We start from the raw sequence: 57,671 nt of genomic DNA on the forward strand, positions 1-57,671 counted from the left end.
TCAAGGCAAGCAGTTTTATGCTGTTTGTCTGTTTCTTGCTTGCAAGCAGTGCTTCCAAACCACAATAGGCACACTGCAGGTCATCAATTCTCGGAGAGGAAAAGAATTCTCCCTCAAGGCCCCAGATGGTTCCTTTCATCCTGTTGTAGAGAAAGAGATCATAGTCAGCAAGATTGTCTTCCTTTACGCCAAGTTGCTGTGCCAACAGCTGTTTGATGCCATTCTTGTGGTTCCCCAAGGCAAGGATAGGCAGGCTGTCTTTCTGCTTGCTGTAGCTTTTGCCGTCGTTTGCCTTCCTGTTCTGGTGGATAGCCAGGTTGACGATGGCAACCAAATCCCGATCAAAGTTGACCAGTCTTTCTTCAACTGTTTTTCCTGATTTGACAAAAGCTCTACCCGCAAGGGAAAGCGGACGGTCGAACCAGGGAGCTATGAGCATGCCGCCATACCCTTCGGTATTGAGTACCGTGTACTTGTTTTCTATGACGATCTCAGGATTGACCTTGAGGTAAAAGGAAGGTGAGTCAGTGTGAGCGGCAATGATTGATATTTCTTCAGGTTCTGTCTCGGGAAGAATGAATGCAATGATTGCGGAACAGTTTCGGGATACATAGTATTTGCCACCGGCTTTGCAATTGAATCTTTTCTTTTCATCAAGTTCAGTGAATCCTGCCAGTTTCAACCTATGTGCAGTTTCAGCCGTAGCTTGAAAACTGGTAGGGCTTGCTTCAATGAATTTCAGCAAGGCCTGTGTATCATCGATGTAATTTTGTTCCATGCTTATTTCCTCCATAACCTGCCTGTCAGTACTATAGCCTTTGTAGGCTGTTTAGACAATCACATGTTGCCCTCTCAGCCATGGGTGCTGTTGACTGTTTTGAAAAAATGATATATCTGTTGTATGTCATTATGTATATAGGAATAAGTCTGAGATAATCATTGTATCTGTTCATTGATGAGGTGCTTGCATGACTGAAGTTCTTTATCGGCCTGACCATATGATTCTTTCCGTAGGGTACAGGCAACCATCCTTTCATCGACATCTTGCAAAACATATTTTGGTCAGCCTGCAGAGTAAGTTGGAGTGTAGGGTAGCTGGCCAAGTATTGCAATGCAAAGGTATCTGCATTGATTCCGAAGTATTCCATACGGCAGCTCCATTGTCCGGTACCTTGCTTGTGTTGTTGGTTGACGAAACGAGCAGCCTTTCAGACCAACTGGAAGATATATACCTGAGGGGGCAATCTTTCTGTATCTTGGATGAAGAATCTTGTAGCCGTGTAACAGAAGCATGGGAAAAACGTTGTGATGACTGGAAACAAGTGGATGCCGATCTTCTTTCTTGTTTCGGTTTTCATCTTGGCCAAGTCAGTGCATATGATGTCAGGATCCGTACTGTCGTAGACTATCTGCATAGAAGCGAAACGGTTGATGGAAATACATTGGATATTCTTTGTAAAAGTATTTGCCTATCAAAAAGCCGGTTGGCACATTTGTTCAAGCAGCAGATCGGAGTGTCTTTGGGCAGTTATATGGTATTTGAAAAAGTTCGGAAAACCTATGGCTATGTACAGAGTGGAGAAGACTTGACTACGGCCTGCATACATGCTGGTTTCTATAGTTCCTCTCATTTTTCTGCTACCTATCGTCGTATGTTCGGATTGTCCTGCCGTGATTTTCACCATGGAACCATCATTCACGATATATCGTAGCGTTTTTTTGAAAGTCTTGTTTTGATTTTTCCCATATCATTCTGGTGAAGTGAGGAGGAATGACAGCATTGATACAGGTTGATGATGAATTCAAAGTCGGTTCTTTCAATTTCAATCCATTGCCTAACTTCAATTTTCAATTGAACAGGACCGTGATGTGGAACGGCGGGGATCCTGCGGATATCAGTCGCATCGCAGGGCGGATTACCGACAGTGGTACTTGGAAAAAAGAAATGATTGCACTCGGGGACCAGGCACTTTCACAAGGCAGGCACAAGGAAGCGATTGCATACTATCGGATGAGTGAATTCTTCATGTTTGACGGAGATCCGGACAAATTGAAGTATTACCGTCTTGCAGCAAAAATGTTCAGTGAATATTACCATGATTATTTTGAACGTAAGCTTGTAATCCGATATGAAGTGCCGTATGAGAATGTCAAACTGCCCGTCATGTATACCGGTGCCCAAGGAGAGAAGAAGGGGATTGTCCTTTTCCATGGAGGAAATGATTCCTACTATGAGGAATTCTTCATTCCCATGCTTTATTTTTCAGAACATGGCTTTGATGTATATCTCTTTGAAGGTCCCGGACAAGGTAGCGTGTTGCGATTGCAGGGAAAACCCTTTACTTACCGATGGGAAAAGCCTGTCAAGGCCATCATGGACAAGTTTGACTTGGATGATGTAACGATTGTCGGGGCATCCTTGGGAGGTATGCTGGCTCCGCGTGCGGCTGCATTCGAGAAGAGGATAAGACGCGTCGTTGCATGGTCTATATTTCCTGGATTCATGGACCTTCTGTATGCAAAACTGCCACCGGCAGCCTGTATGGGCCTGGGGCTGTTGCTGAAGACAAGAGCAAAAGTTATTGTAGACCTGTTGTTCAACCATGCCGCAAAGAAGAATGAAATGCTCAAATGGGGACTTGGACATGGATTGTATGCCTATGGAGCTTCATCTCCTTACCAAGCTCTTTCCAAGTTGAGCCGATATCAGATGCTGGATATTGCTCCATTGATTGACCAGGATGTCCTTATCATAGGAGCGAATCAGGATCATTTTATCGACTACCGGCTGGTCGGCAAGGAAATTGATGCACTTACCGATGTCAGATCATTGACGGTGAGGCTGTTTACGGAAAAAGAAGATGCAGGAGCTCATTGCAACGTAGGCAATGCGAAGCTTGTAATGGATACCATGATCAATTGGATAAGTTCAGTTACGTAAATACGGAATAAACGTTCCCTTCTGCTGCTGGCAGTGTCCAGTAGCAGGGGAAACGTTTTTCGTTCAGCTGAAATATCTGATGGCTCCTAAGAACAGCCTGTCATCCTGCTTTGCAGGTGTGTTCTTGTACAGTCCTTTGCAGCAACGTTCGTTGTGAGCCATTTTCCCAAGGACCCTGCCATCCGGTGAGAGCAGTGATTCAATCGCCTCGGTGCTGCCATTTGGGTTTGTTTCGATATCCATTGATGGGTTACCTTTGATGTCACAGTATTGGGTACCTATCTGCCCAGCCTTGATGAGCCTTTCCAAATGATCAGGGTCACAGACAAATCTTCCTTCTCCATGGCTGATCGGTGCCATGGTGATTTCACCGATTTCAAACTGGCTGAGCCAAGGACTGGCATTTGTACAGATTCTTGTCCTTACCAATCTTGACTGGTGCCGGCCGATCGTATTGTATGTCAATGTCGGATCATCTGCCTTGATCTCTGTAATCCTGCCGTATGGTACCAAGCCAAGTTTGATCAGTGCCTGGAAGCCATTGCAGATACCGAGTATGAGACCGCCCCTGTCATTGAGCAATCTGTCGATTTCTTCGCTTATATAAGGAGATCGGAGAAAGTTGCTGATGAATTTTCCGCTTCCGTCAGGCTCGTCTCCGCCAGAGAAACCTCCGGGAATGAAAAGGACTTGTGCCTCATGCAGCCTTTTTGCAAACTGTTTGGCACTTTCCATGACTCTCTCAGCACTTTGGTTGTTTATGACGAAAGTTTCTGCTGTCCCTCCGGCTCTTCCAATTGCCTTGCAACTGTCGTACTCACAGTTGGTGCCAGGGAATACCGGCAACAGGAAAACAGGTCTTGCATACGTTTTTCCTTTCAGTGGTTCACGCCTGATGCCTTGGATATGCCTGACTGCAGCGGTCTGTTCCTGGTTAGCCTTTCTTGGATAGACAGGTTCAAGTACGCTGTCCGATACTGCTTCGATTTCACTGAGATCGACACTTTCTGTACCTTGTATCAGCCTGTAGGCTCTGATTGTACGTCCTATGACGGTAAAGCATTCTCCTTCAGGTACGCTGCTATGTTTACATTCGAGGATAATCTGTCCCAATGAGGCAGAGAACAGATTGACGCCTTCCCGGATTTCACAACCTATCCTGTTGCCGAAACTCATCTTGCACAAAGCTTCTGCCAAGCCGTGTCGGCCAAGTGCGAAAGAAGCATAGGCTTTCTTCCCATGGATCAATGCTTCGGCCTTTGAGAGCGAAGATCGCAGGTGTTTCCTATCAGGGGTGAACAGAACAAGGGGCGAACCGACTTTGCTGAAGCAGGACGGTATAACACAGCCGTTTTTTGTCGTACTGACAGCAAATGAAACGAGTGTATTCGGTACGTCCAGTTCGTTGAATGTTCCGCTCATGGAATCCTTGCCTCCGATGGCGGCTATTCCCAAGTCGAGCTGGGCCTGGAGGCTCCCGAGGAGTGCGGCGAAAGGCTTTCCCCAACGTTTGGGCTCTGTATCAGTACGTCCGAAATATTCCTGTAGCGTCAGATACATGTGGTCAAGTCTGCCTCCGCTTGCAATGTTCTTGCAAACCGAGGACACCACTGAAGCATAGGCTCCTTTATAAGGAGTGTGTTCCATCGTCACAGGGTCGAAACCATAGCTCATCACAGTACAGTCAGTTGTCTTTCCTTCAACAGGAAACTGTGCGACCATACTTTGTTCAGGGCTTTTCTGATAGATGCCGCCATAAGGCATGAGCACCGTAGCTGTACCGATGGTTGCATCAAAGCGTTCACTGCAGCCTTGTCGGGAACAGCAGTCAAGCGAGGCAAACAATTGCCTGCACCTTTCATGCAGATCCTTCTGCTGATACTCTTCCGGGTAGCCGGTACTGTCCGCTTCTTCAGGTACTTCTACCGTGCAGGATTTCGCTGCGCCGTTGGTATCAAGGAATGCCCTGTCGATATCGACGATCTTCCTCGTTCTATGATACATGACCAAGGTCGGTCTTTCCGTTACTTTGGCTACGATGGTTGCCTCGATGTTTTCCTGATCTGCCAATTCCATGAAACGTGCAGCATCCTGCGGGGCTACGACCACAGCCATTCGTTCCTGTGATTCACTGATGGCAAGCTCGGTACCGTCAAGACCTGCATACTTTGTCGGAACCTTGTCCAGGTCGATTTCAAGGCCTGGGGCAAGTTCTCCGATGGCGACGCTTACACCTCCGGCTCCGAAATCATTGCATCGTTTGATCATCCGACTGGCTTCCTTGTTCCTGAACAATCTCTGCAACTTTCTTTCTTCTGGAGCATTTCCTTTCTGGACTTCTGAGCCACAGGCAGAAAGGGAAGACGTATCATGGCTTTTTGAGGAACCTGTTGCGCCTCCGCAACCGTCCCTTCCTGTACGTCCGCCGATAAGCAATACGACATCTTCTGCCTGAGGCCTTTCCCTGATGACGTTTTCCTGTGGTACAGCGCCGATGACAGCGCCCAACTCCATGTGCTTTGCCTTGTAACCGTCATGGTAGATTTCATCGACAAGACCGGTTGCAAGACCCACTTGGTTCCCATAGCTGCTGTTGCCTGCTGCTGCTGTACGCGCAAGCTTCCGTTGGGGAAGCTTGCCCTTCATTGTGTCTTCCACCTTTTCCAAGGGGTTGCCGCATCCTGCGATACGCATTGCCTGATAGACGTAGGCCCGGCCTGAAAGTGGATCCCTGATAGCCCCTCCTATGCAGGTTGCAGCTCCGCCGAAAGGTTCAATCTCCGTAGGGTGGTTATGCGTTTCGTTCTTGAACAACAGCAGATACGGAACTGACTCACCATTGACCTTGACTGTTGTCTTGACTGTACATGCATTGATTTCTTCACTTGCATCAAGGCCTCTGACAGTAATGTACCTAGGGCCCGAAGTTGCAATATCCATCAGCGTGACAGGTTTCTTCCTTCCTTTTTTCTGCCGGAGTTCCAAGTAATGTCCATATGTTTCCTTGACATTTGTATCTGCTATCTTTGCTTCCTTGATGACGGTCGAGAATGTCGTATGCCGGCAATGGTCACTCCAGTATGTATCGACGACCCTCAGTTCCGTTTCAGAAGGTTGCCGCCCTTTGTCCTTGAAGTATTGCTGGAACAGTGCCAGGTCTTCCTCATCCATTGCCAGGCCTTTGCTGCTTCCCAATGCCTGCAGACCTTCTTTGTCAAGTTCGTTGAAACCTTCGATGCTTGAAATATCGGGTGGAATTGGGTAATTCACATCAAGGCTGCTGACTTTACCCAGATCAGCTTCCCTCGCTTCAACAGGATTGAGCAGGTAGCTTCTGATCGTAGCCACAGCTTGGCTGCTGAGCTGCCCTTTCAGCAGATAGACGGTGGCACATCGTATTTCCGGACGTTTGCATAGGCCGAGAAGCTGTACACACTGGGCAGCGGAATCGGCTCGTTGGTCAAATTGTCCCGGCAGATATTCAAGGGCAAAAATGGTACCTTTTTCTGTAATCTCGTTATGCAAGGTATCCGTCTGTATCGTACTGAATACAGTCGTAAGGGACTTTGTGAACAGGTCATCACTGATATGGTCAATGTCGTAACGGATGTAGATGACCAAATCCTCCAGATTGATCTGAAGGAATTCACGTATTTCCTTCAACAATGCTGTATCTGTTCCTTTTCGGACGAATATCCTGTGTACCATTTCAGTTTTCTCCCAATTTTTCCAAGGCTTTTTGTCCGATATCCCTTCGGTAATACTTGCCTTCGAATGATATCTTTTCAGCGTCTCCATAGACTTGCTGCAGTGCTTCCTTGAGTGTCAGGGCTGTAGCAGCCAATCCCAGGACTCTGCCGCCATCAGTGTAGCAATGGCCTTCTTCTTTGCAGATTCCTGAGGGAAAAACCACGCTTTTCATTTTTGGAATATTGATTTCCTTATGTTTCTCGAAAGAAATCGGATAGCCATTGTTTGCCAGTACGAGACAAGCGGCTGACCTGTTTGTACTGAAAATGATGGGAACCCTGTCCAGGGTGCCGTTCCTTGTGGCTTCCATGATCGGCAGCAGTTTGCTTTCAAGCAAGGGAAGGATAACCTGGGTCTCGGGGTCCCCGAAACGGCAGTTGTATTCAATGACTTTCGGGCCATCCTTCGTGAGCATAAGACCTACATACAGACACCCCTTGAACGATCTGCCTTCCTTCTGCATGCCTGTAATGGTCGGCAGCAATATCTTTTCCCTGCAGGTCCTTGCGATCTGGGGGGTATAGAACGGATTGGGGGCTATGCAGCCCATGCCACCTGTATTCGGTCCTGTATCACCATCTCCGATGCGCTTGTGATCCATCGAAGTTACCATTTCCTTGATGTGCGTGCCATCGGTAAAGCACAGGAGCGACACTTCGGGGCCTTCCAGCAATTCTTCGATGACGACTGTCTGCCCACTTTGCCCGAATTTGAGGTTTTCCATCATTTCCTTGATGCACATGGTTGCTGCATCTTTGTCCTGGACGATGGAAACACCTTTGCCGAAGGCCAGTCCGTTTGCCTTCAGCACGACAGGATAGCTGCAGGAGGCAAGGAAATCGAGTGCCTGGCCTTCATCGGAGAAAATCTCATATGATGCAGTGGGAATGTCCCAGCGTTTCATGAAATTCTTTGCAAAAGCTTTGGAGCCTTCGAGCATGGCCGCAGTTCCGCTGGGCCCGAAACAAGGTATCCCGACGGCTTCAAGCCTGTCTACAAGTCCCATGACCAAAGGGTTGTCCGGAGTGACGATTGCAAAATCGACTTTATGTGTCCTTGCAAACTTTATGATGGCTTCCAGATCCGTTGCTCCGATCGGTACGTTTGTACAGGTTTCAGACAGCCCTCCGTTGCCGGGCAAGGCATAGATGGTACCTACATCGCCGTCTTTTCTCAGTTTCCATGCAATGGCAGCTTCCCGGCCACCGGAACCGATCAACAGGATATCCTTCATGGTTTTTACCTCCCTCAATGATGAAACAGTCGGACGCCATCAAAGGCCATAGTGATGCCATGTTCGTTACAGGCTTCAATTACCTGGTCATCCCGGGTGGAACCTCCTGGTTGTGCTATATAGCTGACTCCGGTTCTGTATGCTCTGTCTATGTTGTCCCTGAAGGGGAAGAATGCATCACTGCCGAGACTTATGCCTTTTGCTTTTGCAATCCAAGCTTTCTTTTTTTCTGAAGTGAATACTTCCGGTTTCTTTGTAAAGTACTGCTGCCAGATGCCTTCGCTGAAGTAGTCGGTTTCCTTTTCATCGGCAAGATATTGTTCGACCAGATTGTCTTTCTGATTACGGGAAAGTCCCTTGCAGAAAGGCAATGCAAGGCAGTTGTCACTTATGCGCAGAAGCCAATGCTCCGCTTTCTCAGCTGCCAACCGTGTACAATGGATCCTGCTTTGCTGCCCTGCGCCGACGCCGATCGTCTGTCCATGGTAGGCTAGGCAGACAGAATTTGACTGGGTGTATTTCAGGCTGACCAGTGCAACCAGAAGATCCCTTTCTGCATCTTCACCTAGTACCTTGTTTTTCGTGATGATATTGCCGAGGATGCTTTTGTCCAGTCTGCAGGCATCTCTTTCCTGTTCGAACATGATGCCGTAGACACTGCGTATCTCTATGGGATCAGGGACATAAGTTTCATCAATCTGCAGCACCAGGTAGCTGCCGTTCCGTTTTGCCTTCAATATTTCCAAGGCTTCAGGTGAGTAGCCCGGTGCTATGACACCATCGGAAACTTCCCTGTTGATACATCTTGCAGTTTCTTCGTCACAGGTACGGGAAAGTGAGATGAAGTCTCCGAAAGAAGACATCCTGTCTGCTCCCCGTGCCCTGACAAAAGCGGTAGCCAGTGGGGTAAGCTGTTCACTTTTCCTTATGAAGTACATTTTACGTTCTGCTTCGGAAAGCGGGACGGCAACCGCAGCACCGGCGGGGGAAACATGCTTGAAGGAAGTTGCGGCAGGCAAGCCGAGAGCCTGGTCAAGTTCCCGTACCAATTGGTAGCCGTTCAAAGCATCAAGCAAGTTGATGAACCCAGGTTTACCATTATGGACGGTAATAGGCAATTCCTTGTTTCCTTCCATGTAGATCCTGGCATGTTTCTGATGGGGGTTGCATCCATATTTAAGTTCCAGACTATGCATTCCTATCTCCTTTTCTGTTGATCAGATAATCGTCTTCTCCGACAGTTGCTGCATAACAGGAAATTCTGTTGTCTGCATCAAGGCTGTCATAGAGAAGACTGCACAAGGTTTCGGCATCCTGGCAGTGGTTCAGTTCCAGTTTCCTTGGTTCCCCTTGGAATGATGGCAGGGGATCCCCATCATCTTCATAGGTGTGGATGGTGTAACAGGTACCGGGGATAAGGTCTCCATAGGTCCATGAGCTGCGTTCGCATGTTCCGTTTGTCCTGCGCAGGATTGACAGGTAAAGACATCCTTCCTTGAACATGCCGCTGATCCTAGGCGTATAGGCAGGTGCATCATCCTCATATTGTCTGCTTTCCAATGCTTGGCTGAATCCTGTTCCTTCCTGCAGGCCGTCTGCTATGGAATCACTTTGGTCTCCGTTTGTAAAGATTTCCTCAGAGGTGTTCCTGATGATTGCGTTGTAGATGATGAGGTGAGGGTCACTGAGCAGGCTGGGATCATAGGCAACTGTCTTTACGATGTTGCCTGCTTTCCTGAATACCCTGTTCCTGCTGTGTTCGCTTCTGCCCATGATGGCATAGGCGTAGAGCAACTTTCCATCTTCACTTTTACCTGCTACGATCGTCCTGCCTGGATACCGTAGTTTTCCAAAGTATGTCCTAATGTCCATTTTCAAGCTCCTTGCAAAGCATATCTACCGCCGGAGGCAGGATTTTCCACTCTGCTTCTTCCATGACTCGTTTCTGGAGGATTTCAGGAGTGTCTTCCGGTTGCACTTCTACGGCTTTCTGCATAAGTATCTTTCCACCATCAGGAATTTCGTTTACCAGATGTACGGTAGCTCCTGTAAGGGTAACCCCACGTTCCAGCACTGCCTGATGTACTTTCAGTCCGTAGAAGCCTTTCCCGCAGAAACTTGGGATCAATGACGGATGAATATTGATGATACGTCCCTCATGCTTTTTCGTAAAGGCCGGTGACAGTATTTTCAGAAATCCTGCAAGTACGATGACCTCGATTCTGTTTGCTTCCAACAGGTAGTCAAGCTTTTCTTCGAAACCCGGTTTTGAAATGAAATGATGTTCCAAGCCTGCCTTGCTTGCACGTTCAAGGGCAAAGGCATCCTTCCTGTTTGAGACTACCATGGCAAGTTTCCCATAGGAAAAAGGATAATCGATCAGAGCCTGGAGATTTGTTCCGTTTCCACTGACCAGCACAGCAACCGGGATCATAGGATGACCTTTCCGTTTCCATGGACAACGGTACCGATCTGGTAAGCTCCGTCCAGCTGGGCAAGGACAGCTTCTGTGTCCTTGGAAGCTACGGTCAGGCACATGCCGACACCCATGTTGAATGTATTGAACATGTTTTCCTCAGTGATGTTTCCTTTGTCCTGAATCAATTGGAAGATAGCTGGGATCCTGATTTTCTGCATGTCGATGACGGCATCCTGTTCTGGCTTGAGGGAACGTGGAATGTTTTCAAAGAAACCGCCCCCTGTTATATGGGCCACTGATTTTACCAACCCCTTCTCAATGAGCGGCAGTACTTGGCTGACATAGATGCAGGTTGGAGTGAGCAGTGTCTGTGCCAAGGGCTTGTCTAGGACTCCGAATGTCTTGTCCTTGTCCTTTTCCAGGTCAAAGACCTTCCTTACGAGAGAAAAACCGTTTGAGTGGACTCCGCTGGAAGGGAGGGCGACAATGGCATCTCCATCTTCGACCAGTTCCGGCCCGATCATTTTCTTCTTGTCGACTATGCCTACGGCGAATCCTGCGATATCATATTCTCCATTTTGGTAAAAACCAGGCATCTCTGCAGTTTCTCCACCGACAATGGCTGCTTTGGCTGCAAGGCAACCTTGGCTTACTCCCTCTACGATATCGGCTACTTTCTCAGGGATGTTCTTCCCTATGGCTATATAGTCCAGGAAAAAGAGAGGGCGGGCTCCACAGCATATTATGTCATTGACACACATTGCTACGCAGTCGATACCTACTGTGTCGTGTTTGTCAAGGAGAAAGGCAATCTTCAGCTTGGTACCGACTCCGTCCGTTCCTGAAACTAGTACGGGTTGCTCCATTCCTTTTGTATCCAATTGGAATGAACCGCCGAATCCCCCGATCATGGACAGTGCATTCCCTGTCATGGTCTTTCTGACTTTTTCCTTGATCAATTCGACGCTCCGGTAGCCGGCCTTGAGGTCGACTCCGGAATTCTTGTAGCTGAGATTTTCACTCATTTGCTGTTCCTCTGTCATATTTGTCTTTTCGGCCGGTCTTGTCGACCTGCAGTGGATATTTTCCTGTAAAGCAGGCTGTACAGAATCCCTTGCTGGGAATATCTGCAAGTTTGCTGACATTGTCCGTGCTAAGGAAACCTATGGAATCGACATCCAATATCTGTTTCATTTCCTCGTCATTGTATTTGTATGCAAAGAGGTTTTCGCTTGAATCGATGTCAGTACCGAAATAGCAAGGGTACAGAAACTTTGGTGCAGCGGAAAGAAAATGTACTTCTTTTGCACCTTTGCTTCTTAACAGGGAGACCAGCCTTTTGCTGGTAGTACCCCTGACAATGGAATCATCGATGAGGATGACCCGCTTTCCATTGACAACCGAAGTAATGGGATTGAGCTTGATGCTGACAGCCCGTTCCCTGTTGCCTTGTCCTGGTTGGATGAATGTACGACCTATGTACTTGTTTTTGATCAGTCCGATTTCATAGGGAATCCCGCTCTGGCGTGCATAGCCTATGGCAGCATCGATACCGCTGTCAGGAACTCCGATGACCACGTCTGCTTGGATCGGATGTTCAAGGGCCAGGAACCCTCCTGCCCGTATCCGAGCCTTGTGGACACTTATGCCATCCAGCTTTGAGTCCGGACGGGCAAAGTAAATCAATTCAAAGACGCAGAGACTCCTTGGTTTTCCGCAATGGCTTCTGTCACTTTTCAGCTTGTCATTCTGGATGGAGATGATTTCTCCTGGTTCTATATCCCTGATGAACGTACCCCCGATAGCGTCGATTGCACAGCTTTCACTGCTGACAAGATAATGTCCGTCGACACTGCCCAGGCACAGCGGCCTGAATCCGTTGGGGTCACGGGCTGCAAGCAGTTTTCCCTGGGTCATGACTGCAAGGGAGTAGGCACCTTTGATCTGGTCCATTGTCTTGGACAATGCCGCTTCGATCGTAGGTTCCTTCATTCTGTTTCCTGTAAGGATATAGGCAATTACTTCAGTGTCACTTGAGGTATGGAAGATGCAGCCGGCTTCTTCAAGCTGTCTTCTCAGCTGCATATCGTTGGTAAGGTTGCCGTTATGGGCAAGTGCCATGCTGCCTTCAAGATGGTTGATCACAAGTGGCTGGACATTTGCTCTCAGGCTGCTTCCTGTCGTACCATAACGGACATGTCCCAGTGCCATCTGGGCACCTGCCAGCATACTGAGCCTTGTAGTATCAAAAACTTCATTGACCAGACCCAGATCTTTATGTATACAGATCTGTCCGTTTTTGTTTACCGCAATTCCACAGCCTTCCTGTCCCCTGTGCTGGAGGGCAAACAGGCCATAGTAGGTATCAGTTGCAGGATCCCGCCCGCTTGTACCGCTGATGGCGAAGATCCCGCATTCTTCATGCAGCTTTTGCATTTAGTTTGCTCCGAAGATACGGTGATATACTTCCTGATAAGCCTCTTCGACATTCCCAAGATCCCTGCGGAACCTGTCCTTGTCAAGTTTTTCATTTGTCCTGGAATCCCAGAAACGGCAGGTATCAGGGGAAATCTCATCTGCCAGAATGATATTGCCTTCTTCATCCTTGCCGAATTCAAGCTTGAAATCGACCAATGTGATATCATGGTAGATGAAATATTGTTTCAGGACCCTGTTTATCTGGAAGGCATAGGTGGTGATGATGTCCAGGTCTTCTTCGGTTGCAAAGCCGAGTGCAAGGATATGATACCGGTTGACCATCGGGTCACCCAATGCATCATTCTTATAGCAGAATTCAAGCACGGGAGAAGCAAGGGCAGTGCCTTCTTCAAGGCCCAGACGCTTGGCAAGGGAACCCGCGGCTATGTTACGTACGATTACTTCCAATGGGACGATTTTTACCCGTTTGACCAAGGTCTGCCTGTCGTCCAGTTCCTTTTCCAAGTGTGTCGGAATCTCAGTAGTTTCCTCGATGACTCTCATTAGGTGATTGGAAAGCTTGTTATTGATGACACCCTTTCCTGTGATGGTTCCCTTCTTGACACCATTGAAGGCGGTTGCATCATCCTTGTAATCCACAATGCACAGTCCTGGTTCGTCCACGGCCCAGACTTTCTTGGCCTTACCTTCGTACAGCAGTTCTTTCTTTTCCATATTTTCCTCCCGATACTAACAAAAAGGCCTTGCCTATATGGCAAGGTCCTTGTTTTTCCCTAGTATGTTTTCCTTTTGCTTTGCCCTGAGTTCTTCAAGGGCAGTCGCAAGCTGAGCATCGGTGATTGCCAGCATTTGGGCGGCAAGCAAGGCAGCATTCTTTGCTCCGTCCACCGCTACTGTGGCAACCGGTATGCCGGATGGCATCTGTACCGTGGCAAGCAGCGCATCAAGTCCTTCCAAGGAACTTGAAGTGGGAACCCCGATTACGGGGAGTGTGGTCTGTGAGGCAAGCACTCCAGCCAGATGTGCGGCTTTGCCAGCTATGGCAATGATAGTGCCATATCCCTTTTCTCTTGCTTTTTTTGCAAAATCCGTGGCTTCATCAGGGGTTCTATGTGCACTATAGATATTGCATGTATAGTCGATGCCCAGTTCTTTCAGGGTCTGTGCAGTTTCCTTTGCCAGAGGAAGGTCGCTGTCACTTCCCATGACGATGGCTACTTTGTAGTTCATAGGCTCCCTTTCATTGAAAATATGCCGCCAGAGTATCGGCTGTGGAAAAGAATTGCAACAGGAATGGAACAAAAAAAACAACATTTTGGAATTTGTTGCAACAAATGGCAATTCCAATACGATAAATTCTTCTCGAAAGGCTTTTGATGTTGCAGATAAAACAATTTTCCATTTCAAGTATTTCATTTTTGTATTTATACACTAAAAACATAAAGAATGAAAAAAAATAAATATTTATGCATAACTATCTTGATTTTATTGCATAAATATGTATTATGCAGATTAAGGAGAATGATATGATTGAAGTAGGAATCATCGGTGCCACGGGGTATGCCGGTTCACAGTTGACAGCAATACTGGCAAAACATCCGCAAGTGCATCTTTCTCACCTTGCTTCACATTCCTATGCAGGGGAAAAGATGTCTGATATATACCCGGGATTGGCCGGTAGCTGTGATCTTGTTCTTGAGGAAGAAGATCTGGAAAGCTTTGCCAAACGATGTGCTGTAGTGTTCTTGGCACTTCCTGCCGGTATTGCCGCAAAAGAAGTGACGCAGTCAGTTGTGAACAGTACGTTGCTGATAGACCTCGGTGCCGATTTCCGACTCAAGGATCCTGCTTGCTATGAACAATGGTACAAGAAACCAGCTCCTTCTCAGCAAATTCTTTCACAGGCTGTCTATGGGCTTTGTGAGCTGTGTGACCACGATTTGATTTCAAAATCATCTCTTATTGCAAATCCTGGTTGCTATACTACTTGTTCCATTCTCTCTTTGGCGCCTCTTCTTAAATACCATCTGGTTGAATCTGAGGTAATCAATGTAAATGCCTTGAGCGGTGTGTCAGGTGCAGGAAGAGGGGAGAAAGTGGCGAACCTGTTCTGTGAAGTGAACAGTTCCTGCAAGGCCTACGGTGTCAGCAGCCATCGCCATACTCCTGAAATTGAACAGGCGTTGGGTGAACTTTCCGGCCAGAAAGTCACTGTACAGTTCACTCCTCACCTGGTCCCGATGAACCGCGGTATCCTTGCTACCTGCCAGGCAAAGCTGAAAGCTGGAGTCAATCAGATACAGGTCGATGAAGCCTACCACAATATGTATGATGGAAAGCAATTCGTACATCTGATGGGTAAACGACCGCCGGAAACCCGTTTCGTCCTTGGTACAAACAGAGTTGATATCGGGTACGTCATTGATGAAAGGACAGGCTGTTTCATTGCCATGGGGGCATTGGACAATCTTGTCAAGGGTGCTGCCGGACAGGCTGTACAGAACATGAACATCCATTTTGGACTGGAAGAGAACATGGGATTGGAACTTCTGTGTGCCAATCCCTACTGAGTGGGGAACATATGTTTGAAATATTGAAGAAAGGGCAGGGAGGCGTTACTGCCGCCAAGGGCTTCTCGGCAAGTGGAGTTGCCTGCGGCCTGAAGAAACGGAAGAAGGACATGGCAATGATCTATAGTGCAGTTCCCTGTACGTTTGCCGGAGCTTTTACTACTAACCTTGCTGCAGCAGCTCCTGTTGCATGGGATAGAAAGCTTGTTGCTGAAAGTACCACCTGCCAAGCCATTGTCGTCAACAGTGGCAATGCCAATGCCTGTACCGGCGAAAAAGGTTTGTCCGATGCACATGATATGGCAGAAATCACTGCTGAAGCACTTGGTATAGCGGGCAAGCAGGTGCTTGTCTGCTCAACGGGTGTCATAGGCGTTCCGATGCCGATGGATACCATAAGGAAAGGTATAGGTTCCTGCATCGAAGCCTTGGGAACAGACTTGTCCCATGGCTTGGATGCTGCCACGGCAATCCTTACTACCGATACCCACGACAAGCAGGTAGGCGTTACTTGTAAGATCGGAGGGAAGACAGTAACTATCGGAGGCATGGCAAAGGGGTCAGGGATGATCCATCCGAACATGGCTACGATGCTCAGCTTCATTACTACCGATGCCTGTATTTCAAAATCTGCCTTGCAGAAACTTCTTGGGCCTACCATTGCCCAGTCTTACAATATGATCAGCGTCGATGGGGATACCAGTACGAATGATACGGTACTGGTCCTTGCAAACGGACAGAGCGGCGCCACAGAACTTGAGGAAGGCTGTGAAGGATGGGAAGATTTCAAGGATGCCTTTACCTACGTCCATACCTATCTTGCAAAGGAAATTGTCCGTGACGGGGAAGGGGCCGGAACGTTCATTGAAGTTACGGTCCGGGGCGCACGCACACTCAAGGATGCAAGAACCTTGGCAAGGTCCGTTGTCAGCTCCAATTTGGTAAAGGCTGCGTTTTTCGGCAGCGATGCAAACTGGGGACGGGTCGTCTGTGCAATGGGGTATAGCGGGGTCGATTTCGGCATAGGTCATCTCAAGCTTTCCTTTGTCAGCGGAAAGGGAGAGGTGCTGGTTGTCGACAAAGGCCTTCCCATTCCGTTTGATGAAGACTTTGCCAAGCAGATCCTGTTGGAAAAGGAAGTCAAAGTTGTGGCAGAGCTGAAAGACGGCGATGCCACAGCAACTGCATGGGGCTGTGACCTTACGTATGACTATGTCCGTATCAACGGTGATTATAGGAGCTGAAGGGTGAAGGATTCAATTGAAAAGGCAGAGGTATTGATTGAGGCCATTCCTTATATCCAGAAATTTTCGGGTTGCACCGTAGTGGTAAAGTATGGCGGTTCTGCTATGGTCAACCCTGAATTGAAGAAGTCGGTGGTCAAGGATCTTGCCATGCTTAAGTATCTTGGCCTCAATATTGTTGTCGTCCATGGCGGAGGGAAGGATATTTCCTCATTCCTTGAGAGAATCGGCAAGAAGAGCAAGTTCGTTGACGGACAGAGAGTAACAGATGAAGAAACTGCGGCCGTTGCTGAAATGGTGCTTTCCGGTTCGATTTCAAAGATGATAGTCCAGGAACTTGAGGATGCCGGTATCATGGCTGTGGGGATCAATGGGAAAGATGGGCATTTGCTTCAGTGCAGCAGAAAGCCCGGACCGAAAGGTGAAGACATCGGTTTTGTCGGTGAGGTGGAGCATGTCAATACTTCCTTGGTCAGGAACCTGATGAGCGAAGGTTATGTTCCTGTTGTTTCACCTGTTGGTTTCGGTAATGACGGAAAGACCTATAATATCAATGCTGATTACTGTGCTTCCGCTCTTGCAGGAGCCTTGGGAGCCCAGAAACTTGTCTTCCTTACCGATGTCGAAGGCATTCTGAGGGATAAGGATGATCCATCGACCAGGATTGCCCGTCTGACCAGAAGTCAGGCTGTTGATTATCTGGCCAATGGTGTCATAAAGGGCGGAATGATTCCGAAGGTAGAATGTTGCCTTTCTGCCCTTGAGCATGGGGTAACTTCCGTCCACGTATTGGATGGGCGGCTTCCACATTCCATGTTGCTTGAAATCTTTACGACAAAAGGAATCGGAACGATGGTAGTCAAGGATGACGAGGAGAACCAATTATGAGTGATATGCAAGAACTTATATCGGAAGGACAGCAGTTCGTTGCCCATACCTATGCACAGGTCCCTGTGGTGTTCAAGAGTGGGAAAGGTTGCTGGCTCTATGATGTAGATGGAAAGGCGTACCTTGATTTTGTCGGTGGAATTGCCGTCAACATACTGGGATATGGAAATGAAGGCTTGATGTCTGCCTTGAAGAAAGTGCTTGAAGGTGGAGTCCTGCACTGTTCCAATCTCTATTGGAACGAACCCGAAATCACTGCAGCAAAGAAACTGGTAGCCCTTTCAGGAATGGACAATGTGTTTTTCTGCAACAGTGGTGCTGAAGCAAATGAGGCTTCCTTGAAACTTGCCAGGAAATATGGAGCCCTGCATGGGGGAAAATATAAGATTATCAGCATGCAGCATTCCTTCCATGGCCGGACTTACGGTGCTATTACGGCTACAGGGCAAGAAAAATACCATAAGAATTTCCAACCATTGCTTTCCGGCATTGAGTATGCTATCTTCAATGATCTGGATTCAGTCAAAGCCTTGGTCGATGAGAAGACTTGTGCGGTATTGGTCGAACCTATTCAAGGTGAGGGTGGCGTCATCCCTGCAACTGTAGAATTCCTTGAAGGTCTGAGAAAGCTTTGTGATGAAAAAGGTCTCCTGCTGTTGTTTGATGAGGTGCAGTGTGGCATGGGCAGAAGCGGTTACCCGTTCTGCTTCCAAGGGTATGGCGTTCAGCCGGATGTAGTGGCCTGTGCCAAGGCTGTTGCAGGCGGTGTACCTTGTGGTGTCATGCTCAGTCAAGGAAAAGCCAGTACCGTATTCGAACCAGGAGATCATGCCTCGACGTTCGGAGGAAATTTCCTTGCGGCAACGGGTGCCAGCTATATAGCAGATATCCTTGCTGATCCTGCCTTCTGTGCATCAGTGAGGGCGAAAGGTTCCTATCTCAAGCAACAGCTGGAGAAGTTTGTCGAAAAGTATCCGGCACTCTGTGTTTCGGTCCGTGGCAGGGGACTCATGCTTGGTCTGCAACTTGCGATTCCTCCTAGAAAAGTTGTTGATGCTGCTTTTGAGAAACAACTTTTGGTGCTTAGTGCAGGTAGTGATGTGCTGCGCTTCGTTCCGCCTTTGATTGTTTCCAAGGAAGATATTGACAGGTGTATTGCTATCCTTGATGAGGCCTTTGCCTCATTGGCATAATCTGCTTTCATTTTGATAAAAGATCCGACTTGTTTGTTGGGTTGGATCTTTGTTTTACAAAATAGTTATTTATAGAAAGCGTAATTGATTTTGTGACTAAAATCCCAGTTATTACTATATTAGTTCAATATATCAATCCTTTTTAGGAATTATAGTTTGGAATCTTATTTTCAGTATCACAGAGGATGTTGTCAGCCAACTGTACGGTTGGTTCATCAGTTGTTGCCAGTTTTATTTCTTTTTCAAGCGGTATCATGGACTGACGTTCCCAATCTTTGAGATGACTTGGGAAAACAGGGAAATTCCTTTCCTTGAAAGGTTGTGGGACATAAGGTGGCAGGATGCCCAGTTTGTCTTGTTGTACCATTCCGGGATGTCCCCATTCTTTTTCCTAATTTTTTAGTTCTTCATAGTATGGTCTGCTAATTTCTGTATATGTATCCTTTTGATCACAAAGGAGGTTTTCCGCTTCATTACCTGCTTGTGTAAGGTCAAACAGTTCCATCTGTCCGTCACCGAAAAAGTAATTGAACTTGAATTTCCCGTCTGTGATGCTGAGCCATCTTTTATTCCCCTGATTATATTCTATGATTTCCTTGTTTCTGTCTCTTTTCTCTTCCGAGGAGAAAAGGCTTTCTCCTGGCAGTTTGATTTCAGCAGGATAAGAAACTTGGGTTATGTCCAGGAATGTCGGTAAGATATCATATAAATCAATGAAAGCATTGTCACTGACCTGAAGTTCGTTTTCCTTAGGAGGTTTGCAGATGAAAGGAATTCTGCATGCTTGATCATATGGTAGGAATTTCTGGAATGTACCATAGTCGCCGAGCATTTCACCATGGTCTGAAGTGAAGATGACCAACGTATTGTCGTAAAGGTCTTTTTCCTTAAGCTTATCGATGATTTTTCCGATTTGGTAATCGACAAAAGCAACTGAACAGTGATAGAGCCTGACAGCTCTCCTGAATTCTTCACGGCTACTGAACTCTGCAATTGCCTTGTTTCCTTCTGCGATGGCACAGAGCGGAGTCTTTGATGCCAAAGGGGCAGGTAACTCTATATCATCATATAGATGCGCCCAGTCTGCCGGTACATTGAACGGGGGGTGGGGAGCAATGAAGGATGTCCAGTACATGAATGGCCTGGATCCATCCCTTTCTTCAAGGAGAGCAATGGTTTTGTCTGCCACAAAGGAAGAACCATGGAGTTCATCTGGGAGCAAAGACTGTTGCGGCCGCATGTAGAGGTAATTTCTGACACCATGGACAGAAGCTATATTTCCATAGCCATTTGCAGCCAAATACTGCAGATATTCATCGTCTTCCCTGTATTTTGGGTATTCTTCCATGAGATACATTCGATTGAATCCATGGCTGCAACGTACCGGGGCAAAGTGCATTTTCCCTATTGCGACCGTATCATAGCCTGCATTGTTCAAGAGTTCGGAAAGGCCGGAATATTATAGGGAAGATGTTTTTCATCATTGAAATAGTTATGGTCAAAGCCATGGAACCGGCTGGGAAGACCGGTCAGAATACCATGCCTTGCGGGGATGCATGCAGGATTTGGGGAATATGCATTGGAAAATAATTTTCCGTCAGCTGCCAAGGCATCCAGATGCGGCGTCTTGAGCTGAGGATAGCCATAGTAGCCCAAGGTATCTTTTCTTTGTTGGTCGGTAGTAATGAATAGTATGTTCGGTGTTTTCATCTATGTGAGGTGTCCTTGTTCCTTATGGTTTGTTTTATTGGATTTCCGTTGTCGGCTGGGATGGAACTTACGTCGTTTCCATAGGCAATGGGCTTCGCAAGCAGATTTTGCTAGATTGTTTTATGACTATTGATCATATTTATATGTTCATCTTTGTCATTGATGTGATCAAATAGGAAAACCGGCTTTTTTTTATTGATGACCAGTTTCCATCTGCCATTGAAAATCATCTGGTCTTCTTTGTACTGGCTGACGATTGATTCTCTTTTTCTGTTTGAAAGAAGGCTTGTCCCTTCCATTGGAAAATCTGGTTCAATATCTTGGCTGTCTAGGATAGTCGGTCCTAGATCGATAAGTGAAACCAAATCTTGGCAGACAGCACCTTTTCTGTCATCCAATCCTTTGATGACCAATGGTACTTTGACGGCAGGATCTGTGAAATTTTTCTTGTAAAGTCTGCCGTAATCACCGTTCATTTCACCATGATCGGAAGTAAAGACAATGAGGGTATCATCATAGAGTTTCCTGTCTTTCAAAAGCTGGAATATCTGTCTGATCTTTGTATCTATCATTCGGACTTTGCCTGCATAGTTTTTCCTTAGTGCAATTGCTTCTTCCTGCATGATATCAGGATATGGTTTTTGATCATCCCATGAACAAGGTTTTCTGGAAGGCTCGTCCTGAAGTTTCGGACGGGGAGCCGGAAAGAAATCATTATCGAATGGTTCGCTGTACTTACGTGGACTGTCCCAAGGATCATGCGGACCGACAAAACTGACAGCACAGAAAAAAGGTTTGCCAACATCTACGGCTTCAAGATATTCCATTGCTTTGTCCGCCGGATAGACATCTGGGTTGAGATGTTCCGGTAGGATTGACGGAGTATCCCGCCGATGTTTGTTGTCATATCTTTTCTTTTAAGTTACTTTCATAATCATTGACGAGCCTTGCTTTTTCAATTTCCTGATGGAGGTATGATTTAAGCTTACATAGAGTCCTAGGCCCTGGAATTTCGTCTATGACATCGATACCGAGCTCATGTTGGTAGCCTTCCATGTTCCTCTTGTCAGGATATGCACCATTGTAGCTGTAGTCATGCGTCTTCCCGAAGGTACTTGTTTCATAGCCGACTGTCTGCAACTGCCGTATCCAGTTCCCAAGTCCGAGATTGACGATAAGAGGTGAATTGTCCATGATGCCCAGTTGTCTGGGATAGAGTCCTGAGACTCATGTTGATTTCCTAGGCCAGTTTTTCCTTTGTAATGGGAATTCTATATTTTCTTTTGGAGTTGATATCATTTCCATAGGTAAGGAACAGGTAGTTGAGTAGGATATGCCTGTTCGTATATGCCCCGCTGTTGCCCATTGAGGAAATGGATGGATACATTCGCTTTGCAAAATAGGTCACGGCTGTCTTGTATGCACTGAAGTCATTCTCAACCCACTGCCTGAAATCTGATTTTGTCATTCGTAGAAAAACTGATGGCTTTGTTGTTTCTACCGTGGAGGTTGCATACTTTTCTTCTGCAAAAAATTCCAATAGACCTGTAAATCCGGGAGCTTGCGTTACTGCAAAAGAAAAACTTCTGCCATTTTCATACTCATTCAGTACCTGTATCTCTCCTTCAAGCAGTATGTATATGTATTTGTTTTCCATTCCCTTCTGAATTACGGTTTCATTTGCAGGCAACGAAAGGAGTTCTCTTAGTTCTGCTATATCGGCAGGTAGCTGTTTGAACAGGTCTCGGCACCATTGTTTTTTTTTCGATGTATTGCTCAATCTGAATCATGTGTCAATTATAGAAATTGTATGGCACAAAACAATGTCAAATGGCAGATTATCAATATTGTTTGCTGAAATATCTGATTTGTGCATTATTTTTCTTATATATAAAGGACTAACGATTCTTTTTTATAGTTTTTTGGTTGAAGATATTTCTGTTTTTGCTACTTTATTGCCTTTACCTATGGCAGTGTTTGGCAGTTTTTTGTTTCAGGAATGTTTCCGTGAAGATTGTCTGTAGACCATACGAGTGCGACTGAAGAAAGTAGAGAAAGGGACATAAAAAGACTCCCTACGCATGTAAGGAGCCTTAAGCGAGAGCGACGGGTATCGAACCCGCGATCTTCGGCGTGACAGGCCGACGCGATAACCAGCTTCGCTACGCCCTCGAACTTGTGTTAACATATCTGAAAGAAGTCCTGCTGTCAATACCCTTTTTAAAAGTCGTTGATAAATCGTCTGTCACATGGCAAGGAAAGTGGATTTTGTCTAGGGCTGTGCTGTTTTCTGGTTTTTCCTACTGACGATTTCTAAGCATTCTCATTGCATTGAGGATTGCCAGCATGCTTACTCCGACATCTGCAAAGACTGCCATCCACATGGTAGCTAGCCCAAATGCACCAAGGATCAGTATGGCTATTTTTACTGTCAGGGCAAATACAATATTCTGTCTTGCAATTCTTACAGTCTTGCGGGAAATCCTGATTGCCTGAGGAAGCGTTGCAAGGTCTTCACCCATGACAACCATATCACTTGCTTCAATTGCAGCATCACTGCCCAGTGCTCCCATGGCAATGCCTACATCGGCGGTAGCGATTACCGGAGCGTCATTCATTCCATCTCCGATGAATGCTACGGTGCCGCCTTGCTGCTTGATCTTGACAACCTCAGCTACCTTTCCTTGAGGAAGCAGCTGTGCCTTCGCCTCATTGATGCCGACTTCTGCTGCAACTTTGTCTGTATTGGCCTGACTGTCTCCGCTGAGCAGGTAGGTACGTCTGATCCCCAATCGCTTGAGTGCCTGGATGACCTGATCAGTATCTTTCCTCAATATGTCTCCGATTCCTACAGTACCTAGGTACGTACCCTCAGCGGCTACGTGTATGAGTGTTGCTACGGAAGCCATCGGTGCGATTTCATCGTAAGGAAGAGCTACCTGCAGTTGCTTCATGAATTTTTCATTGCCCACCTGGATGAGTCTGCCATCGATTTTTGCTTCCAACCCCATACCTGCGAATTCTTTTGTTCCTGAAAGATGCCGTTGTGCTTCCAGGTCAGTGGTCAGTGAATAATGTCTGTCCTTTCTGATTGTTTGCTGGTTTGCTTCCCATTCTCCTATGATGGATCTTGCAATAGGATGGTTGGACTTGCTTTCTGAAAGTGCAGTGAGCCAGAGCAAGTCTTCTCTACTTGTGTTTTTTGCCGTATATATGCCGATCAATGAAAAACTACCTTTTGTAATGGTTCCTGTTTTGTCAAATGCTACGTAAGTGACTTTTGCGAGCTTGTCCATGAAGCTTGATCCCTTGACCAGTATGCCTTTCTTTGCCAGAGCACCTATACCGGCAAAAAATGTCAACGGTACCGAAATGACCAGGGCACAGGGACATGATACGACGAGAAAGACAAGTGACCGGTAGATCCAGGTATCCAGTGGCTTTCCGAGCAAAAGGACAGGTATTGCAGTGAGGGCAATTGCCGAAAAGACGACAATCGGAGTATATACCTTTGCAAAGCTGCTTATGAATGTTTCGCTTTTTGATTTTTGCTTCCTGGCTTGTTCGACAAGCTGAAGTATCCTGCTGCTTGTTGATTGGCTGAATGATTTCACAGTCTTTGCCTTGATTAGGCCATCATTGTTGATCATGCCGGAAAGCAGCTCGGTTCCCGGTATTGCCTGCATAGGCATTGCTTCCCCTGTAAGAGATGAAGTATCGACTGAAGACTTTCCTTCTTCAACGAGACAGTCGATCGGGACCCTCTCTCCTGGTTTGATTTCCAGCAGTTCCCCGATGAGTACGGTAGCAGGGGCTACCGACAGGACCTTACCATTCCGATAGACTGTTGCTTTGTCACTTACCATTTTTCTCAGGGCGTCGATGGACTGGTTTGACCGGTGCATTGCCCTGTGTTCCAGATATTCTCCCAGCTGGTAAAAAAGCATGACCGCAGTACCTTCAGCCATTTGCCCAAGGGCAAAAGCTCCCAAGGATGCAATGGACATCAGGAATATTTCATCCATGAAGTCTATTTTCTTCATACCTTTGATTGCCTTCCATAGGACATCATAGCCACTGATGAGATAGGCTATGATGAAAAACTTTTGATTTAAAAGGAATCCTAGGGTGAACAGGATACTGCTGGCGACCAGCCTTGTCTGAATATTTGGTTTTTTTTTCATCTGTACTCCGATTCATTTGAATATCTATTCAAATGATTTCTGGTCCAACTATATATGAATAACTGTTCATATGTCAATAGGCAAATTGTCTGAAAAGAAAATTTCGTTTTTTGAGGTGTGATTTAAAAAGATGTATATAGAAGTTCTTGCAGCATGCGCAAAGATGCATCGGTCTTTCAGGTTCTCGGATATACTGCTATGGTTCCGTAAGCATCGACAGCGACTGTACCGCCACGAAGCAGAAAAGGAAAGTGCTTCAGGCCAACATATCTCATTTTATATCTGATCTGTTATTTTGGTTCTATTTGGCAAATGCATTCCCTTTTTTTTATGATGAAACTGAACAAACCCTTCTGCGGTCATTAGCAATTATATGGTAGATAGAGAAAAATGATTTTTGTTTTTCTCTTGTCCTGTTCGTGAGAAGGGTAGGAGAAAAAATGCTTTGAAAAACAACAGGGATTGCAAGGCTAGTAAAGGCAAACTGGAAAAATGTGGGTGAAGTAGGATTCATATGAAGAAAAACCGATGGTTGCTTATCCAAGATCGGAAAAATACTGTTTTGGAAGTTTATACTGAGGTGGATTTATTCTGTGGCTTTTTTTTCAAGCTGTTGGAGGGGTTCAAGTATGGTATGTTCCAGTGCAGAGTTGATGACGGAATCCACATGGCCGTCGTCAAAACTATAGTAGATGTTTTTTCCGTCACGACGTGATTTTACGACTCTGGCTTTTCTAAGCACATTGAGCTGATGTGAAACTGCAGAGGGACTCATGTTGAGCTTTTCACAGATTTCGCTTACACAAAGTTCCTGTCCTTTCAAGACAAGTATGATTCTCATCCGCGTCGGGTCACCGAGCACTTTGAAGAATAGACAACATTTGTGTAGATTGCTTTCGTTGATTTCCATCTGTGTTTCCTGCATAAGCTATTAAAAATATATTCCTTGCGTTCTACCTTCGTCAAGTCATGATTTTCCTCTTGACGGAATGCGATGTGTCTGTGAATATGTCAGGCAGAGTATGATTGTATCTCTGGCAGCAGATGAGGAGGGTATGTATGAATTTCCTTGCTTTCGGTGAAATACTTTGGGATGTTTTCAGTGATGGACGTCGGTTGGGCGGTGCTCCGCTGAATGTTACCGGGCATATAGCAAAGATGGGAGGACAGGCGACTATCATCAGTGCTCTTTCAGATGATGAGTTGGGCAGGGCTGCCCTGTCGGACATACGGGCCTTAGGCATAGATGACAAGTATATCAAGCAGTCAACATATCCGACAGGCAGGGCCGATATTGTCCTGGACTCCAATGGTGTTCCTACCTATGAATTCAATGATCCTTGCGCTTGGGATGATATTACTCTTACATCGGTACAGCTTGCAGAACTGGCTTCCTGCCAATGGGATGTATTTTGTTTTGGCACTCTTGCCCAAAGATCCGAGGGTTCGCGCAGGACGCTTGAGCAGTTGCTTGATGTGATTGATAGCAGGATTTTCTTTTTTGATGTTAACCTCCGTAAGCATTTCTACAGCAAGGAAATATTGAAGAATGGAATTTCAAAGTGCAACATTCTCAAGATGAATGATGAGGAAGTCCCTATAATTGCAGAAGCGTTGGGCTTCACGGGGGCAGACATTCCTTCACAGATTCTTGAAAGTCACACAACAATGGATATCATCCTTGTTACAGAGGGCAAGAAGGGCACTACAGCCTATACCAGGACGGGAAAGGTTCATAAGGATGTTGCCAAGGTGAAAGTCGTGGATACCGTAGGTGCAGGCGATAGCCTGTCAGCGGGATTTCTGTTTTCACTGTCAAAGGGCGACAGCCTGACAGATGCCGTGCGCAAGGCTTCCGACCTGGCTGATTTTGTCGTATCGCATGCCGGTGCCATTCCTGAATATGACCAATCAGTCCTTTCAATGTGGAAATGAACAGAAGTGGATATCGGGATGTCCTTCCGATATACGTTGGGCAACCATGCCGGAGCGGAAGAAAAATCTTTGTGTCGATTACCGTGTTCGGATGTTGTATACGTTGTGACTCAATAGAGAGGGAGTATATATGAAACCGACATTGGTAGTAATGGCTGCAGGATTGGGCAGCAGATATGGTGGAGTAAAACAGATTGATTCTGTCGGACTCAATGGAGAGACTTTGCTGGATTTTGGGGTATATGATGCCCAGAAATCCGGATTCGGCAAGGTCGTATTCATTATTCGTAAAGATATTGAAGCTGATTTCAGAGAACGGCTTTTTGATAGGATAGCCGCGAACATGGATGCCAGCTATGTCTTTCAATCCCTTGACAGCCTGCTGACACCTACACAGATTGCTATGAGCAAAGACCGACATAAACCTTGGGGTACCATGCAGGCTGTGCTCTGTGCCAGAGAGCTTATCCATGAGCCGTTCTGCGTCATCAACAGTGATGACTACTATGGGCGGCAAGCTTTCAGCCTCATGGAAGAACATCTTTCACACCTTGAACCTGACAGTTGCGAACATGCAATGGTCGGTTATATCCTTGAGAATACTATGAGCAAAACAGGTTCTGTATCCAGAGCAGTTTGTCAGGTCAAGGATGGTTTCCTTACCAGCATGAGGGAGAATACCAGCATTGAGTTTGTGGGTGACCAGATAATCAGCCACTTGGATGGTAAGGATTTTGTGCTGAGTGGCAAGGAATGGGTTTCCATGAATTTCTTCGGTTTTGCAACTTCAGCATTTGACCATTTTGAAACTTACTGGCATGAGTTCTTGGAAAAGAATATTACGACAGAGAAGAAGGAATGCTATTTGCCGGAGGGAACGAGCTGGATGGTTGCCAATGGTTTCGGACGTTTGCGATTCTATACGACAGAAGAAAAATGGTTCGGCATGACCTATGCACAGGACCGCACGTTGGTCCGTCAGGCTCTTTCTGCCAAAATTGATGAAGGCTATTATCCGCGCAGGCTATGGAGGGAATCATAGCTTTGCAGAGAAGTCAAGGTTGGCTTTGCTTAGACCGTCAAGGAGGGGTATGCAGTCTGTGGCAACGACCAGAGTGCCAAGGATGTCTTTCTTGAGGAATCCTTCTTCCATACTGTGTCGCAGTTGTTGCAGCAGGCCGTCATAGAATCCGTCGATGTTCAGTATGCCGACCGGTTTCCTGTGATAGCCGAGCTGAAGCCACGTATAGACTTCCATCAGCTCTTCATAGGTACCGATACCTCCTGGAAGAGCTATGAAGGCATCGGCACGGCGGTACATCTGAGCTTTCCTCTCATGCATGTCCTTGACGATGATTCTTTCCGATTCAACCTGCTTGTTGCAGACTTTCGGAAGGTTCAGGCTTTCCGGGAGTATGCCGATGACATAGCCACCAAGAGATGAGAGCGTATCGGCCGTTTTTCCCATAAGGCCTAGGTTGCCGCCGCCATAGATGAGACGTATGTTTCTTTTGTATAGTTCTTTTCCGAGGTTGACTGCTTCTTCCGTGAACTTTTGATTGTTCCCTGTGGAACTTCCGCAGAAGACGGCAAGTGAATTGATAATATTCATAGGTAAAGCATAGGGAAGAATGGGAATCTAATCAACAGGAAGAAATATCGGAAGGATTTTCAGGCTGAATTATAAAAAAAAGAGGAAAAAAGTAGAGAATTTGTTTTTTTTGCATTATAATACTCTCGTTGCTGGTATTCCTATGGAGATTTGTTGAGTGTAACAGATAGTGGGTATATACTGTTTTCTGTAGCAGAAGGGCAGTAGTATTTTGTTTTTCTGTTGCTTGGAATCGTTTGGAAAGAGGGGATGCCCTGAACTTACTTCATGCAACATATTTTTATTATATTGCATCCAAGGAGAAAGAAAGAATGAAAAAGAAGTATCTGACTGTATTGGCTTTGTTGCTATTGCTCCCGTCGATGGTTTTTGCTACAGAAGTGGCAATTACATGGGAATGGATGCAGGATGATCCAAATGTCACATGGTTCCGTTACCAGCTTGATGGTCAGGATTCCAGCAAATGGACTGTTGTCCCTGCTGATACGACATCCTATACGGTCCAGCATCTTGATGGTTCGAAATCCTATACATTATATCTTCAGCAGAGTTATGATGGCATGAATTGGTCGGGAAGTTCCAATTCCGTAGCCAAAGCCTATGATCAACCAGTTGAAGAAGCTGCGGCTCCAGTACAGCCGGTAGCTGACGAGCAGGTAGCGGCCGCTGCATCTACGGAAACGGCAAAGGCAGCATCAACGGCCGAAAGTGAATCTGCAGCATCTGTTGCCGAGAAGACTGAACAGCCTGCTGAAACTGAAGCACAACCTGCCGTGGCAAGTCAGCCTGAGGAAGTTCCTGCTGTATTGACGGAACCTGCTGCTGAACAGCCTGCTGCTGCACCAGTAGTTGCAACAGAAGAAGCACCGGTTGTCTCAAAGAAGAAGAGCAGTGGCTTTGCTCCTTCCATTTCCTTGAATGCAGGTGCCCTATGGCTTTCTGATGATGCGGTTTTCACTGCTGCTTCTGCTGGTGCCTATGAATCATATGCCTTCCAGGCTGGTGGTATCATTGGTCTGAATAGAATTGTCAGCTTGGGTAGCAATCTGAGCCTAGGCATTGATCTTCGCGGTGATCTGATTGGGTATATGCCTACCGGTGGCAGTGTTTCCGATCTGGAGTTCTCTGGACGGCTTACCTTTATTCCTGAACTGGAGTATACACGTGGCAGGTTTGTTGCCAAGATAGGGCCGCTGCTTGGCTTGAATGTCGGAGGGACATCTTCCAAGTATCATCTTGAGGCTGACATTGACACGGATTACAGTGACCATTTTGCCCTTGAGTATGGTGCATCTCTTGGTTTAGGTTATAAACTGACCGATCACTTGATGCTGAACCTACAGGCTGAGGCAAGGCATGCCACACTTGACCGTTCCGTTACCGAGGCATGGTACTTTGGCGGAGGATTGGGAATCGGTTATACGTTCTGAATGTAGAGTTTTTATGAATATAGAGGGTAACAGAAATTCTGTTGCCCTTTTTCTGTAGTAAAAAGAGTGATTTTGATTGAAAACAAGGATCTATCTGCTATGGATAACTCTTGACGATAGGTTTTTCAGTTTGTATCATACGTCCATGAACGGATATGCTTCATTTGCTGTTTTTCTTTGGAAATACATGGTGTGAAGCGTAAGATGATAGCGGAAGTTTTTTTGTAGAATCATCAATGCAGAAACTTCTGCATGGTTGGAACTTTTCCAATGTAACAGAAAAATGAAAGCGGTACAGGTATGGTAACCGAGGAACAGGTCTACATGACTGTCCGCCAAGCTCATGACATCAGATTTGATGCTGTTGATTGGATTAGGTAGGATGAGAACAGGGAATATCCTGTCGAAAAAGCCTAGTTCCTGAGGCAAAGAGAAATGGAACTGGGAACGGATGACCGAAGGTAGGTAAGACGTTTATATGAAATCAGGCCGAATGCAGCGTTGCATCGACTATATAAGGTTCAATCAGGAAGCAGAGGGCTTTGCTCTCTCGGAAGATGAGGAAGCAGACATACGACGTCTGTTCGACGGGGAAGTAAGTGCTGACGGTCTGATACAGACCTTTATTGAACGGGAAGGATTGGCAGATGAACATTTTATCCCGCAGCCACCTGACAGGTCTTTCTATCCTGGCACTCATTGCTTGGTGAATTATTTTAACCTGAAAAACAGAAACAAGTTACGGAAGCTGGTAATCTATGCTGTGTCCGTCAGGACTGCCCAAATGCTTGCAGAGCCTTTTGACGGAGGATATGACTTTGATTACCTGAAGGCAATCCATGAACATCTGTTCGGAGATATCTATCCTTCTGCAGGAACCATACGTACGACACTTGCTGCCAAACGTACAGAATTCTGTAGGCCGGAATATATTGAAGCTTCTGCAAAAGATATTTTTGACAGACTAGCATCTGATCATTTTCTCCGCAAGCTTGATCGTGATATTTTCATCAGTGACCTTGCATATTATATGGGAGAAGTTGAAGCACTCCATCCGTTCAGAAGTGGCAATGCCCCGGCAACGAGATTGTTTTTCATTGACCTGGTGTATCAGGCCGGTTATCGGTTGGACTGGGGCGAAGCGGATGCTGATAGATTGCTTGAAGCTGATATCTGTGCCATCGACGGTGATTATCAGCAGCTGATTGATGTACTTTCAGAAATCCTAGTCACTGCCGATTGAACATTTCTTGGTAAAACAGAAACAATTTCCTACAGGTCTGGATGCTTCCGGACGTTGGTTTCCTGATATGGGAGGCAACGTCCGGAAAAAGCTTATTTCGGTGTTTTTCTGATGATCACTTTTCTGACGACCTTCGCATCATTGACCTTTATCACAGCTCTTTCCTTGATAAGGTAACATTGATGGATTTTCTGGTTGTTTTCAAAGTCATCGCCTATGGTTTCTGCAGAAATATCCCGTACGTCAAAATCCTGCCAGATGTAATCATCCAGTATGAACTTACGGAAATTATTACTGAAAATCAGGACACCTGCGGGAGCAAGATGCATCATGCAGGCTTTGACAAGTCTGCGTTGGTCGCGCAATACGTCGAATTCATCTCTTCCTGTACCGTTTGAGAAAGTCGGCGGGTCACAGAAAATGACATCAAAACGGTCATAGGTATCGTAAAGATACGTCAGACAGTCCTGCTTGTAGAAAAAGTGATTCATTCCAGTCAATCCGTTGAGTTCCATATTTTTCTGAGCCCAGTCCAAGTATGTGGAAGATGTGTCAACTGAAACAGTACTGAGTGCACCACCCAAGGCTGCCTGTACCGTAGCAGTACCCGTATAGCAGAACAGATTGAGGAATCTTTTTCCGTTGCATATCTGCCCGATCATCTTGCGTACCGGACGATGGTCAAGGAAAATGCCAGTATCCAGATAATCGGTATAGTTGACCAAGTATCTGGCTCCGTTCTCATGGATGATGAAAAAGCGGTTCTTGTTGCCAAGCTTCTGGTACTGGCTGAGACCTTTTTGCCTGCTGCGTTCCTTGACATGGATGTTTTCGATATCAATTCCCGTTGCCCTTTCGGTTGCATCAATCAGTTCCTGGAGCCTTCGCTCAGTATCTTCCTGAGGAATTGAAGCAGGAGCTGCATATTCCTGGAGATTGATTACCTTGTTCCCATAGACATCTATCGCCGCGTTGTATTCTGGAATGTCGGCATCATAGATTCTGTAGTTCGTAACTTGCTGCGCTTCCATAAGCGGACGCAGATGCTCGAGGTTCCGGCAAAGCTTGTCATAGACGATCTTGGCTCCTTCGCTCAAGGGCCGGGCCAGCCTTTCCGCTTTTCTCTGCATTGCCTTTTCAGCCAAAGCTGCCTTTTCTTCCTTACTGAATACATAGTAATGGGCAATCTGACAACCTATGTTTCCGTTCAGGACACGATTTGTCCTATCTGGTTTCATGTTGACGAAACTGAGCAGTTCCTGTGTACCACAGAGGATGGAAACATACCAACCGCCATAGAACGTATTGATGGTTTCTCCCATTTTTGAATAGAGGCTTTCCAGTCCATGTGATTCCAGTCTGATTCCATAAGGTGGATCGGTGATGATATATCCCTTTTCGGCAGGAACATCATCGGCTGTCGTCTGTGTGAAATCTTTCACGGCAAATTCAATCTTGTCATCGACACCAGCAGCCTTTGCATTCTTTTTTGCAATCTCTATCGCCTGAGGATCGATGTCCCAACCGTAGAATTTGAATTTTCGGCTTGCGCCTTCTTCTTCATCCTTGATTGCCTGGTCAAGTACTTTCTGCCAGATTTCCTCATCATGGATGGGGAGTTTCGTAAAGGCATATTTGTCAGGGTCTATCAGACCCGGAGCTACCTTGCCTTCCCAAAGGGCTGCTTCAATCAAAACAGTTCCTGCTCCGCAGAATGGATCAAGGATTACAGGTGGTTCCGTCTGCTGGGGATTTTCAAGTATTTTCCTGACTTCACTTCGTTTGACCAGAGTTGCTGCCAGAGATTCCTTGAGTATGGCATCGGTAAAGGCAATGCGATAACCTCTTCGGCTCATTGATTTGCCGCTGAAATCAACATAGTAGGTGACCTGTTCATTTTTTACCGAGATATGGAAAGTGACATCAGGGTCATCCCTGCTGACATCCGGTCGTGTACCGTCATATTTGTCCCTGATACGGTCAACGATGGCATCCTTCAGCCTGATAGCTGCAAAATGACTGTTTTTCAGCCATGGACAGTCCCATACCGAGTTCGTGATAGTAAATGTTTTTGTCGGAGAAAGCCATGTTTCCCATGGAATCTTGATTGCTGCTGCATAAAGTTCATCCGCATCATGTATTTCAGAATTCTCATAAAGTGCCAGCAATAATCTTGAAGCACATCTGGATTGCAGACAGAACCTATAAGCGGCTTCAAGGTCGCCTTCCCATTCTACGCCACCGCTTGTAATCATGAAGTCAGTAGCGCCGGCTTCCTTTACTTCCTGTTCCAGAATGTCTTCCTGGTTGGCTGCACACGTTGCATAAAAAACCATATTTACTCCTTGACTGCTGCTACTTCAGCAGTTTGATCAGTTCGTCCTTTGTGAACTTGTATGTTGAATTGCAATTGAAGCAGACCAATTCCAAGGGAAAAGGTCCGTTTGCAAGTATATCATCTTTTTCCTTTCGGGGAAGCTTTGAGAGGTAATGTGCAAAGTTTTCTTTTCTGCAGGGGCAGAAGAACTGTACCGGCGTACTTGACAGATATTCGGCAGTCGGAAAATTTTTCTGTACGTAATTCCTGACTGAAGAACCTTCTGCAAGCTGTCTGCCTAATGAGGGCAGTTGCTTTGCTTTTTCTTCGATTTCAGAGAGTACATGGTCCTTGCACTGCGGAAGGATCTGGAGAAACAGTCCTCCTGCTCCTTTGATCGTACCATCCCCGGCAAAGTCAATGGAGAGGAAGAACAGGGACGGAGTCTGTTCGCTTTCCCTGAAATATAGAGAAAGATCCTTTGCAAGGTTACCATACTGCAGCATGACCTGTCCGGTAAAAGGTGCCTTGTTCCCTTCGATAAGCTTGGAGACTGACAGGAAACCAGGTCCGAAAAGGGGACTTATATTTCCGTTTTCCAAAGGTTTTTCCGGTACTATGGGATGATTTTTCAGATAACCGCGCACCCAGCCTGTTGCACAGGCTTCTACGTATATGCCCTTGATCGGTCCCGCACATTCAACGGTCAGCTGTACCCTGTCTTCTCCCTTGACCGTAGCACAGAGCAGAGCCCCTGCGAGATAAGCCTGGCCCAGTATGTACGAATCAAGGACGTTCAGCTTATGGTTCGCGCGCATTTTGTTAAGCATGAGGCTGCCGTTGACGGCAGTACAGCGGACTTGGGAATCATACAAGAGAAAGGTTTCCCTGCTGTCTGCTGAAATCGAGGCAAGATGCTGCCTTAGGCTTTCGTTTTCAATCTGTGAGTCAATCATACCTCAAGAGATTAGGATAAAGCTGTTTTTTGCACAAGTATCAGAGGTCTCGATCTTACCTGATATTTGATTGCTTATATACAAGTTATCAGATAAATATCAGTTCTTTGTATCTGTTGTGACTATTTGGGACCTTTGTCTATTCCTTTTTTTTGTCTGTAGCCTTGAAGTCTTTAATATTGTATATTCATAAAGGAAAGATCTATGTTTTGCTTATGAACTTCAACAGTGCAATATAGTGTTTTCCTTATCCAATTAGTTTAGGAGAGAAAAATTGAAGCAATATCAAAAAATGATATTTGCCATACTTGCGGCTGGTTTTTTTTTGTTGCCAGCTTTTGGACAGCGATTGGAAGATATGATGCAACAAGCATTGAAAGATAGCCCTCGGATAAAAAATCTGGAATTGGCAAAAGATAGCATCATGCTGTCCATTCGCAGCAATGAATTGAAGAATGACAAGGTAAGCTATACGGTCCGGCCTTCAGGTTCTTATGTTGACAACCATTCGACCAGCCTGAATTCAATCAACTTTGGACAAAGCGGGAATGATTTGGTATCAATCACCATTCCGGGTTCCCATACCGCAGAGAGTGCAGAAGATGCCGAAGATACCACGGTAATAGGACTTGGTGCCTGGGGTGGCTTGGAAATAGGAGACAGCGGTCCTGCTGGTGAGGTAGGCGCCTCTGCAGGCATTGCCCATACGTTCCTTTTTGGCAATTATGACGAACTTGCCAAGCAACTGAACAACAGAAAACTGGAATTGGGGGCAACCCAGACTTTTGAAAGGGGAAAGAACAGCTTTTTGTCTTCATTGCTTTCATATGTCCGTTCTTCTGTGGCGGCTGAAAAAAAACAGGCTCAGGTAACCTATGAAAAGAAAAAGCTTGAAGAGACTGTTGCCCATGGTCTGGAACTGCAGGAATATGACAAGACAAGCCTGACCTATAAATCCAAACAGGTCCAGGTCAAATCCTATGAGGGTACCTTGGAAAGCTTGCGTCAGCAGCTTGACAGCCTGCAGAAACAGTTTGAGGCTTATGCTGGTTTTTCGTATGTACCGCTTGATCCTGATGATATTGCAGCACCTGCATTGGCAATGCCTGAAGAGGTGCAAAAAAGTCTGTCATACCAGATTGCAGAACTTAAACTTCAACTTGCACAGGCGGACTATGACCAATATGGCATTATGGACAAAAGGACAAATATGGCAATTTCCGGGAAGGTAAGTGCAATGTCCACGCCCGGTTATTACTATACGTATACAGGGACTGATGGTTCTGAATACCAAGTGTTCATCGATGACGGTTATGCGACTACGACAGGCTCTGTCGGTTTGCAGTACAATGGCAGAAACTGGAGCCTAGGTGGAAATCTTCAGGCTAATGTAGTATATGATGACGCTGAACTTAGCCTAGGGACTACGAGTCTGACTCTTTCAGGGAGCTTCAGCAATGATGTGACAACCAGCAGACGCAAATTGGAACTGGAGACTGCCCGAAATACCATCAATGTAGCCCAGCTTGACCTGGAAGATCTGCAACGGACTGAAGCCAATGATTGGGTTGCATTTTCCGATGATGTGGCTGATTGGCAATTTTCCTATGAACAGCAGAAAAATACGTTGCAACTGGATAAGGAAAACTTGACATTGCAGGAGTCTTTGCAGGCCCATGGCCTGGCTGATCAATCCACAGTCGATGATGCAGCACAGCAGGTGACATCAGATCGATATGATCTGATGCTGATGGAAATTGACGGGTATGTACTGGCTTTGAAAGTCGATGCCCTTATGTTGTAGGAAAGGAAAAATGGCAAATATATATATGGACGATGAAAACGGAGATGGAAAGGGACCAGATACTGAATTTCAGGTCCGTAACCAGTTGAAGAGGCAGTTGCATCGCAAGCGGGTAAAGAAGCTGGTCATCTGGCTGATTGTCCTGGTTCTGGTTATCTCTACGTTGTATCTGTATGGCTTTTTCAAGACCAACCATAGGTTCCCGTGGAATGATGCCACATCTGAAGCTGTCCGAATCCCAGATAATTACATTGAAGCTCAGGTAACGGAAAGTACTATGCAGCCTACCATAGATGTTGCCGGCTATGTGGTACCCTATGATAGCCAGGACGTCATCCTCCGTACTGACGGTGCCATTACCGCAGTAAATGCAAAGGAAGGTGATGCTGTCACGAAGGGTGAGGTACTTGCCACGGTAGATGATACTTATCAGCAATATCAGATAGCGAGCATACAGGCACAGCTTGACAGTGCCAGGCTGACAGGCAACAAGAATCAGGCAAGACTGCTTGAAATGCAATTGACCAATGCCAAGAACAATCTGGTCTATACGACTGCTACGGCTAATTTTGACGGGGTTGTCGCAACGTGTGACTGGGAAGTCGGTGATTATAATGTAGCCGGCACTACTGACAACAAGATGATTGTCGTTGACCTTTCCAAACTTAAGGCAACCGTTGATGTCGATGAACTGGATATGAAATATGTAAAGGTTGGAGAAACTGCTGACTTGAACTTTGACGCGATTCCTGCCGCTACCATAGAAGCACGTGTCTCAAAGATTCCTATGCTTGGTACCTACACTTCACAAGGTATAGGTACTGTCAGGGTAGAACTTACAGTAGATAACCCTCCCAAGGGCCTTTGGTCCGGGTTTACTTTCAGCGGTACCATTTCCAGCAATGCTGAGGTAACCTATGTGCTGATACCACAAGCTGCGGTACGCAGTGAAAATGACAAGAGTTTCGTGACCAAGAAAGGATCGGACGGTAACCTGACTGACATAGAAGTCAAGGTAAGATACCTTGGGGAAGGCAAATGTCAGTTGCTGAGCGGGGATGTCAAGGTCGGGGACACCTTGGTAATCAAGAAGTCATTGACCTTGGCGCAATTGATGAAGGAAACATCAAATGAATAGAAGACCTGTCATACAACTTGAAGATGTCAGGCGCTATTACATCGTAGGTGATTTCTGCGTCAAGGCACTTGACGGGATCAGCTTGGATATCATGGAAGGGGAATTCACTGCTATCATGGGGCCTTCCGGGAGCGGAAAAAGTACGATGATGAATCTTATCGGTTGCCTTGATACACCGACAAGTGGGACAATCAGCATCGATGGGGAGGATACTGCCGGCATGAATGAAATTGAACTCGCCTATATCAGGAACCATAAGGTCGGGTTCGTATTCCAGCAGTTCAATCTTCTTGGTAAACTGAATGCATTGCAGAATGTCGAAACGCCGTTACTTTACAGCGGCATACGCCCTAGGAAAAGAAAAGAGTTGGCCCAAGCTGCATTGGAACGTGTAGGACTTGCAGAAAGGATGTATCATAAGCCCAATGAGTTGTCCGGCGGACAGAAACAGCGGGTGGCTATAGCAAGGGCTTTGGTCGGCAATCCTACGATTCTTCTTGCAGATGAACCTACGGGCGCATTGGATTCCAAGACTGGTGTCAGGATCATGGAATTGTTTGAGCAGCTCAATGCGGAAGGAAGAACGGTTGTCTTTGTTACGCATGACAAGGCCTTGGGTGATCGTTGCAGACGACAGATACATCTGAGGGATGGAAAGATAGAGGAGGTACCACGCCATGTTTTTTGAAAACATCAAGCTTGCTTTTTCTGCTATGCATGGCAGCAAGATGAGGACCTTCCTTTCTTTATTGGGAATTGTAATCGGCGTAGGTGCTGTGGTTGCAATTCTCAATCTTGGTAGCAGTGCAAGCAGAAATATCAAAGAGAGTTTGGCTTCCGGTGGTACCGATGTCATTACAATCTGGCCCGCACAGAATGAACGTAACAATGAGTTTTTTTCATCTTCGTTCGGACAAAAGCTCCAAGAGAGATTTCCCGGTGTTGAAAATGTGTTATCTTCCATGCAGGGAAGTGCTTCTGTCCGTTATCAGGATACGGTTGCAACCTACAATGTGCTCGGTATTGATTCCTCATATTTTCCGACGGAAAAACTTGGTTTTTCCTTTGGCAATGCTTTTTCAATGGAAAGTGCCCTTATGGGACGTCAGGTAATTGTCCTTGGGGAGAAAGTAGCAGAGAAGTTGTTTACGGAAGGAAATCCCATAGGTAAGGTAGTTTTCCTATCTGCAGACCAAGGAAGGCCCTTGGCCTTCAAGGTAGTCGGGGTACTTGCACACAAGGATCAGAATTTTTCCATTGATGTGAATTCCATGGTCTATATTCCTTTCTTGACTTTCAGGCAGAAATTCCTGAAACTTCCCCAGGTTTCGATGTATACGGTCAAGATTGCTCCTGGTTTTGACACCATGAAAGAGTCTGAACAGATTACACAGTTTCTTGATTCTGTAGTCGGTACCGATGGATACGGAAGTTTTTCCCCTGCAATGCTGGTTTCCATGGCAAGTAGCATAACAAAGACATTGTCCTTATTTCTGGCTGCCATTGCTGCAATCAGTCTTTTGGTCGGTGGTATCGGCATCATGAATATTATGTTGGTATCAGTCATTGAACGTACAAGGGAAATCGGAATTCGGAAAGCAATCGGCGCAACGCCGTCAATCATACGTGGGCAATTTTTGGTTGAAGCTGTTACCCTGACACTTTTCGGTGGAATCTTGGGAACTGTCTTCGGGATATTGATCAGCTATGCGGTAACTACCGTAGCTGGTTGGCAACTCTCTTTTTCGTTTTCCTCTGTTGCAATAGCCTTGGGGTTCAGTATGTTCGTGGGAGTCTTTTTCGGCTGGTATCCGGCTATGAAGGCATCGCGGCTCAATCCCATCGATGCTTTGAATTTTGAATAGGGGGCGGAGGTTATCTGCGTGAATAAACTGGTTAAGAATTTTTCTAGGAAAAATGATACGAAGGAAGGACGTGGGGATCTGGCTCTTGCCGGTTTTGGTTTCCTCGTCGCGTATCTGGCGTTATTTATCCTGCTGGTCTTTTTTGTCAGTGCCTTGCAAGATAGGGAAGACCTGATGATGCAGAACAATGCTGAAAAAGCTTTCAATACAGCAATTTTTTCCATCCAAGACAGTGAAGTCAATGCAATGAAGGCACTGAAGGAAAATGGCATACTTGGCGTGGGTATCTATTCCCAGCTTGGGTCAAAGATCTTCAGTGAAGGGGATGTACCCTTGTTTTTGCCGTTGGATTTCATCAATGATGCCAAGAATTGGGAAGATGTAAAAACCCAGGGCAAGGCACAGTTCAATAGCAAAACCAAGAAAGTTGAGTATGTCAGGATGATTGACCGTGCAGCCATTTCTTCCTACGGCATCAACTTGACAAGTTTGGAGCCGACCCTTTCTTCCCTCCCTTCCATTTTCTCTGATGTCCTCTATATTGCTTTGGATGGAACCGCTTATCATCAGCGGATAATGCAGATGAGGCTGTTGCTGTTGCTTGCCTTGGTATTCCTTACATTGCTTTTCCTGTTTATTCTCCATATCTATATCAGCAACAGAAAATACAGGCAGACACTTGAAAGGCAGCGTAGCTTGGTAAATCTTGGACAGGCTGCAAGGACACTTACCCATGAGATCAAGAACCCGCTCAGTGCCATAGCAATACAGGTAGCTATTCTCCGCTACCAGACCGGCGGACAGTATACTTCCAATCTGGATATCATCGAAACGGAGACAAAAAGGGTGACTGATCTGACTGACAAGGTCAGTGAGTTCCTCCATAATCCGAAAGGAAATCCAAAGGATATACCACTGAGGGCATTCTTCTCTGATCTGATCGGCAAGTTCAGTCAACAGATTGATTTTTACATCGGTGAAGACTGTACTATCTGGTTTGATCCTGACAGGGCTCGCAGTGTTTTTGAAAACCTCATGAAAAATGCACTTGAAAGTGGGCCTGATCCCCAAGTGGAGGTTGTAATTTCTCAGGAAAAGAAAAAGAATATGGTTGTGATTGAGGTAAAGGATCGTGGAACAGGATTGCCTGTGGGCGCTGAGGATAAGATATTCAATCCTTTCTTTACGACGAAAGAAAAAGGAAGTGGTATAGGGTTGGCCATTTCCAGCCAGTTTGTAAAAGCTCAGCAGGGTACATTGACATTATTTCCCCGTGAAGGGGGTGGTACTGTCGCTAGGGTAGTGCTTCACAAAGGGCGAAGTCTGCCATCCTTTACCGAAGAATGACATGTGATAAGGGAAAGGTTAATGAAAATTCTTATTGTAGATGACGAAGTGAATATCAGAACGAGCTTAAGCCAGTTTTTTGCAGTTTGTAAGATTGAAAGTGACAAAGCTGAAAATGGTTTGGCAGCCCAGAGGATGATCGGAGAAAACGACTATGACGGTATGGTCGTAGACCTGAAGATGCCTGGAATGGATGGGTTGACACTTATCCATTGGCTTAGGGAAGAAGGGTATGATATGCCCGTGATTATGGTCAGTGCACATGGTGATATTACAGATGCAGTATCTGCTCTCAAAGGGGGTGCGGCAGATTACATCGTCAAGCCTTTCAATCCTCAGGAACTTGTAGAAAAACTGAAGAAAATGGTTGAAGCAAATACCATCCGCAGGCTTGTCGATAAGGAAATTCCGATGGATTCTTCGACATTCATTGGTGAAAGCAAGTCCATGATTGACATAAAGAAGATGATTTCGCTTTGTGCAAAAACCAAGTCCAATGTACTGATTACCGGCGAGAGCGGTACAGGAAAAGGTGTTGTTGCAAAGGAAATCCATAACCAGAGCATCGGAGACAATGGTCCGTTCCTTTCAATAAACATCGGCGGTGTTCCTGCCAATCTGATTGAAAATGAACTCTTCGGACATGAAAAAGGTGCCTACACCGGGGCTACGACCAGCAAGGCAGGTTTGTTTGAAAGTGCAGATGGCGGGACGTTGTTTCTTGATGAATTGGGGGATCTTCCCTTGGAACTGCAGGTAAAATTACTTACGGTCATCAATGATCGGGAAGTCCAGCGGCTCGGTGATACAGTCAAACGACCGATCAACGTACGTATCATTGCGGCAACCAACAAGAATCTGGAAGATATGGTAAGAAACGGAAAATTCCGAGAGGACTTGTATTTCCGACTCAATGTGCTGAGAATCCAGATACCCCCCTTGCGGGAACGCAAGGAGGATATCCCGTTGCTGGCTGCAGGAATTATCATCAAGCTTAAGGAAAAGAACATGGATCTTGGCATTACCGGTTTTTCGCCTGATGCAATCGAAAGGCTCAAGGAAGGAGAGTACTATGGCAATGTCCGGGAACTTGAAAATGTCATAGAACGCGCAGTGCTCTATGCAGATGACAATATTATCCGGGCTGATGATATCAAGCTGCAGGAATCGGTAATCAGTCCGAATATACAGCCGAGCGTGACCCAAGCCGGGGCGTTTGAGATGCCGCACAAGAAAGTAGAAGTCAAGAGCCTGCGGGAAGTCGAGAGGGAGACAATCGTCGAATCCTTGCATCGTTGGGGTGGAAACAAATCCCAGGCTGCCAAGGAACTTGGTATCAGCCGAAGGACGATTCTCAATAAGATTGCCGAATATGACATCAAGGAATATAACAACAAGCAGAAGTAATGGAGGAAAAAGCATGGAAGCACATTTGCCTAGGTGGGATTTGAGTCCGATTTACCCGTCACCTGAAAGTGGAGAATTTCTGCAGGCTATCAAAACATGCAGAAGTGGGTGTGATGAGCTTGCAGAACTGATTGGCAACGAAGGTCAGCTTGAGGATGTAATAGGGACATATGAAAAACTCTGTGATACCTATGAGACATTGGATGCCTATACTTATGCAGGGTTTTCCGTTGCTACAGCATCTTCCGTATGGCTTTCTGCAATGGCAAAAGTGGATGAACTTGGAGTTGTCTTGCATACTGTCGGCGTGAAATTCAGGAATTATCTTGCTTCGAAGAAAGAAGATATAATTCTTAAGACTGCCATCGGCGGATCACTGGAATCCTATGATTATGTTCTTTCCGTTCTGCTTGAGGAACAATCCCACCAGATGCCGGAAGCTTTGGAAGATTTGGCAGGGGACCTGAATCGGAGCGGTACCGATTCTTTTGCCAGGTTGCAGGAAGCCTTGGCAAGCAGTACTACCATTGATTTTGATGGAGAGGATCTGACTGTTACCGAATTGAGGAACTTGGCATTTTCTCCTGACGGAACAATACGCAGTCGGGCATTTGATGCAGAGGTTGCCTTGCTCAGACGTAATGAGGTGGCTTATGCTGCTGCGCTTAATGGTGTAAAGGGTGCTACTATCTGTTTGGATACACGGCATCATTACGGCAACTTGGCAAGGTCACTGGAACAATCGAGGATTGACCAGTCCGTGATGGACGCCCTTGTCGGTACTTTGGAAAAAAATCTTCCTGCTTTCAGGGAATATCTGCAGGCAAAGGCCCATAGATTAGGAAAGGACAGCCTTCCGTTCTATGATCTTTTTGCTCCTGTTGCTGATGCACATATGGAATTTTCCTTTGACCAGGCCAAGCAGTTCATCATCAGGCAATTCTCGGCTTTTGATGACGGTATGGGTAAGTTTGCCAACAGGGCATTTGAGGAACATTGGATTGATGCGGAACCTCGTAAAGGGAAGGTCGGAGGAGCCTATGACACCCAATTCCCTGACGCAGGGGTGAGCAGGATCATGTGCAACTTTGACGGTACTTACAATGGGGTTTCTACGATGGCCCACGAACTTGGCCATGCTTTCCATGATTCCCTTACATTGCCCTTGGACAACCTGAGGAGAAGCTATCCTATGACGTTGGCTGAAACGGCTTCTATCTTCAGCGAGTATCTGGTACTTCAGGGGGCATTGGAAGAAGCTGATTCACAGCAAAGGCTTGCCCTGATCGAGCATTTTTGCCAAGATGCCTGTCAAGTCTGTGTGGACATACTCTGCCGATACTATTTTGAACAGGCCGTATTTGAAGAACGGAAAGAGGGGGATCTTACTCCCTCGCGTTTTTGTCAGATCATGGTTGATTGCCAGAAACGTACCTATGGGGAACTTGCCGTATACCATCCGTATATGTGGGCAGTAAAGGGCCATTACTATTCCAGTGAACGGTCTTTCTATAATTATCCCTATGCTTTCGGCCAGCTTTTTGCCTTGGGTATCTATGCAAAAAGGGAAGAACTCGGCAGCCGTTTTACTGCAACCTACAGAAAATTGCTGTCTTCCACAGGGTTGGGAGATTGCAGGAGTGTTGCTTCCATGGTCGGCTGCAATATTGCAGATGAGGCTTTCTGGCAGAGTGGCATGGATATAATCATTCACTATATAGAGGAATTCAGGCATGCAGATTGACATCGCAAAGATGGTCGAGGGAGGAAAGGGCCTTGGGTTTCTGTCTTCGGGAAAAGCTGTACTTGTGAAGGGAGCACTGCCTGGGGAAACTGTCAGGATAACCGTGGAGAATGAAGGTGCCTCGTATTGCAATGCAAGCGTCCTTGAGGTAATCGTTCCTTCCAGTCACAGGGTAAAACCCCAATGCCCCTTTTATGGCCGTTGCGGGGGCTGTGACCTGCAGCATGTTGCTACTGCCTACCAGGCAGAACTCAAGCAGCAGATTGTCATGGACAACCTTTGCCGGCTTGGACATGTCGATCCTGACCACCTTGACATACAGGACTGGGCCGATGGCCCTGGGTTCGGCTACCGCAACCGTGTACGTTTCCATTTTGATTTTGCTGACGGAACGGCAGGATTTTTGTCGGAACAAAGCAATGATCTTGTTGCTGTTGACCATTGCCCGGTACTTTGTGATTCCCTTGATCGTTTGCTTAAGGAAAAAAAAGACCTGTTGAAATCTGCAGCAAGAGACAGTATGTTCAAAGGTCAAACAGGCAAAGGAAAATTCATTGAGATTCCTGCTTTCGCCGGTGATGACGGCATATCGTTTGGAGACCGGATAGTACATGTGAAGGTCGCTGACCATACCTATGCGGTGACTTCACAAGTCTTTTTCCAGTCAAATCGTTTTTTGCTTGCTTCTTTACTGAAGTATGTTGCTGGTATGGTACCTCCTGGCAGGACGATGGATTTATACAGTGGGGTAGGGACTTTTTCTGCAGTTTTACCAGCTGGGACCATTGCCGTAGAAAAACAGAAAGCTTGCTTGAAACTTGCCGGTATCAATGCACCACAGGCAACCTGCTTTGCAAATACCGTTGAAAAGTGGATTGCATCCCACCGTCGTACGGTCGATACAATCGTTGTCGATCCTCCTCGTTCAGGATTGGACAGATCCGTTCCGAATCTTCTTTCAGCTTCAGAAGCCAAGAGGATTATCTATGTATCCTGCAATTCCGTGACTTTGTCCAGGGATGTGGCAATGCTTGCCGATAAGGGTTATCGGCTTTGCTCCATCAAGGTCTTTGATTTCAATCCCCAGACACATAGGACCGAATGTGTGGCAGTGCTCAATAAATAGGCAAAATATTTTTCTTGCTCATATCCTTCTATGAATTCCGTCCCGGATTATCTATCATCCGGGACGGAGAAGGAAAAAGAGTATGAGGAGCAATATGCATTATTCCTTGACGGAACCTGCAAGTAAACCTTGTACAAAGTATTTTCCGAGGAATATATAGATACACAATACAGGTATGGCAGAAATAATTGCACCTGCCATGGAATCGTTCCAAGCTACTGCCTGACCGCCTGCCAATTGTGACAGACCGACGGTAATAGGGTTCGTTTCTTGACTTGTCAGACAGATTGCCCATAGGAATTCATTCCATATCTGAGTGAACTGCCATATACCTACGACTACAAAGGAAGGAATCGAGAGAGGAAGTATCAGTTTCGAAAAGACAGTGAAGTAGCTCGCTCCGTCAATTCTTCCGGATTCCAATATCGAGTCAGGGATCTGGTCATAAAAATTCCTGAACAGCATGGTAACAATCGGGATACCATAGATGACGTGTGCAAGGATCAATCCTCCCAGTCCAGTCATATGAATCTTTGTCAGAGTTTCAAAAAGAGGAATCAGGATGATTTGGTATGGTATGAACATGCCGAATAGCAGCAACGTAAAGATAAGTTCGCTGCCCTTGAATTTGTTCTTTGAGAAAATATATCCGTTTATGGCTCCTAGCATGGAAGAAATCACCGTACCTGAGACGGTCAATATGACACTGTTCTTCAGATATGGGGCAAGTTTCGTAATAGCATGTTGATAACCTACAATTTCAAACGGATGGGGGAGTTTCCATGCCGTCGTCAGATTTATAGTTTCCCGTGCCTTGAAAGAGGTTATCAAGGCCATGTACATCGGGACTAGGAAGACGACACATAGTAGCACCATCACTACGTAGAATGCAATATGTTTTGTTTTTCTGCTTTGTGCTGACATCATGCTACCCTTTCCCTATGAGACCGTACCATGTACGGGATGATGAACAGGGCTGCAAAAATGAACAGGATCACTGCCATTGCACTGCCCAGTGCCAGTTTGTTTGCCCTGAAGGTTGTCGTATACATCCTTATGGACGGATGGCCTGTAAATTCATTGTCGGTGCCGGCCATGGCATATATAAGGTCGAACATTTTCAATGAGATGTGTGACATGATGACCACGGCGCTCATGGTGATGGGTTTCAGGTTCGGTATTGCAATTTTCCAATAATAGGTAAATTCATTTGCTCCATCTAGTTTTGCGCTTTCCTTGATGCTTCCTGAAAGACCTCGTAAGCCTGCAAGATACAATGCCATTGCATATCCTGCATATTGCCAGACTCCAGCAGTGATGATACCGATGGTTGCCAAGTTGAAACCATGCGATTCCTTCATGGCAAGGGCAGGAGGAAGTTTAGGACTGATGAAAATGATAAATATTGCCAATGCGGCAATGATGATGCCATTGTTCCTTGCGCTTTTTTTTACGTGATGCAATATTGCATTTATAAAGAGGCAGGTAAAAATAATAAGGAACACGATTGCAAGGACCTTCCAAATATGTTGCCAGTTGAACTGCAGTACTTGCTGTTTGCTGCTTGTCCATTGGAACGTACCTTGTTTGCCTCCAAACCATGTGGGAATGGCGTTGAGACCGCCGCTTGGGGAGACCAGCCATCTCCAGACTGTACCGCTGACAACAAAAGACAGCGACATGGGATACAGGAAAATAGTCCGATAGATTCCTTCGTGTCTGACCCTGCGGTCCAATAAGATTGCCAGCAGCAGACCGATGATCAAAGTACCTGCAAGCAGAAGCAATGAATAGAAGACTGTATTCACAAGATCCTGGCGGAAGCCAGATTGTGTAATACCCGTGAACAGTGATTTGTAGTTTTTCAGTCCGATGAAGTTTTTTACCGGATTCTGTGCCATACCATGCCAGTCTGTCATTGAGGAATAAATAGTGTTACCTATGAATCCATAGACAAAAATCCCGACGAGTATGATGGAAGGAAGCAGAATCAAAACAGAATAAAGGACTTCCTTGCTATTTTTTTTACTCATGATATCTTCCCGAAATACAGACTGGCGGTTTCTTTTTCCGAAGAAACCGCCATACAAGCGAATAAGCGATGTTATTTTGTCATTCCATCAGCTTCTGCCAGTTCAGCACAGGCTGCAGCAGCCTGCTGGGCATTCTTGTTGCTCATGAACTGTTCGATGACGGGACTGAAATCGTTGAGGAAAGATTCCGGTGCAACCACGCCATGGGCCAGGGAACCTACAATCCTGTCGTTTGCAAAATCATGTGCGGCAGATTTTGAGTATTCACTGTAAAGGCTCATGTCAGCATCGGTCCTGACAGGAATGGAACCCTTGAGCGGATTGAAAGCATCCTGGCCTTCCTTTGAACCACATTCCTTGAGCCATGCAACGGCTGCATCAGGATTCTTGCATCCCTTCGGAATTCCAAAGCTGTCTGAGAGGAACTGGAAGTAACCTTTTGTCCCAGGCACGTTTGCCCATCCGAAGCCAGTCTTCGGAGCAAGCTTGAGTGTTGTCATCATATATCCTGCAGCCCAGTCACCCATCCAGTTGAAGGCAGCCTGTCCCTGCACGACCATATCCGTAGCCTGTTGCCATGAAAGTGATGGTGCATCAGAGTTGGTGTATTCCAACAACTTGCCGAAGTTTTCCCATACCTTTATTACTTTCGGATCGGTCCATGAGAGTCCACCGTTCCAAAGGGCTTCGTAATCATCTCCACCCAAGGTGGCCAATGCTACATTTTCCCAGTTTTCAGTAGCTGTCCAAGTCTGTCCCATTGAAAGGGGTATGACACCCTTTGCCTTCAGTATTGCTGCAGTCTTGAAGAATTCATCAAGATTTGTAGGAACCGTTACTCCCCATTTCTTGAGGTTTTCAGGGATGTACCACATTACATTTGATTTGTGGACACATACAGGTACTGACCAGATGCCTGTGTCTGTACCGATGAGACCGATGACATCCTTCGGGAAGACATCCAACCAGCCTTCTTCCTTATAAAGCGGAGTCAAATCAAGCATTCTGTCCGAAGTAACCCATGTGCCGATAAGTTCCTGTCCTGCATGGACCTGGAAGGCTTCAGGTGGATCATTGTTGAGCATCCGAGTCTTGAGCACAGCCTTTGCGTTGACGCCAGAACCTCCGGTTACGGTTGCGTTGATCAGATTTACCTGTGGATATCTTGCATTGAACTTTCCGATCAGTGCCTTGAGCGCGGGACCTTCATCTCCTGCCCACCAAGAAAAGATTTCCAAATCTCCCTTAGGGGTATTGCTATTCAACTGTACCTGTTCTATGGCACTTTTCGCGGGTGTTGCGGTGGTTGTCGTTTCTGAACTTCCCTGAGCAAATGCAACGCCCATTGTCAAGGCAACCATCGATACGATTGCCAAAGTCTTTTTCATATTTTCCCTCCTAAATGTTTCTCTATGACTATTCTTGCATTGGTTGCTGTTGTCGTGAATTGATATTTTTATTGAAAACAATGAATATTTTTTGATTCTTCGCAGGAAAGGAAAAGTAAAACCTCTATTGGTAATATGAGGTACAGATGAAACTGCTATTGCAGTTGATAGGATTGCCCCATTTTGCGCATAATCTTTTCAATGAAATGATGTTTTAATAAAGATAGTTTGTCTATATGTTTTTTTGCATATGTAATAAAAAAATGACAAATCATCCAATTATGTATAAATTTTGGAAAATTAATAGCTTAATAATGTAATAATATTTTGAGATAAAATTAAAATAAATGGAAGTAATAATTAAAAAAAATTGACTTAATTTGTAACACTTGTTATTATTTAGGTAACAAGAAGCTTAAATTGTTTCTTGAATCATATGTTGATTACCTTCCTTTGTTCGGTTTGCTCATGTAATCCCCTGCATGGTTTTCACGGACAAGGGAAGTTTTTTTTTGCAAAAATCACCAGTCGGAACTCTCTTTTTCCCTGCTGCCATGACTTGCATAGAGTCTGGATGACCATTCTGTTTTTCGATTTCTGGAACCCCTTGCATAGATACAGTTACCTCTGCGTTGCCTTGTCTGGTCGTGCTATATGTTTGTTTTCTTGTCTGTATGCCTCGTTTTTTCTTGCCATCAGGCACTGGTGGACTTATCATGGGGATATGGTATATTCAATTGTACTCGTAGATGATGAAGTCCAGGTCCGTTCCAGCATTCGCAGTACGACTGCTTGGGCTGATTATGGTTTTCGGATTGTCGGTGAAGCTGGCAATGGCATAGAAGCTTTGGAACTCATCGAAGAAAAGCAACCGGACGTAGTAATTACAGATATCAGGATGCCCTATATGGACGGCATAGAACTTATACGGTCAATCAGGGAAGTCCTGCCTGCCGCGGTCATTATTATTCTCAGTGGTTATGATGAGTTTACCTATGCCCAGACTGCCATACGATACAATGTCAAGGAATATCTGCTCAAGCCTGTATCCCATGAGGACATCTGTTCGTTGTTGCAGCGCATACATGGACAGATTGACCATGAATTCGAACATAACCATGATCAGGACTTGCTGCAGAAAGCGTATAAGCAAGCATTGCCGCAACTGAAGGAAAAATACCTTGTATCTTTGCTTTCTCCTGTCAAGGAGGTTCCTGAGAGAATCCTGGTTGAACGGGGGGAGACATATGGGTATCAGGTAAGTGACAAGGATTGTTTCCATGTAGCTGTGATCGAAGCCGAAAGGATGGATAATCCTCTTATGCTTCAGGCCATGTTGCATGTCTGCAGGGAAGTCTTGGGAAAGGATGGGTCCCTTTTGCTTCAGATGGATGACCAGATAGTATTGATGTTCAACGGAAGTTGTTGCGGAGAAGAGGGTGTCTTCCTTCCGCTGTTTACGAAAAGGTGCATGCAGCATTGCAAGGAAGTAAGTGCGTATCTCAACCGGTATATCCCCGGTGGAGTCACCATAGGTCTCAGCCCTCTGTGCCGTACGCTTTCAGCCTTGGGCAGTGCTTATCGGAAGGCACTGGTTGCCTTGAATTACAAGGCTTATGAGAAAGACCAGCATGTACTTTATTTCAATGATATGGAGCAGACTTATCATCCTAAGCTTGATCTGCTTGCAAGCGAGAGGCTGAAAGATGAATTCCTGAAGTTGCTCAAACTGGGCAGTGAGGAAGAGGTCGTGCTTGCTGTTGCACGCTTCTTTGATGACAAATCAGGGCTTGATCCTGAGGGTTTGCAGTCATATGTTCTTTCTCTTCTTTCATCTTTGGCTGAACTGACGCTGGATTATGGGACTTCTCTTTCCAAGGTAAGTTCCAATAGGAACTTTTTTGCAGAGCTTTCCAGTGTGACGACTGTAGGTCGTGCCAAACACTGGTTTACCATGCTGTCCTTGGATGTCCACAGGACCATCAAGGGCGAGAGGGAAAAGAGCCATGTCAGGTTTGTTGAAGATGCAAAGCGTTATTTGCTTGACAACTATAGCGATCCGGCGGTGGGGTTGGATAAGATCTGTGACTGGCTTGGAGTCAGCACTTCCTATTTCAGTTCGACTTTCAAGAAGGAAACAGGTGTTCCGTTTGTCCAGGCCTTGAATGAAGTAAGGTTGTCTCAGGCACAGAAACTGTTGGTGGATACAGATCTCAAAAATTATGAAATTGCAGAAAAAGTCGGATTTTCTGATCCGAATTATTTTTCCTTTTGTTTCAAACGCAACCGAGGTCTTTCTCCTACGCAGTACCGGGCCCGGTACAGAGGCAGCGAACATGTTCTCGAAACCTAGGAGCATCAACAGGATTTTTTCAGTTGCAAGTGGTTTGATTGCCATTGTCACAGTGACGATTCTATCCTCCGTACTTTATCGTGAATTTACCTATACCAGCAGACAGACGACTTTCACGACTACCAGTGAAATCATCACACAGGTAAACTATCACCTGAGCAACTATATCACTGATATCATGGCAACCGGTGATTATGCTGCTTCTCTTGTCAGCCAGGGAGACAGTCGGCAGATAATGGGAAAAATGACTGCTATCGTTGACAGCCGCCAGGATATCGTGACTATGGCGGTATTTGATATGGATGGACATGTCCTATGCAATACTGACGAAGGGGCAACAAGGGATTCCAGTCAGATTGTTAAGCAACAATGGTTCCTCAAAGCCCGGACAGGGCAGAACCCTTTCTATTTTTCTTTTCCCCATGTCCAGCATCTGGTACCGTTGCATTATCCTTGGGTCATTTCCTATAGCCGTGAGGTAACCTCATTTGATGCCCAAGGACATAAGCAGGAGAGAATACTGCTTATTGACATGAACTTTTCATTCGTAAGCAACCTCACTCGTCAGGTAAAGTTGGGAAAGAGCGGCTATATCTATATCATCGATGATGATGGAAACATTATCTATCATCCCAAGCAGACATTGATCAACTGCGGACTTTTCAAGGAAGACATACAAGGTGTCCGGGACAATGTCTTCGGTACATACCAAAGCATACATCAGGGAAGGAAAAGGCTTACGATCATCCAGACGGTAGACAACTGCCGATGGAAGATCGTCGGTGTAGCTTATATGGATGAACTGATGGAGGGAATGAACCGGATCAGCTGGATTATCCTGTTGGTCACGCTTTTGGCAATTGTCCTGTCCTTGCTACTTTCCAAGGCTGTTGCCGGATACATTACTTCCCCGATACAGCAGCTTGAACGAGAGATGAAACAGGTTGAGAACAGGAAGCAACTGGAAGTACCTCTTCCTGTCCATGGCAGTGAGGAAGTAGAAGCCCTGTCCCATGCCTATATCGAAATGGTAGAGAGGATCCGAAAGCTCATGACTGATATTGTCACTCAACAGGAATTGAAAAGGAAAAGCGAACTTGATGCTTTGGAAGCAAAGATCAATCCGCATTTTCTATACAATACCCTGGACAGCGTGGTCTGGATGGCTGAACGTGGCAACACAGAGGGAGTTATCCAGATGGTGCGGGCTTTGGCCAAGCTTTTCAGGATTTCCATCAGCCATGGACATGAAGTAATTGCAATTGGCGAAGAACTCGAACATGTGAAGAATTATCTGCTGATTCAAAAGATGCGTTTCTGTAATTTTGATTTCAAGCTTGACTGTGAGGATGACCTGCTGGACCGTCCGATAATCAAGTTGCTGATACAACCGCTGGTGGAAAATGCACTATATCACGGTATCAAATATATGGTTGACCCCGGTTTCATATCAGTTACTGTTGAGAACTATGGGACAGATAGAATCAGGATTGCAGTAAAGGACAATGGCGTAGGAATGAGTCAGGAAAAAATCCAAAGTCTTTTTGAAGGCAAGGCAAGGGAAACTTCAGGAAATGGCATCGGGGTGTGCAATGTCCAGCAGCGCATCCAGCTTTCCTATGGAATGGCATATGGAATTTCAATTGTGTCCGAGATTGATGAGGGAACCTGTGTATATATCATCTTGCCGAAAGGAGAAAAGATGAATTCCCGAAAGGTGGCAGACAATTGAAGAAAGATATCTGTGCAATATGTATTTGTGTTTGTCTGCTTTCCTGCATGGCAGGGTGTTCCAGACATGCAGGAGAAACTGACCATGGAAGCAAGATAGCTTTCATTACAATGATGCAAGGTGGGCAGGTCTGGGGAGAGATCAAGAATGGTGCAAGAATTGCACGGGATGAAATCGGTTGCCAGGTCGATTTCTTTGCCCCTGTCAACGAGACTGACAGCCGGCAACAGGCAGTCTATGTCAGGCAAGCTGTTGAGGCTGGTTATGATGCCATTGTCATTGCTCCATCCGATGAAAAACTATTGCTTCCTCCACTGAGGACTGCCCGTTCAAAAGGCATACAGGTCCTGACAATGTATAACTCCATTGATCCCTCGGGTGACTTGGTCCCTGTACTGATGACTTCCTTTACTGCCGTAGGCCGGTCACTTGCTGATGCTGTGTTACCGTTGCTGGTACACAAGTCCGTTGACTGCCTGGTCATCGGAGCCCTCTTGCATACGACTTCGGCAACAGAGGTCACACGGGGTATCCGTGAAGAATTCGAACAATATCCTGACGTACAGTTGCAGACAGCCTATTGTTTCGGTGACAGCAATAAAGCTGCGTCCATTACGGGGAAAAAACTGTCAGAAGACAAGGAAACAAATCTTCTCGTTGCTTTGGATGAGACCAGTTCGGATGGTATACTCCAAGCTTTGGACAAGCTCCAGAATGGAAGAGGTAAAGACCTTGTGGTCGTGGTGTGGGGAAATAGCCTTGCAAACCTTCAGGGGTTTGAAAATGGTATCGTAGATGCCATAGTGGCTATCAATGGATATGGTATGGGGTATAGGAGCATCTATGCAGCTATGGATTTGCTCCATGGCAAGACAATGCCTGATATACCGGTGGAATATGCAGTTGTAACGAAAGAAAACTTTATGGATGACAACATACAGAAATTGCTGTTTCCACAAATCAATTGACTTTGCGCTTTTCAAGGAATGCCTTGAAGTTCTTTCTGTCGACGCTCTGGTAGGGAATCCAGACATAGCAATCATCCGTTATGGTATAACCGATGGCTTTCGACGTTGGGTGTATTCCTTGTGCAAGCAGATAAGCCAGATTGAAAGCCGCCTTTCCTTGGCTGGTTGAGTCGTTGAAGACTGTACCAAGCAAGGTCCCTTCCTCGATTGCCTGGAGTGCCGGAGGTGTAGCATCCACGCTTATGACCGGCAGATACTTGCCCTCCTTGAAAAATCCAGCGGCTTTCAGTGCTTCGATTGCTCCCAGTGCCATTTCATCATTGTTTGCAATGACTGCTTCGATCCTGTCCCCGACGGAAGTCAGGAACGAGGACATGAGTATCCTTCCCTCATTACGTTCCCAATATGCTGAGCCTTCTGCAACCTTTTGCACGGCTATGCCATTTCCTCTCAGGCATCTGATTACATATTTGCTTCTGAGTTCTGTATCCTGATGTCCTGTTTCCCCTTTGAGCATGACATATTGAAGTTTTCCGTCTCCATTGAGATCTGCCTTAGGATTGTTTTTCCAATAATCTGCCAGGATTTGTCCGCTCATCATGCCTGAAGTTTCAGCTTTCGAGCCGACATAATAGACTTTCTCCGGCCATTTCTTCATATCTTCAGGATATGGTTCCTTGTTGAAGAAAACCACCGGCACATCGGCTTTTTTTGCCTTTTCCAGTTCAGCACCGGCCGCACTACGGTCTACAGGATTTATCATAAGGGTTCTGACACCTTCCTGCAGAAGTTCTTCAATCTGTTGGTTCTGCATTGATTGGCTTCCATTTGAATTGACGATCAGCAACTGGGCTTTGTCTTTTGCAGTTGCTATTATGGACTGCTTGAGATAGTTCATATATACATCATCCCTTCGGTAGATGATGCAACCGATTGTCGGTTCTGAAGGTTGCCTGTGCAGGCGGAGCAATGAAAAGGCCACAACCAAGGCCATGGCAAAGGCTGGGATAAGGAATCTTTTTTTCATGGATATGGCTCCCGTCGGTATGTGGTGATTGTACCATGCCCCTGGTGAAAACACAACGAAAGAAAACTTACCGGTTTTTGAGCAATGAGGCTTTTTGCTTTGTGGGATTGTATGCTATCATCACTTCCATCGGAGGTCCTTGATGAAATCGTTGGACACATTTCCTTCCTCTTCACTGGAAGGAATAGAATATATACTTACAGATGTAGATGATACCATTACCACAAAGGGAAAGTTGTTACCGGTTGCCTTGGAAGCTCTTTGGAAGTTCTATGATGCAGGTTACAAGGTGATTTGTGTTACCGGAGGCTCTGCCGGGTGGGCTGATGTATACCTGAGACAATGGCCTATATTTGCTGTCGTGACCGAGAGTGGTGCCGTATCTCTTTACAGAGAGGGAAAGAATTACAGGAAATATATTCATCCTTCGATTGTCAGGGAAGGATATCGCCAGCGTATGGAACATGTCATGGATACCGTCTGTACACAGGTGCCTGGTGCAAAGCTTTCTTCTGACCAGTTTGCAAGGCTTTTTGATATAGCTTTTGATTACGGCAGTGAGCCTCCGTATTTGGATGAAAAGGGTGTATCGGCTGTCGTGAATGTTTGCAGAAGCCTTGGATGCAACACCGCTGTCAGTTCCATCCACGTCAATGCCTGGTTCGGTGATTATGACAAATACACTGGTACAGCCTCATTCTTTTCCCAGATACTGGGTATAGGAGAAAAAGAAATGAAGGCTCGGAGCCTGTATGTCGGAGATGCTCCCAATGATGAGGTGATGTTCAGGAATTTTCCTTTAAGTTTTGCGGTGGGGAATTTCAAGGACAAAGCTTCGCAGGTTACCTATCTTCCCAGTTATCTGGCCAAGGCTGCAGGAGGCGAAGGATTCAGCGAGATTTCAGCAAAGATTTGTCACTAACTTGTAATTTTATGCACTTTGCATGATCTTCCTTGCAATCCTGGCTGATTTGGGTTAGATTGCTTTTGAGGGCAGTCGGGATGTCCGGTTGCCATTTTCAGTATGTTCGACGAGGGTGCCAATTTGCCTGAAAACATTATCAATGACAGTGAAGCTTCAATGAAAGATGTCGCTGGCCTCGCAGGAGTTTCCACTGCCACAGTTTCCCACGTTATCAACGGGAGCCGCAATGTACGCCCTGAGACCCGTAGCAAAGTCGAGAAAGCCATCCAAACATTGTCATATCATGTAAATCCTACTGCCCGTAAGCTCCGTAACGGCCGGTCGTCCATCGTTGGCTTTGTCGTATCAAATCTGACGAACTATTTCTATATTGAAATCGGCAGTGCAATCGAGGCTTTGATTTCACCTGCAGGATACCAACTGTTTTATATGAACAGTGAGGAATCTGCAGAGAAGGAAGCCTCCCATATCAGCAACTGTGTACTCGAGAATTTTGCAGGTCTCATCATTGTCCCTGTGGAACAGGATTGGAAGAAACTTGAAAAATTGATCGGCAATACTCCTTGTGTCTTCCTTGACAGGTGTCCCGCTGGTGCTCGAAAAGATGTCGTATTGTCTACCAACAGCCAAGGAGCATTTTCCGGTGCCATGGAATTGATAAAGCGAGGTGCAAGACATATTGCTTTTCTCGCTCCAAGTCTGGATCCTACTATGCAGGAGCGGATAGAGGGATATGAGGATGCCCTTCATCAGAACGGATTGGAAGTTGACCATGAGTGTGTATTGTTCGGTGATACTCGGCCGAAAACCTTCAGTGACATGCTAAAAGCTAGAGACTGGGATAAATTGCTGGAATTTGTCATTAAGGAAAAACATGTGGATGCGATTTTCTCTGGAAACAGCATATTTGCTTTTTCAGCTTTGAATTATCTGCATCGGAACAATATAAGGATTCCCGAAGATCTGCTATTTGCGACATTCGATGCTGCCTTTTGGATGTATTCGGTCAATTCCCCGGTCATAGCTGTTGAACAAGACAAAACGAAGCTTGGTACCGTGGCTGCGGAATTGTTGATACGCCGTATGTCGGGAGAAGTGTTTCCTTTGGCTGAAAAACGTATCGATACTTCCCTAATTTTGCTCAATGATGCTTGATTTATCTTTTTGAAGGTAAGTAATCGATTTACAATTTATAGAATTTTTTACTTCTCTTGTTGAAAAAACCATGATACAATGAGTAAAATTGAGATGATTGATAAAATTTAAGATAAAAATATGCAGTGATCCTTGACATATACAATGCCGAAGAGAATCTTCATGTTTGTGCAGATCAAAAATTTAATCGATTGTATTTTGTGAATGAATTGATTTGGCCCATAAGGAGTTGATAATGAAACTTTGTAATGCAATGTTGCCTACCTTGGCATCCAAGGGAATCAATGTACCTACCTACGACAGGACAAAGCTGAAACCTAGGCTTGTCCATATGGGACTTGGACACTTTCACCGTGCTCATTACCTGACATATCTTTCCCGACTTCTGGATGCAGGGATCTATGATGGCGGAGTGTTGGAGGTTGACCTTCCTGCCGTTCCCGAGGGTTTTGTCCGAGCTTTGGAAGAACAGGATTACCTCTATTCTGTATTGGACAAGGCAACGGACGGTACGATGCATCTACACATCAATGGACCTATCATTGGCTATGCCAATGCAAAATCCGATCCTGAAAAAGTACTTGCATGGCTGGTGACAGAAACGACGCAGCTTATTACCCTGACCATCACCGAACGAGGCTATTATCAGGATGATGTAACCCAGCAGATTGACTGGAAGCATCCTGATATCATCCATGATCTTCAGGCAGAGGGGAGAGACTGGCCTGTTACCGCAACAGGATTCCTGTCCTTGGCGTTGTCAAGACGCTTTGTCTCGGGGAAAATGCCTGTGACCATCATGAGCTGTGACAATGTTCCTGAAAACGGACATCTCCTGCAGACCTGTATCCTTCAGTTCTGCAAGAAAAAATATCCACAGATCGTACCTTGGATTGAAAGTTCCGTAGCTTTTCCTTGTACCATGGTTGACCGGATTACCCCAGGAACGACCAAGGCTGACATAGAAGAAATTGAACGTAAGTTCGGTATCGAGGATTCCATTCCTGTTCATTGCGAGGATTTCATCCAATGGATCATAGAGGACAGGTCAGTGACACCATTGCCGCCATTTGAAAAAGCAGGTGCGGTTGTTGAGTCCTCCGTCATTCCCTATGAAAAAATGAAAATGCGACTGCTGAACGGTGCGCATAGCGTCATTGGGTATCTGTCTGCCCTTATGGGGCTTGAGTGGGTAGATGAAGGAGCGACTGATCCGCTTATCGGTAATTTTGTCAGGAACCGCTACATGAAGGAAATAATTCCGACACTTGATCCTATCAAGGACGTTGATTTTTCAGCCTATTGTGACAAGCTTATTTCTCGTTTTGCCAACAAAGCCATCAGGGATAAGATTTCACGTCTGTGCCTTGACGGAAGGAAGAAGATGGCCAGTTTTATCTTCCAGCCTTTGATGCAGGCTTTGCAGGAGGGAAAAGAATGTGATAGCCTGATTTTTGCCGTGGCTGCCTGGGCCCGGTACCTGAAAGGCAAGACCGATGCCGGTATGGATATTGTCATTGAGGATGATTTTGCAGAACCATTGCATAAGCTTGCCCTGAATGCAGAGAAAGAACCCCAGACGTTCTTGGAATTT

General features: G+C 45.9%; 52 protein-coding genes and 1 tRNA gene (2 of these 53 only partly in view). 25 read left to right on the forward strand and 28 right to left on the reverse strand.

The window, feature by feature from the left end; all coding sequences use genetic code 11:
* Positions 1-778, reverse strand: partial view of a M18 family aminopeptidase gene (locus LKE40_14655; protein MCH3918668.1) — the 5' portion only. It extends 512 nt beyond the left edge of the window; 778 of the gene's 1,290 nt are visible here — the first part of the coding sequence; it begins with the start codon at positions 776-778; its stop codon lies beyond the left edge, outside the window.
* Between the two features lie 190 nt (positions 779-968).
* Between LKE40_14655 and LKE40_14660 the strand changes: the two genes are divergently transcribed.
* Together LKE40_14660 and LKE40_14665 are read left to right on the forward strand one after the other, a co-directional pair.
* On the forward strand, positions 969-1,712 hold the full coding sequence (locus tag LKE40_14660) for a helix-turn-helix domain-containing protein (protein ID MCH3918669.1): 744 nt from the start codon (positions 969-971) through the stop codon (positions 1,710-1,712).
* A 59-nt stretch (positions 1,713-1,771) separates the two neighbouring features.
* Positions 1,772-2,941 (forward strand): alpha/beta hydrolase, encoded by a 1,170-nt coding sequence (locus LKE40_14665; protein ID MCH3918670.1) that lies wholly within the window; start codon positions 1,772-1,774, stop codon positions 2,939-2,941.
* Between the two features lie 63 nt (positions 2,942-3,004).
* Here the strand turns inward: LKE40_14665 and LKE40_14670 are convergent, their stop codons facing one another.
* The 9 genes from LKE40_14670 to purE are packed head-to-tail and all read right to left on the reverse strand — an operon-like array spanning position 3,005 to position 14,013.
* Positions 3,005-6,649, reverse strand: coding sequence for a phosphoribosylformylglycinamidine synthase (locus LKE40_14670; protein ID MCH3918671.1), 3,645 nt, complete (start codon positions 6,647-6,649; stop codon positions 3,005-3,007).
* 1 nt (position 6,650) lies between these two features.
* A complete protein-coding gene (gene purD / locus LKE40_14675; protein MCH3918672.1) occupies positions 6,651-7,925 on the reverse strand; it encodes a phosphoribosylamine--glycine ligase in 1,275 nt (424 codons plus the stop codon).
* Between the two features lie 14 nt (positions 7,926-7,939).
* Positions 7,940-9,121 carry a phosphoribosylaminoimidazolecarboxamide formyltransferase gene (locus tag LKE40_14680; protein MCH3918673.1) on the reverse strand — a complete coding sequence of 394 codons (1,182 nt, stop codon included), beginning with the start codon at positions 9,119-9,121 and terminating at the stop codon, positions 7,940-7,942.
* Positions 9,114-9,797 (reverse strand): IMP cyclohydrolase, encoded by a 684-nt coding sequence (locus LKE40_14685; GenBank protein MCH3918674.1) that lies wholly within the window; start codon positions 9,795-9,797, stop codon positions 9,114-9,116. Before LKE40_14685 ends, LKE40_14680 begins: the two co-directional genes overlap by 8 nt.
* The gene (gene purN / locus LKE40_14690) at positions 9,787-10,359 is read right to left on the reverse strand and encodes a phosphoribosylglycinamide formyltransferase (protein ID MCH3918675.1); all 573 of its coding nucleotides are present in this window, start codon (positions 10,357-10,359) and stop codon (positions 9,787-9,789) included. The genes LKE40_14685 and purN overlap by 11 nt, the downstream gene beginning before the upstream one ends.
* The gene (purM, locus tag LKE40_14695; protein MCH3918676.1) at positions 10,356-11,369 is read right to left on the reverse strand and encodes a phosphoribosylformylglycinamidine cyclo-ligase; all 1,014 of its coding nucleotides are present in this window, start codon (positions 11,367-11,369) and stop codon (positions 10,356-10,358) included. Before purM ends, purN begins: the two co-directional genes overlap by 4 nt.
* Positions 11,362-12,780 (reverse strand): amidophosphoribosyltransferase, encoded by a 1,419-nt coding sequence (gene purF / locus LKE40_14700; GenBank protein ID MCH3918677.1) that lies wholly within the window; start codon positions 12,778-12,780, stop codon positions 11,362-11,364. Before purF ends, purM begins: the two co-directional genes overlap by 8 nt.
* Positions 12,781-13,497, reverse strand: coding sequence for a phosphoribosylaminoimidazolesuccinocarboxamide synthase (locus LKE40_14705; protein ID MCH3918678.1), 717 nt, complete (start codon positions 13,495-13,497; stop codon positions 12,781-12,783).
* 33 nt (positions 13,498-13,530) lie between these two features.
* Positions 13,531-14,013: a 5-(carboxyamino)imidazole ribonucleotide mutase gene (gene purE / locus LKE40_14710; protein MCH3918679.1), complete on the reverse strand. Its 483-nt coding sequence runs from the start codon at positions 14,011-14,013 to the stop codon at positions 13,531-13,533.
* 296 nt (positions 14,014-14,309) lie between these two features.
* Here purE and argC point away from each other — a divergent pair, with 296 nt between their 5' ends.
* Genes argC through LKE40_14730 form a run of 4 tightly spaced genes read left to right on the forward strand, consistent with a single transcriptional unit; the run spans position 14,310 to position 18,678 of the window.
* Positions 14,310-15,353 (forward strand): N-acetyl-gamma-glutamyl-phosphate reductase, encoded by a 1,044-nt coding sequence (gene argC, locus LKE40_14715; protein ID MCH3918680.1) that lies wholly within the window; start codon positions 14,310-14,312, stop codon positions 15,351-15,353.
* 11 nt (positions 15,354-15,364) lie between these two features.
* Entirely contained in the window at positions 15,365-16,597 is a 1,233-nt protein-coding gene (gene argJ / locus LKE40_14720; protein ID MCH3918681.1) for a bifunctional glutamate N-acetyltransferase/amino-acid acetyltransferase ArgJ, read from the forward strand.
* Positions 16,598-16,600: 3 nt separating this feature from the next.
* Entirely contained in the window at positions 16,601-17,485 is an 885-nt protein-coding gene (argB, locus tag LKE40_14725) for an acetylglutamate kinase (GenBank protein ID MCH3918682.1), read from the forward strand.
* Positions 17,482-18,678: an aspartate aminotransferase family protein gene (locus tag LKE40_14730; GenBank protein ID MCH3918683.1), complete on the forward strand. Its 1,197-nt coding sequence runs from the start codon at positions 17,482-17,484 to the stop codon at positions 18,676-18,678. Before argB ends, LKE40_14730 begins: the two co-directional genes overlap by 4 nt.
* A 142-nt stretch (positions 18,679-18,820) precedes the next feature.
* Here the strand turns inward: LKE40_14730 and LKE40_14735 are convergent, their stop codons facing one another.
* From LKE40_14735 to LKE40_14760, 6 genes are all read right to left on the reverse strand, one after another.
* Positions 18,821-19,045 (reverse strand): hypothetical protein, encoded by a 225-nt coding sequence (locus tag LKE40_14735; GenBank protein MCH3918684.1) that lies wholly within the window; start codon positions 19,043-19,045, stop codon positions 18,821-18,823.
* 24 nt (positions 19,046-19,069) lie between these two features.
* Entirely contained in the window at positions 19,070-20,116 is a 1,047-nt protein-coding gene (locus LKE40_14740; GenBank protein ID MCH3918685.1) for a sulfatase-like hydrolase/transferase, read from the reverse strand.
* The gene (locus tag LKE40_14745; protein MCH3918686.1) at positions 20,113-20,388 is read right to left on the reverse strand and encodes a sulfatase-like hydrolase/transferase; all 276 of its coding nucleotides are present in this window, start codon (positions 20,386-20,388) and stop codon (positions 20,113-20,115) included. Before LKE40_14745 ends, LKE40_14740 begins: the two co-directional genes overlap by 4 nt.
* Positions 20,389-20,498: 110 nt before the next feature.
* Positions 20,499-21,215, reverse strand: a complete 717-nt coding sequence (locus LKE40_14750) for a sulfatase-like hydrolase/transferase (GenBank protein ID MCH3918687.1) — start codon at positions 21,213-21,215, stop codon at positions 20,499-20,501.
* A 76-nt stretch (positions 21,216-21,291) separates the two neighbouring features.
* Entirely contained in the window at positions 21,292-21,582 is a 291-nt protein-coding gene (locus LKE40_14755; GenBank protein MCH3918688.1) for a hypothetical protein, read from the reverse strand.
* Positions 21,583-21,628: 46 nt separating this feature from the next.
* Positions 21,629-22,168, reverse strand: coding sequence for a cyclic nucleotide-binding domain-containing protein (locus LKE40_14760; protein MCH3918689.1), 540 nt, complete (start codon positions 22,166-22,168; stop codon positions 21,629-21,631).
* 43 nt (positions 22,169-22,211) lie between these two features.
* On the opposite strand from LKE40_14760, the gene LKE40_14765 reads away from it, so the two are divergent.
* On the forward strand, positions 22,212-22,412 hold the full coding sequence (locus LKE40_14765) for a hypothetical protein (protein ID MCH3918690.1): 201 nt from the start codon (positions 22,212-22,214) through the stop codon (positions 22,410-22,412).
* 74 nt (positions 22,413-22,486) lie between these two features.
* Here LKE40_14765 and LKE40_14770 read toward each other — a convergent pair.
* The 3 genes from LKE40_14770 to LKE40_14780 all read right to left on the reverse strand — a co-directional run bounded on the left by LKE40_14770 (position 22,487) and on the right by LKE40_14780 (position 25,482).
* Positions 22,487-22,560, reverse strand: a tRNA-Asp gene (locus tag LKE40_14770).
* Positions 22,561-22,688: 128 nt separating this feature from the next.
* Positions 22,689-24,572: a heavy metal translocating P-type ATPase gene (locus tag LKE40_14775; protein ID MCH3918691.1), complete on the reverse strand. Its 1,884-nt coding sequence runs from the start codon at positions 24,570-24,572 to the stop codon at positions 22,689-22,691.
* 586 nt (positions 24,573-25,158) lie between these two features.
* Entirely contained in the window at positions 25,159-25,482 is a 324-nt protein-coding gene (locus LKE40_14780) for a metalloregulator ArsR/SmtB family transcription factor (protein MCH3918692.1), read from the reverse strand.
* Between the two features lie 149 nt (positions 25,483-25,631).
* Between LKE40_14780 and LKE40_14785 the strand changes: the two genes are divergently transcribed.
* Together LKE40_14785 and LKE40_14790 are read left to right on the forward strand one after the other, a co-directional pair.
* Complete coding sequence (locus LKE40_14785) at positions 25,632-26,507, forward strand: carbohydrate kinase (protein ID MCH3918693.1); 876 nt, start codon at positions 25,632-25,634, stop codon at positions 26,505-26,507.
* Positions 26,508-26,637: 130 nt separating this feature from the next.
* On the forward strand, positions 26,638-27,549 hold the full coding sequence (locus LKE40_14790) for a hypothetical protein (protein ID MCH3918694.1): 912 nt from the start codon (positions 26,638-26,640) through the stop codon (positions 27,547-27,549).
* On the opposite strand, the gene LKE40_14795 is transcribed toward LKE40_14790, so the two are convergent.
* Positions 27,544-28,119 carry a TIGR00730 family Rossman fold protein gene (locus tag LKE40_14795; GenBank protein ID MCH3918695.1) on the reverse strand — a complete coding sequence of 192 codons (576 nt, stop codon included), beginning with the start codon at positions 28,117-28,119 and terminating at the stop codon, positions 27,544-27,546. The two genes, LKE40_14790 and LKE40_14795, sit on opposite strands and share 6 nt — an antisense overlap.
* 311 nt (positions 28,120-28,430) lie before the next feature.
* Here LKE40_14795 and LKE40_14800 point away from each other — a divergent pair, with 311 nt between their 5' ends.
* The gene (locus LKE40_14800; GenBank protein ID MCH3918696.1) at positions 28,431-29,549 is read left to right on the forward strand and encodes a hypothetical protein; all 1,119 of its coding nucleotides are present in this window, start codon (positions 28,431-28,433) and stop codon (positions 29,547-29,549) included.
* Positions 29,550-29,684: 135 nt separating this feature from the next.
* Here LKE40_14800 and LKE40_14805 read toward each other — a convergent pair whose 3' ends face one another.
* Complete coding sequence (locus LKE40_14805) at positions 29,685-29,888, reverse strand: hypothetical protein (GenBank protein ID MCH3918697.1); 204 nt, start codon at positions 29,886-29,888, stop codon at positions 29,685-29,687.
* A gap of 139 nt (positions 29,889-30,027) precedes the next feature.
* Here LKE40_14805 and LKE40_14810 point away from each other — a divergent pair, with 139 nt between their 5' ends.
* Positions 30,028-30,792 carry a Fic family protein gene (locus LKE40_14810; GenBank protein ID MCH3918698.1) on the forward strand — a complete coding sequence of 255 codons (765 nt, stop codon included), beginning with the start codon at positions 30,028-30,030 and terminating at the stop codon, positions 30,790-30,792.
* A 92-nt stretch (positions 30,793-30,884) separates the two neighbouring features.
* Here the strand turns inward: LKE40_14810 and rlmKL are convergent, their stop codons facing one another.
* Together rlmKL and LKE40_14820 are read right to left on the reverse strand one after the other, a co-directional pair.
* Complete coding sequence (rlmKL, locus tag LKE40_14815; GenBank protein ID MCH3918699.1) at positions 30,885-33,128, reverse strand: bifunctional 23S rRNA (guanine(2069)-N(7))-methyltransferase RlmK/23S rRNA (guanine(2445)-N(2))-methyltransferase RlmL; 2,244 nt, start codon at positions 33,126-33,128, stop codon at positions 30,885-30,887.
* 19 nt (positions 33,129-33,147) lie between these two features.
* A complete protein-coding gene (locus LKE40_14820) occupies positions 33,148-34,065 on the reverse strand; it encodes an Hsp33 family molecular chaperone HslO (protein MCH3918700.1) in 918 nt (305 codons plus the stop codon).
* 274 nt (positions 34,066-34,339) lie between these two features.
* Here LKE40_14820 and LKE40_14825 point away from each other — a divergent pair, with 274 nt between their 5' ends.
* From LKE40_14825 to LKE40_14860, 8 genes are read left to right on the forward strand one after another with little or no spacing between them, the layout of a single operon-like run.
* Entirely contained in the window at positions 34,340-35,869 is a 1,530-nt protein-coding gene (locus tag LKE40_14825; GenBank protein MCH3918701.1) for a hypothetical protein, read from the forward strand.
* Between the two features lie 10 nt (positions 35,870-35,879).
* Positions 35,880-37,007 (forward strand): efflux RND transporter periplasmic adaptor subunit, encoded by a 1,128-nt coding sequence (locus LKE40_14830; protein MCH3918702.1) that lies wholly within the window; start codon positions 35,880-35,882, stop codon positions 37,005-37,007.
* Positions 37,000-37,695 carry an ABC transporter ATP-binding protein gene (locus LKE40_14835; protein ID MCH3918703.1) on the forward strand — a complete coding sequence of 232 codons (696 nt, stop codon included), beginning with the start codon at positions 37,000-37,002 and terminating at the stop codon, positions 37,693-37,695. Before LKE40_14830 ends, LKE40_14835 begins: the two co-directional genes overlap by 8 nt.
* Entirely contained in the window at positions 37,685-38,872 is a 1,188-nt protein-coding gene (locus tag LKE40_14840) for an ABC transporter permease (GenBank protein ID MCH3918704.1), read from the forward strand. Before LKE40_14835 ends, LKE40_14840 begins: the two co-directional genes overlap by 11 nt.
* A gap of 18 nt (positions 38,873-38,890) precedes the next feature.
* Positions 38,891-40,219 (forward strand): HAMP domain-containing histidine kinase, encoded by a 1,329-nt coding sequence (locus LKE40_14845; GenBank protein MCH3918705.1) that lies wholly within the window; start codon positions 38,891-38,893, stop codon positions 40,217-40,219.
* Positions 40,220-40,240: 21 nt separating this feature from the next.
* A complete protein-coding gene (locus tag LKE40_14850) occupies positions 40,241-41,626 on the forward strand; it encodes a sigma-54 dependent transcriptional regulator (GenBank protein ID MCH3918706.1) in 1,386 nt (461 codons plus the stop codon).
* A 13-nt stretch (positions 41,627-41,639) separates the two neighbouring features.
* Positions 41,640-43,370, forward strand: a complete 1,731-nt coding sequence (locus LKE40_14855) for a M3 family oligoendopeptidase (GenBank protein MCH3918707.1) — start codon at positions 41,640-41,642, stop codon at positions 43,368-43,370.
* Positions 43,360-44,496 (forward strand): class I SAM-dependent RNA methyltransferase, encoded by a 1,137-nt coding sequence (locus LKE40_14860; GenBank protein MCH3918708.1) that lies wholly within the window; start codon positions 43,360-43,362, stop codon positions 44,494-44,496. The genes LKE40_14855 and LKE40_14860 overlap by 11 nt, the downstream gene beginning before the upstream one ends.
* 99 nt (positions 44,497-44,595) lie before the next feature.
* Here LKE40_14860 and LKE40_14865 read toward each other — a convergent pair whose 3' ends face one another.
* The 4 genes from LKE40_14865 to LKE40_14880 form a co-directional block, all read right to left on the reverse strand.
* Positions 44,596-45,420, reverse strand: a complete 825-nt coding sequence (locus tag LKE40_14865) for a carbohydrate ABC transporter permease (GenBank protein ID MCH3918709.1) — start codon at positions 45,418-45,420, stop codon at positions 44,596-44,598.
* A complete protein-coding gene (locus tag LKE40_14870; GenBank protein MCH3918710.1) occupies positions 45,420-46,529 on the reverse strand; it encodes a sugar ABC transporter permease in 1,110 nt (369 codons plus the stop codon). The genes LKE40_14865 and LKE40_14870 overlap by 1 nt, the downstream gene beginning before the upstream one ends.
* 71 nt (positions 46,530-46,600) lie before the next feature.
* Positions 46,601-47,917, reverse strand: a complete 1,317-nt coding sequence (locus tag LKE40_14875) for an ABC transporter substrate-binding protein (protein ID MCH3918711.1) — start codon at positions 47,915-47,917, stop codon at positions 46,601-46,603.
* 466 nt (positions 47,918-48,383) lie between these two features.
* Positions 48,384-48,635, reverse strand: coding sequence for a hypothetical protein (locus LKE40_14880; protein MCH3918712.1), 252 nt, complete (start codon positions 48,633-48,635; stop codon positions 48,384-48,386).
* Positions 48,636-48,641: 6 nt separating this feature from the next.
* Here LKE40_14880 and LKE40_14885 point away from each other — a divergent pair, with 6 nt between their 5' ends.
* Genes LKE40_14885 through LKE40_14895 form a run of 3 tightly spaced genes read left to right on the forward strand, consistent with a single transcriptional unit; the run spans position 48,642 to position 52,970 of the window.
* Entirely contained in the window at positions 48,642-50,270 is a 1,629-nt protein-coding gene (locus LKE40_14885; protein MCH3918713.1) for a response regulator, read from the forward strand.
* Positions 50,254-52,002 carry a sensor histidine kinase gene (locus tag LKE40_14890; GenBank protein MCH3918714.1) on the forward strand — a complete coding sequence of 583 codons (1,749 nt, stop codon included), beginning with the start codon at positions 50,254-50,256 and terminating at the stop codon, positions 52,000-52,002. The genes LKE40_14885 and LKE40_14890 overlap by 17 nt, the downstream gene beginning before the upstream one ends.
* Entirely contained in the window at positions 51,999-52,970 is a 972-nt protein-coding gene (locus LKE40_14895; GenBank protein MCH3918715.1) for a substrate-binding domain-containing protein, read from the forward strand. Before LKE40_14890 ends, LKE40_14895 begins: the two co-directional genes overlap by 4 nt.
* Here LKE40_14895 and LKE40_14900 read toward each other — a convergent pair.
* Positions 52,963-53,997 (reverse strand): galactose ABC transporter substrate-binding protein, encoded by a 1,035-nt coding sequence (locus LKE40_14900; protein MCH3918716.1) that lies wholly within the window; start codon positions 53,995-53,997, stop codon positions 52,963-52,965. The two genes, LKE40_14895 and LKE40_14900, sit on opposite strands and share 8 nt — an antisense overlap.
* A 142-nt stretch (positions 53,998-54,139) precedes the next feature.
* On the opposite strand from LKE40_14900, the gene LKE40_14905 reads away from it, so the two are divergent.
* From LKE40_14905 to LKE40_14915, 3 genes are all read left to right on the forward strand, one after another.
* Entirely contained in the window at positions 54,140-54,919 is a 780-nt protein-coding gene (locus tag LKE40_14905) for a haloacid dehalogenase (protein ID MCH3918717.1), read from the forward strand.
* A gap of 102 nt (positions 54,920-55,021) precedes the next feature.
* Positions 55,022-56,077, forward strand: coding sequence for a LacI family transcriptional regulator (locus tag LKE40_14910; GenBank protein ID MCH3918718.1), 1,056 nt, complete (start codon positions 55,022-55,024; stop codon positions 56,075-56,077).
* Between the two features lie 235 nt (positions 56,078-56,312).
* Positions 56,313-57,671, forward strand: the 5' portion of a protein-coding gene (locus LKE40_14915) for a mannitol dehydrogenase family protein (protein MCH3918719.1). It continues 129 nt past the right edge of the window; 1,359 of the gene's 1,488 nt are visible here — the first part of the coding sequence; its start codon is at positions 56,313-56,315; the stop codon falls past the right edge of the window.

The organism is Spirochaetia bacterium (genome assembly GCA_022482625.1).
Taxonomy (GTDB): domain Bacteria; phylum Spirochaetota; class Spirochaetia; order Sphaerochaetales; family Sphaerochaetaceae; genus Pleomorphochaeta.

What these genes read in the sequence shown, in the direction of transcription:
- LKE40_14745 (MCH3918686.1), bottom strand. Translation starts at nt 20,388, where the DNA reads ATGAAAACACCGAACATACTATTCATTACTACCGACCAACAAAGAAAA.
- LKE40_14905 (MCH3918717.1), top strand. Translation starts at nt 54,140, where the DNA reads ATGAAATCGTTGGACACATTTCCTTCCTCTTCACTGGAAGGAATAGAA.
- LKE40_14660 (MCH3918669.1), top strand. Translation starts at nt 969, where the DNA reads ATGACTGAAGTTCTTTATCGGCCTGACCATATGATTCTTTCCGTAGGG.
- purF (MCH3918677.1), bottom strand. Translation starts at nt 12,780, where the DNA reads ATGCAAAAGCTGCATGAAGAATGCGGGATCTTCGCCATCAGCGGTACA.
- LKE40_14705 (MCH3918678.1), bottom strand. Translation starts at nt 13,497, where the DNA reads ATGGAAAAGAAAGAACTGCTGTACGAAGGTAAGGCCAAGAAAGTCTGG.
- LKE40_14685 (MCH3918674.1), bottom strand. Translation starts at nt 9,797, where the DNA reads ATGGACATTAGGACATACTTTGGAAAACTACGGTATCCAGGCAGGACG.
- argC (MCH3918680.1), top strand. Translation starts at nt 14,310, where the DNA reads ATGATTGAAGTAGGAATCATCGGTGCCACGGGGTATGCCGGTTCACAG.
- LKE40_14775 (MCH3918691.1), bottom strand. Translation starts at nt 24,572, where the DNA reads ATGAAAAAAAAACCAAATATTCAGACAAGGCTGGTCGCCAGCAGTATC.
- LKE40_14795 (MCH3918695.1), bottom strand. Translation starts at nt 28,119, where the DNA reads ATGAATATTATCAATTCACTTGCCGTCTTCTGCGGAAGTTCCACAGGG.
- LKE40_14785 (MCH3918693.1), top strand. Translation starts at nt 25,632, where the DNA reads ATGAATTTCCTTGCTTTCGGTGAAATACTTTGGGATGTTTTCAGTGAT.
- LKE40_14810 (MCH3918698.1), top strand. Translation starts at nt 30,028, where the DNA reads ATGAAATCAGGCCGAATGCAGCGTTGCATCGACTATATAAGGTTCAAT.
- purD (MCH3918672.1), bottom strand. Translation starts at nt 7,925, where the DNA reads ATGAAGGATATCCTGTTGATCGGTTCCGGTGGCCGGGAAGCTGCCATT.
- LKE40_14730 (MCH3918683.1), top strand. Translation starts at nt 17,482, where the DNA reads ATGAGTGATATGCAAGAACTTATATCGGAAGGACAGCAGTTCGTTGCC.
- LKE40_14790 (MCH3918694.1), top strand. Translation starts at nt 26,638, where the DNA reads ATGAAACCGACATTGGTAGTAATGGCTGCAGGATTGGGCAGCAGATAT.
- LKE40_14835 (MCH3918703.1), top strand. Translation starts at nt 37,000, where the DNA reads ATGAATAGAAGACCTGTCATACAACTTGAAGATGTCAGGCGCTATTAC.
- purE (MCH3918679.1), bottom strand. Translation starts at nt 14,013, where the DNA reads ATGAACTACAAAGTAGCCATCGTCATGGGAAGTGACAGCGACCTTCCT.
- LKE40_14890 (MCH3918714.1), top strand. Translation starts at nt 50,254, where the DNA reads ATGTTCTCGAAACCTAGGAGCATCAACAGGATTTTTTCAGTTGCAAGT.
- purN (MCH3918675.1), bottom strand. Translation starts at nt 10,359, where the DNA reads ATGATCCCGGTTGCTGTGCTGGTCAGTGGAAACGGAACAAATCTCCAG.
- LKE40_14885 (MCH3918713.1), top strand. Translation starts at nt 48,642, where the DNA reads ATGGTATATTCAATTGTACTCGTAGATGATGAAGTCCAGGTCCGTTCC.
- LKE40_14880 (MCH3918712.1), bottom strand. Translation starts at nt 48,635, where the DNA reads ATGATAAGTCCACCAGTGCCTGATGGCAAGAAAAAACGAGGCATACAG.
- LKE40_14865 (MCH3918709.1), bottom strand. Translation starts at nt 45,420, where the DNA reads ATGTCAGCACAAAGCAGAAAAACAAAACATATTGCATTCTACGTAGTG.
- LKE40_14780 (MCH3918692.1), bottom strand. Translation starts at nt 25,482, where the DNA reads ATGGAAATCAACGAAAGCAATCTACACAAATGTTGTCTATTCTTCAAA.
- LKE40_14870 (MCH3918710.1), bottom strand. Translation starts at nt 46,529, where the DNA reads ATGAGTAAAAAAAATAGCAAGGAAGTCCTTTATTCTGTTTTGATTCTG.
- LKE40_14860 (MCH3918708.1), top strand. Translation starts at nt 43,360, where the DNA reads ATGCAGATTGACATCGCAAAGATGGTCGAGGGAGGAAAGGGCCTTGGG.
- LKE40_14750 (MCH3918687.1), bottom strand. Translation starts at nt 21,215, where the DNA reads ATGGAATATCTTGAAGCCGTAGATGTTGGCAAACCTTTTTTCTGTGCT.
- rlmKL (MCH3918699.1), bottom strand. Translation starts at nt 33,128, where the DNA reads ATGGTTTTTTATGCAACGTGTGCAGCCAACCAGGAAGACATTCTGGAA.
- LKE40_14855 (MCH3918707.1), top strand. Translation starts at nt 41,640, where the DNA reads ATGGAAGCACATTTGCCTAGGTGGGATTTGAGTCCGATTTACCCGTCA.
- LKE40_14850 (MCH3918706.1), top strand. Translation starts at nt 40,241, where the DNA reads ATGAAAATTCTTATTGTAGATGACGAAGTGAATATCAGAACGAGCTTA.
- LKE40_14830 (MCH3918702.1), top strand. Translation starts at nt 35,880, where the DNA reads ATGGCAAATATATATATGGACGATGAAAACGGAGATGGAAAGGGACCA.
- LKE40_14840 (MCH3918704.1), top strand. Translation starts at nt 37,685, where the DNA reads ATGTTTTTTGAAAACATCAAGCTTGCTTTTTCTGCTATGCATGGCAGC.
- LKE40_14670 (MCH3918671.1), bottom strand. Translation starts at nt 6,649, where the DNA reads ATGGTACACAGGATATTCGTCCGAAAAGGAACAGATACAGCATTGTTG.
- LKE40_14765 (MCH3918690.1), top strand. Translation starts at nt 22,212, where the DNA reads ATGTCAAATGGCAGATTATCAATATTGTTTGCTGAAATATCTGATTTG.
- LKE40_14735 (MCH3918684.1), bottom strand. Translation starts at nt 19,045, where the DNA reads ATGGTACAACAAGACAAACTGGGCATCCTGCCACCTTATGTCCCACAA.
- LKE40_14820 (MCH3918700.1), bottom strand. Translation starts at nt 34,065, where the DNA reads ATGATTGACTCACAGATTGAAAACGAAAGCCTAAGGCAGCATCTTGCC.
- LKE40_14910 (MCH3918718.1), top strand. Translation starts at nt 55,022, where the DNA reads ATGTTCGACGAGGGTGCCAATTTGCCTGAAAACATTATCAATGACAGT.
- LKE40_14900 (MCH3918716.1), bottom strand. Translation starts at nt 53,997, where the DNA reads ATGAAAAAAAGATTCCTTATCCCAGCCTTTGCCATGGCCTTGGTTGTG.
- LKE40_14665 (MCH3918670.1), top strand. Translation starts at nt 1,772, where the DNA reads ATGACAGCATTGATACAGGTTGATGATGAATTCAAAGTCGGTTCTTTC.
- LKE40_14875 (MCH3918711.1), bottom strand. Translation starts at nt 47,917, where the DNA reads ATGAAAAAGACTTTGGCAATCGTATCGATGGTTGCCTTGACAATGGGC.
- LKE40_14755 (MCH3918688.1), bottom strand. Translation starts at nt 21,582, where the DNA reads ATGGACAATTCACCTCTTATCGTCAATCTCGGACTTGGGAACTGGATA.
- LKE40_14800 (MCH3918696.1), top strand. Translation starts at nt 28,431, where the DNA reads ATGAAAAAGAAGTATCTGACTGTATTGGCTTTGTTGCTATTGCTCCCG.
- argJ (MCH3918681.1), top strand. Translation starts at nt 15,365, where the DNA reads ATGTTTGAAATATTGAAGAAAGGGCAGGGAGGCGTTACTGCCGCCAAG.
- LKE40_14680 (MCH3918673.1), bottom strand. Translation starts at nt 9,121, where the DNA reads ATGCATAGTCTGGAACTTAAATATGGATGCAACCCCCATCAGAAACAT.
- purM (MCH3918676.1), bottom strand. Translation starts at nt 11,369, where the DNA reads ATGAGTGAAAATCTCAGCTACAAGAATTCCGGAGTCGACCTCAAGGCC.